The organism is Motilimonas eburnea (genome assembly GCF_021295345.1).
Lineage (GTDB): Bacteria > Pseudomonadota > Gammaproteobacteria > Enterobacterales > CBDFNC01 > Motilimonas > Motilimonas eburnea.
In genome coordinates, this window is the sequence record NZ_JAIMJB010000012.1 from 1 (window position 1) to 55,969 (window position 55,969).

Annotated in this window: 61 protein-coding genes and 1 pseudogene (1 of these 62 cut by a window edge); 20 read left to right on the forward strand and 42 right to left on the reverse strand. The window is 46.5% G+C overall.

Translation table 11 applies throughout. The features are described from left to right. The 5 genes and pseudogenes from K6Y21_RS12745 to K6Y21_RS12765 form a co-directional block, all read right to left on the reverse strand. A pseudogene (locus K6Y21_RS12745) lies at positions 1–747 on the reverse strand (hypothetical protein); the annotation flags it as partial. A gap of 9 nt (positions 748–756) precedes the next feature. Next, entirely contained in the window at positions 757–1,812 is a 1,056-nt protein-coding gene (locus K6Y21_RS12750; protein ID WP_233072227.1) for a nucleotidyltransferase family protein, read from the reverse strand. Then, positions 1,809–2,735 carry an HprK-related kinase A gene (locus tag K6Y21_RS12755; protein WP_233072228.1) on the reverse strand — a complete coding sequence of 309 codons (927 nt, stop codon included), beginning with the start codon at positions 2,733–2,735 and terminating at the stop codon, positions 1,809–1,811. Before K6Y21_RS12755 ends, K6Y21_RS12750 begins: the two co-directional genes overlap by 4 nt. A gap of 218 nt (positions 2,736–2,953) precedes the next feature. Beyond that, positions 2,954–3,250 carry a hypothetical protein gene (locus K6Y21_RS12760; RefSeq protein ID WP_233072229.1) on the reverse strand — a complete coding sequence of 99 codons (297 nt, stop codon included), beginning with the start codon at positions 3,248–3,250 and terminating at the stop codon, positions 2,954–2,956. After that, a complete protein-coding gene (locus K6Y21_RS12765; protein WP_233072230.1) occupies positions 3,243–3,980 on the reverse strand; it encodes a hypothetical protein in 738 nt (245 codons plus the stop codon). The genes K6Y21_RS12760 and K6Y21_RS12765 overlap by 8 nt, the downstream gene beginning before the upstream one ends. 345 nt (positions 3,981–4,325) lie before the next feature. Between K6Y21_RS12765 and rraA the strand changes: the two genes are divergently transcribed. Continuing rightward, on the forward strand, positions 4,326–4,811 hold the full coding sequence (gene rraA, locus K6Y21_RS12770) for a ribonuclease E activity regulator RraA (RefSeq protein WP_233072231.1): 486 nt from the start codon (positions 4,326–4,328) through the stop codon (positions 4,809–4,811). A gap of 71 nt (positions 4,812–4,882) precedes the next feature. On the opposite strand, the gene K6Y21_RS12775 is transcribed toward rraA, so the two are convergent. Then, the gene (locus tag K6Y21_RS12775) at positions 4,883–5,092 is read right to left on the reverse strand and encodes a cell division protein ZapB (RefSeq protein ID WP_233072232.1); all 210 of its coding nucleotides are present in this window, start codon (positions 5,090–5,092) and stop codon (positions 4,883–4,885) included. Between the two features lie 155 nt (positions 5,093–5,247). Between K6Y21_RS12775 and K6Y21_RS12780 the strand changes: the two genes are divergently transcribed. Continuing rightward, on the forward strand, positions 5,248–5,469 hold the full coding sequence (locus tag K6Y21_RS12780) for a DUF1653 domain-containing protein (protein WP_233072233.1): 222 nt from the start codon (positions 5,248–5,250) through the stop codon (positions 5,467–5,469). 44 nt (positions 5,470–5,513) lie between these two features. Here K6Y21_RS12780 and cysE read toward each other — a convergent pair whose 3' ends face one another. The 3 genes from cysE to K6Y21_RS12795 form a co-directional block, all read right to left on the reverse strand. Further along, positions 5,514–6,293: a serine O-acetyltransferase gene (cysE, locus tag K6Y21_RS12785; RefSeq protein ID WP_233072234.1), complete on the reverse strand. Its 780-nt coding sequence runs from the start codon at positions 6,291–6,293 to the stop codon at positions 5,514–5,516. 46 nt (positions 6,294–6,339) lie between these two features. Beyond that, positions 6,340–7,242 (reverse strand): cation diffusion facilitator family transporter, encoded by a 903-nt coding sequence (locus K6Y21_RS12790; protein WP_233072235.1) that lies wholly within the window; start codon positions 7,240–7,242, stop codon positions 6,340–6,342. 116 nt (positions 7,243–7,358) lie between these two features. Beyond that, the gene (locus K6Y21_RS12795; RefSeq protein WP_233072236.1) at positions 7,359–7,796 is read right to left on the reverse strand and encodes a Spy/CpxP family protein refolding chaperone; all 438 of its coding nucleotides are present in this window, start codon (positions 7,794–7,796) and stop codon (positions 7,359–7,361) included. Between the two features lie 156 nt (positions 7,797–7,952). Here K6Y21_RS12795 and K6Y21_RS12800 point away from each other — a divergent pair, with 156 nt between their 5' ends. Together K6Y21_RS12800 and K6Y21_RS12805 are read left to right on the forward strand one after the other, a co-directional pair. Beyond that, positions 7,953–8,663 (forward strand): response regulator, encoded by a 711-nt coding sequence (locus K6Y21_RS12800; protein WP_233072237.1) that lies wholly within the window; start codon positions 7,953–7,955, stop codon positions 8,661–8,663. Position 8,664: 1 nt separating this feature from the next. Then, complete coding sequence (locus K6Y21_RS12805; protein ID WP_233072238.1) at positions 8,665–10,008, forward strand: ATP-binding protein; 1,344 nt, start codon at positions 8,665–8,667, stop codon at positions 10,006–10,008. Here the strand turns inward: K6Y21_RS12805 and K6Y21_RS12810 are convergent. Further along, on the reverse strand, positions 10,005–10,268 hold the full coding sequence (locus K6Y21_RS12810; protein ID WP_233072239.1) for a hypothetical protein: 264 nt from the start codon (positions 10,266–10,268) through the stop codon (positions 10,005–10,007). The genes K6Y21_RS12805 and K6Y21_RS12810 overlap by 4 nt on opposite strands. 106 nt (positions 10,269–10,374) lie before the next feature. Here K6Y21_RS12810 and trmL point away from each other — a divergent pair, with 106 nt between their 5' ends. Continuing rightward, on the forward strand, positions 10,375–10,839 hold the full coding sequence (gene trmL, locus K6Y21_RS12815; protein WP_233072240.1) for a tRNA (uridine(34)/cytosine(34)/5-carboxymethylaminomethyluridine(34)-2'-O)-methyltransferase TrmL: 465 nt from the start codon (positions 10,375–10,377) through the stop codon (positions 10,837–10,839). Between the two features lie 8 nt (positions 10,840–10,847). Here trmL and K6Y21_RS12820 read toward each other — a convergent pair whose 3' ends face one another. After that, positions 10,848–11,561, reverse strand: coding sequence for an EexN family lipoprotein (locus K6Y21_RS12820; protein ID WP_233072241.1), 714 nt, complete (start codon positions 11,559–11,561; stop codon positions 10,848–10,850). 280 nt (positions 11,562–11,841) lie between these two features. On the opposite strand from K6Y21_RS12820, the gene K6Y21_RS12825 reads away from it, so the two are divergent. Next, on the forward strand, positions 11,842–13,047 hold the full coding sequence (locus tag K6Y21_RS12825; protein WP_233072242.1) for an NnrS family protein: 1,206 nt from the start codon (positions 11,842–11,844) through the stop codon (positions 13,045–13,047). Here K6Y21_RS12825 and K6Y21_RS12830 read toward each other — a convergent pair. Then, on the reverse strand, positions 13,016–13,912 hold the full coding sequence (locus K6Y21_RS12830; protein ID WP_233072243.1) for a LysR family transcriptional regulator: 897 nt from the start codon (positions 13,910–13,912) through the stop codon (positions 13,016–13,018). The two genes, K6Y21_RS12825 and K6Y21_RS12830, sit on opposite strands and share 32 nt — an antisense overlap. Positions 13,913–14,032: 120 nt before the next feature. On the opposite strand from K6Y21_RS12830, the gene K6Y21_RS12835 reads away from it, so the two are divergent. Then, positions 14,033–14,536: a lactoylglutathione lyase family protein gene (locus K6Y21_RS12835; protein WP_233072244.1), complete on the forward strand. Its 504-nt coding sequence runs from the start codon at positions 14,033–14,035 to the stop codon at positions 14,534–14,536. Between the two features lie 43 nt (positions 14,537–14,579). On the opposite strand, the gene K6Y21_RS12840 is transcribed toward K6Y21_RS12835, so the two are convergent. The 6 genes from K6Y21_RS12840 to K6Y21_RS12865 form a co-directional block, all read right to left on the reverse strand. After that, positions 14,580–14,816, reverse strand: a complete 237-nt coding sequence (locus tag K6Y21_RS12840) for a type II toxin-antitoxin system ParD family antitoxin (RefSeq protein WP_233072245.1) — start codon at positions 14,814–14,816, stop codon at positions 14,580–14,582. Positions 14,817–15,045: 229 nt separating this feature from the next. Then, entirely contained in the window at positions 15,046–15,684 is a 639-nt protein-coding gene (locus tag K6Y21_RS12845; RefSeq protein WP_233072246.1) for an SCO family protein, read from the reverse strand. Next, positions 15,681–16,616: a heme o synthase gene (gene cyoE, locus K6Y21_RS12850; RefSeq protein WP_432757994.1), complete on the reverse strand. Its 936-nt coding sequence runs from the start codon at positions 16,614–16,616 to the stop codon at positions 15,681–15,683. The genes K6Y21_RS12845 and cyoE overlap by 4 nt, the downstream gene beginning before the upstream one ends. Further along, positions 16,609–17,664 (reverse strand): COX15/CtaA family protein, encoded by a 1,056-nt coding sequence (locus K6Y21_RS12855; protein WP_233072247.1) that lies wholly within the window; start codon positions 17,662–17,664, stop codon positions 16,609–16,611. The genes cyoE and K6Y21_RS12855 overlap by 8 nt, the downstream gene beginning before the upstream one ends. Positions 17,665–17,695: 31 nt before the next feature. Next, positions 17,696–18,139, reverse strand: coding sequence for a hypothetical protein (locus K6Y21_RS12860; protein ID WP_233072248.1), 444 nt, complete (start codon positions 18,137–18,139; stop codon positions 17,696–17,698). Then, positions 18,126–18,854 (reverse strand): SURF1 family protein, encoded by a 729-nt coding sequence (locus tag K6Y21_RS12865; RefSeq protein ID WP_233072249.1) that lies wholly within the window; start codon positions 18,852–18,854, stop codon positions 18,126–18,128. The genes K6Y21_RS12860 and K6Y21_RS12865 overlap by 14 nt, the downstream gene beginning before the upstream one ends. 31 nt (positions 18,855–18,885) lie before the next feature. On the opposite strand from K6Y21_RS12865, the gene K6Y21_RS12870 reads away from it, so the two are divergent. Further along, positions 18,886–19,131, forward strand: a complete 246-nt coding sequence (locus tag K6Y21_RS12870; RefSeq protein ID WP_233072250.1) for a DUF2909 family protein — start codon at positions 18,886–18,888, stop codon at positions 19,129–19,131. A gap of 161 nt (positions 19,132–19,292) precedes the next feature. Here K6Y21_RS12870 and K6Y21_RS12875 read toward each other — a convergent pair whose 3' ends face one another. Genes K6Y21_RS12875 through coxB form a run of 4 tightly spaced genes read right to left on the reverse strand, consistent with a single transcriptional unit; the run spans position 19,293 to position 23,446 of the window. Continuing rightward, a complete protein-coding gene (locus tag K6Y21_RS12875) occupies positions 19,293–20,183 on the reverse strand; it encodes a cytochrome c oxidase subunit 3 (RefSeq protein ID WP_233072251.1) in 891 nt (296 codons plus the stop codon). A 2-nt stretch (positions 20,184–20,185) separates the two neighbouring features. Then, the gene (locus K6Y21_RS12880) at positions 20,186–20,731 is read right to left on the reverse strand and encodes a cytochrome c oxidase assembly protein (protein WP_233072252.1); all 546 of its coding nucleotides are present in this window, start codon (positions 20,729–20,731) and stop codon (positions 20,186–20,188) included. Positions 20,732–20,733: 2 nt separating this feature from the next. Then, positions 20,734–22,341, reverse strand: a complete 1,608-nt coding sequence (ctaD, locus tag K6Y21_RS12885) for a cytochrome c oxidase subunit I (RefSeq protein WP_233072253.1) — start codon at positions 22,339–22,341, stop codon at positions 20,734–20,736. Position 22,342: 1 nt separating this feature from the next. Further along, on the reverse strand, positions 22,343–23,446 hold the full coding sequence (gene coxB, locus K6Y21_RS12890; RefSeq protein WP_432757995.1) for a cytochrome c oxidase subunit II: 1,104 nt from the start codon (positions 23,444–23,446) through the stop codon (positions 22,343–22,345). Positions 23,447–23,882: 436 nt separating this feature from the next. On the opposite strand from coxB, the gene K6Y21_RS12895 reads away from it, so the two are divergent. After that, a complete protein-coding gene (locus K6Y21_RS12895) occupies positions 23,883–24,527 on the forward strand; it encodes a hypothetical protein (protein ID WP_233072254.1) in 645 nt (214 codons plus the stop codon). A 248-nt stretch (positions 24,528–24,775) separates the two neighbouring features. After that, positions 24,776–26,221 carry a S41 family peptidase gene (locus K6Y21_RS12900; RefSeq protein WP_233072255.1) on the forward strand — a complete coding sequence of 482 codons (1,446 nt, stop codon included), beginning with the start codon at positions 24,776–24,778 and terminating at the stop codon, positions 26,219–26,221. A 74-nt stretch (positions 26,222–26,295) separates the two neighbouring features. Here K6Y21_RS12900 and K6Y21_RS12905 read toward each other — a convergent pair whose 3' ends face one another. From K6Y21_RS12905 to K6Y21_RS12935, 7 genes are all read right to left on the reverse strand, one after another. Further along, the gene (locus tag K6Y21_RS12905; protein ID WP_233072256.1) at positions 26,296–26,967 is read right to left on the reverse strand and encodes a DUF5680 domain-containing protein; all 672 of its coding nucleotides are present in this window, start codon (positions 26,965–26,967) and stop codon (positions 26,296–26,298) included. Positions 26,968–27,072: 105 nt separating this feature from the next. Then, positions 27,073–27,648, reverse strand: a complete 576-nt coding sequence (locus K6Y21_RS12910; RefSeq protein ID WP_233072257.1) for a hypothetical protein — start codon at positions 27,646–27,648, stop codon at positions 27,073–27,075. A gap of 104 nt (positions 27,649–27,752) precedes the next feature. Then, on the reverse strand, positions 27,753–28,157 hold the full coding sequence (locus tag K6Y21_RS12915) for a hypothetical protein (protein ID WP_233072258.1): 405 nt from the start codon (positions 28,155–28,157) through the stop codon (positions 27,753–27,755). Positions 28,158–28,186: 29 nt separating this feature from the next. Next, positions 28,187–28,552: a ribonuclease E inhibitor RraB gene (locus tag K6Y21_RS12920; RefSeq protein ID WP_233072259.1), complete on the reverse strand. Its 366-nt coding sequence runs from the start codon at positions 28,550–28,552 to the stop codon at positions 28,187–28,189. Positions 28,553–28,631: 79 nt separating this feature from the next. Beyond that, a complete protein-coding gene (locus K6Y21_RS12925; protein ID WP_233072260.1) occupies positions 28,632–28,988 on the reverse strand; it encodes an Imm8 family immunity protein in 357 nt (118 codons plus the stop codon). Positions 28,989–29,042: 54 nt separating this feature from the next. Then, a complete protein-coding gene (locus tag K6Y21_RS12930; RefSeq protein ID WP_233072261.1) occupies positions 29,043–29,510 on the reverse strand; it encodes a GNAT family N-acetyltransferase in 468 nt (155 codons plus the stop codon). Beyond that, positions 29,507–30,115, reverse strand: a complete 609-nt coding sequence (locus K6Y21_RS12935; RefSeq protein WP_233072262.1) for a hypothetical protein — start codon at positions 30,113–30,115, stop codon at positions 29,507–29,509. Before K6Y21_RS12935 ends, K6Y21_RS12930 begins: the two co-directional genes overlap by 4 nt. A 229-nt stretch (positions 30,116–30,344) precedes the next feature. Between K6Y21_RS12935 and K6Y21_RS12940 the strand changes: the two genes are divergently transcribed. After that, positions 30,345–30,806, forward strand: a complete 462-nt coding sequence (locus K6Y21_RS12940; protein WP_233072263.1) for a RidA family protein — start codon at positions 30,345–30,347, stop codon at positions 30,804–30,806. A gap of 28 nt (positions 30,807–30,834) precedes the next feature. Beyond that, positions 30,835–31,311, forward strand: coding sequence for a GNAT family N-acetyltransferase (locus K6Y21_RS12945; RefSeq protein WP_233072264.1), 477 nt, complete (start codon positions 30,835–30,837; stop codon positions 31,309–31,311). 42 nt (positions 31,312–31,353) lie between these two features. Here K6Y21_RS12945 and K6Y21_RS12950 read toward each other — a convergent pair whose 3' ends face one another. From K6Y21_RS12950 to K6Y21_RS12960, 3 genes are all read right to left on the reverse strand, one after another. After that, on the reverse strand, positions 31,354–32,646 hold the full coding sequence (locus K6Y21_RS12950) for a glycerophosphodiester phosphodiesterase family protein (protein WP_233072265.1): 1,293 nt from the start codon (positions 32,644–32,646) through the stop codon (positions 31,354–31,356). A 280-nt stretch (positions 32,647–32,926) separates the two neighbouring features. Beyond that, positions 32,927–34,669: an amidohydrolase gene (locus K6Y21_RS12955; protein ID WP_233072266.1), complete on the reverse strand. Its 1,743-nt coding sequence runs from the start codon at positions 34,667–34,669 to the stop codon at positions 32,927–32,929. A 285-nt stretch (positions 34,670–34,954) separates the two neighbouring features. Continuing rightward, complete coding sequence (locus K6Y21_RS12960; RefSeq protein WP_233072267.1) at positions 34,955–36,976, reverse strand: alkyl/aryl-sulfatase; 2,022 nt, start codon at positions 36,974–36,976, stop codon at positions 34,955–34,957. A 116-nt stretch (positions 36,977–37,092) separates the two neighbouring features. Here K6Y21_RS12960 and K6Y21_RS12965 point away from each other — a divergent pair, with 116 nt between their 5' ends. Beyond that, entirely contained in the window at positions 37,093–37,983 is an 891-nt protein-coding gene (locus tag K6Y21_RS12965; protein WP_233072268.1) for a LysR family transcriptional regulator, read from the forward strand. 97 nt (positions 37,984–38,080) lie between these two features. Here K6Y21_RS12965 and K6Y21_RS12970 read toward each other — a convergent pair whose 3' ends face one another. The 3 genes from K6Y21_RS12970 to K6Y21_RS12980 form a co-directional block, all read right to left on the reverse strand. Beyond that, a complete protein-coding gene (locus K6Y21_RS12970; protein WP_233072269.1) occupies positions 38,081–39,805 on the reverse strand; it encodes a S8 family serine peptidase in 1,725 nt (574 codons plus the stop codon). Positions 39,806–40,227: 422 nt separating this feature from the next. Continuing rightward, the gene (locus tag K6Y21_RS12975; protein ID WP_233072270.1) at positions 40,228–40,776 is read right to left on the reverse strand and encodes a DinB family protein; all 549 of its coding nucleotides are present in this window, start codon (positions 40,774–40,776) and stop codon (positions 40,228–40,230) included. A gap of 12 nt (positions 40,777–40,788) precedes the next feature. Beyond that, positions 40,789–41,394: a TrmH family RNA methyltransferase gene (locus K6Y21_RS12980; protein WP_233072271.1), complete on the reverse strand. Its 606-nt coding sequence runs from the start codon at positions 41,392–41,394 to the stop codon at positions 40,789–40,791. A gap of 165 nt (positions 41,395–41,559) precedes the next feature. Here K6Y21_RS12980 and K6Y21_RS12985 point away from each other — a divergent pair, with 165 nt between their 5' ends. Then, positions 41,560–42,096 carry a hypothetical protein gene (locus K6Y21_RS12985; RefSeq protein WP_233072272.1) on the forward strand — a complete coding sequence of 179 codons (537 nt, stop codon included), beginning with the start codon at positions 41,560–41,562 and terminating at the stop codon, positions 42,094–42,096. Positions 42,097–42,110: 14 nt separating this feature from the next. On the opposite strand, the gene K6Y21_RS12990 is transcribed toward K6Y21_RS12985, so the two are convergent. Both K6Y21_RS12990 and K6Y21_RS12995 read right to left on the reverse strand, forming a co-directional pair. Further along, positions 42,111–42,848: an AraC family transcriptional regulator gene (locus tag K6Y21_RS12990; protein ID WP_233072273.1), complete on the reverse strand. Its 738-nt coding sequence runs from the start codon at positions 42,846–42,848 to the stop codon at positions 42,111–42,113. A gap of 25 nt (positions 42,849–42,873) precedes the next feature. Further along, positions 42,874–43,332 (reverse strand): carboxymuconolactone decarboxylase family protein, encoded by a 459-nt coding sequence (locus tag K6Y21_RS12995; RefSeq protein ID WP_233072274.1) that lies wholly within the window; start codon positions 43,330–43,332, stop codon positions 42,874–42,876. Between the two features lie 173 nt (positions 43,333–43,505). On the opposite strand from K6Y21_RS12995, the gene K6Y21_RS13000 reads away from it, so the two are divergent. Next, positions 43,506–43,820: a hypothetical protein gene (locus tag K6Y21_RS13000; RefSeq protein WP_233072275.1), complete on the forward strand. Its 315-nt coding sequence runs from the start codon at positions 43,506–43,508 to the stop codon at positions 43,818–43,820. A gap of 110 nt (positions 43,821–43,930) precedes the next feature. Further along, positions 43,931–44,620 carry a helix-turn-helix transcriptional regulator gene (locus K6Y21_RS21415; protein ID WP_233072276.1) on the forward strand — a complete coding sequence of 230 codons (690 nt, stop codon included), beginning with the start codon at positions 43,931–43,933 and terminating at the stop codon, positions 44,618–44,620. A gap of 148 nt (positions 44,621–44,768) precedes the next feature. On the opposite strand, the gene lexA is transcribed toward K6Y21_RS21415, so the two are convergent. After that, on the reverse strand, positions 44,769–45,392 hold the full coding sequence (gene lexA, locus K6Y21_RS13010; RefSeq protein WP_233072358.1) for a transcriptional repressor LexA: 624 nt from the start codon (positions 45,390–45,392) through the stop codon (positions 44,769–44,771). Positions 45,393–45,666: 274 nt separating this feature from the next. Between lexA and K6Y21_RS13015 the strand changes: the two genes are divergently transcribed. From K6Y21_RS13015 to K6Y21_RS13025, 3 genes are all read left to right on the forward strand, one after another. Further along, positions 45,667–46,566: a LysR family transcriptional regulator gene (locus K6Y21_RS13015; protein ID WP_233072277.1), complete on the forward strand. Its 900-nt coding sequence runs from the start codon at positions 45,667–45,669 to the stop codon at positions 46,564–46,566. 98 nt (positions 46,567–46,664) lie between these two features. Next, positions 46,665–48,041, forward strand: coding sequence for a DUF1254 domain-containing protein (locus K6Y21_RS13020; RefSeq protein WP_233072278.1), 1,377 nt, complete (start codon positions 46,665–46,667; stop codon positions 48,039–48,041). A gap of 71 nt (positions 48,042–48,112) precedes the next feature. Then, complete coding sequence (locus tag K6Y21_RS13025; RefSeq protein WP_233072279.1) at positions 48,113–49,276, forward strand: OmpP1/FadL family transporter; 1,164 nt, start codon at positions 48,113–48,115, stop codon at positions 49,274–49,276. A gap of 225 nt (positions 49,277–49,501) precedes the next feature. Here K6Y21_RS13025 and K6Y21_RS13030 read toward each other — a convergent pair whose 3' ends face one another. From K6Y21_RS13030 to K6Y21_RS13045, 4 genes are all read right to left on the reverse strand, one after another. After that, positions 49,502–50,533, reverse strand: a complete 1,032-nt coding sequence (locus K6Y21_RS13030) for an HlyD family secretion protein (RefSeq protein ID WP_233072280.1) — start codon at positions 50,531–50,533, stop codon at positions 49,502–49,504. Positions 50,534–50,902: 369 nt separating this feature from the next. Further along, complete coding sequence (locus K6Y21_RS13035; RefSeq protein ID WP_233072281.1) at positions 50,903–51,682, reverse strand: hypothetical protein; 780 nt, start codon at positions 51,680–51,682, stop codon at positions 50,903–50,905. A gap of 59 nt (positions 51,683–51,741) precedes the next feature. After that, positions 51,742–53,163 (reverse strand): DUF1254 domain-containing protein, encoded by a 1,422-nt coding sequence (locus K6Y21_RS13040; RefSeq protein ID WP_233072282.1) that lies wholly within the window; start codon positions 53,161–53,163, stop codon positions 51,742–51,744. 124 nt (positions 53,164–53,287) lie between these two features. Continuing rightward, positions 53,288–53,644 carry a diacylglycerol kinase gene (locus tag K6Y21_RS13045; RefSeq protein ID WP_233072283.1) on the reverse strand — a complete coding sequence of 119 codons (357 nt, stop codon included), beginning with the start codon at positions 53,642–53,644 and terminating at the stop codon, positions 53,288–53,290. A gap of 149 nt (positions 53,645–53,793) precedes the next feature. Between K6Y21_RS13045 and plsB the strand changes: the two genes are divergently transcribed. After that, positions 53,794–55,969, forward strand: partial view of a glycerol-3-phosphate 1-O-acyltransferase PlsB gene (gene plsB, locus K6Y21_RS13050; protein ID WP_233072284.1) — the 5' portion only. 281 nt of this gene lie beyond the right edge of the window; only the first 2,176 of its 2,457 coding nucleotides appear in the window; its start codon is at positions 53,794–53,796; the stop codon falls past the right edge of the window.

Below are 55,969 nucleotides of genomic sequence, written 5' to 3' on the forward strand. Positions count from 1 at the left end.
GCCCCATTCCCCACCCATGTACTTAATGTAATAACCAAATAACGCCATAAGTAACAAGTAAAGCCCAGCCAGCATCAATAAGCTGCTATGAAACACCACTTCACGAGACACATAGATACGCGCAGTCCAATGGGTTGTTCGCCGGGTTGCCAACACTAATAGAGGCAAGCAAACACAGTGAACAAATCCCCTCACCTGCCAAATATCTTGGTCAAATTGATTAAATAAGGCGGCTTGCGCATAGAAGAAAAAGTCAAAACCAAAAATCACCCCTAAATACAAGACCAACGGCTTCAGGCGCCAACGGTGCTCGGGTGTAAGATGACGATAAACTCGCTCAAGTTTCATCATCACCTGTATCACTAAGAAAATATTAAGGTAGTAACTCCACGCAGGAGCCAAAAAAGGCTCGAAATAAAAGCAAATAACCAAAAATACCCAAGCAAACAAGGATAGCCAAACACTGCTGCTGTGGAAAAGCTGCTGTCGGATCCTCACCTCAGGTTGCATCAAACAAACAATGAACACCAGCCAACTCAAACTCCGCAGACCATCAAACAACAAAAATAGCGACACCTCTCCCCAATCGAGTTCAAAGTAAACCAGCACCTGCAAAGCCCAAGCAACCGCAACTAGGCTTACCAAGAGCAATAACCGGCCCGAATTAGATTTGGCCCTAGCAGCCAGCAGCAAGGCAGCAAAAAAAAGATAAGCTAAACCAGCCGAAAAATAGCTCAAAAATGCCATGCTTATCTCCTATGTGTGACGCTGACGAGTGATGGCCTTGCGCAACAAATGCGGTAACAGCAATGACAGCGGCATACGCAACAGGTGACCCCGACAATAAAAACTCAGCTTGGCCCACGTCACATCCCAAGGCTGATTAAACTGGCTCGGAGGCAACATGGCTTTTAATGCCCATCCTTTATCAAATCGCGGTTGTAACCTCGACTGAGTACTGGCTTGTGAGTCAGATGAAATTTCACCAAATAATTGATTCGCTAGCAGGTGAGTTCGAGCAAATGGCTGGATTAAATTCAGCTCAGAGGCGCGCAGAAATAATTGCTCCGATGTCACCGCTTGTGACAACAAAAAGATGTCCCTGAGATCACGCCAGCCCTTATCCCCTTCTCCTCCAAGCCATAAATGCGCACAAGCATGCAAGCAAAGGTCAATCGGATCAGGTAACGAAAAAGCCATATCGGCGAGGGGCTGGGCCCGGCTTCTCACTCGCTCAATATCAAACTGCCAACGGCAATCATTCGGTAGCCAATGATGGTGTAAATCCAGCACAATCCCCGTCTTCTTATGCACAAAAGGCGGCAACTCATGCATCCAAGCTCGATAATATTGCTCATCATAAGCCGACTTACCACGATTATCCCAACCATGTAACCACAAGCTTCGTTCTGCGCGTTCAAGATCTTGCTTAGGGATTAAGACGTCGATATCCGACATCATTCGCCCCGACGCATTGCGGGTATTGGCGACGTGATAGGCCGCCCCCTTCAGCAGCATAGGCGAATAGGGCGCTAACGCTTCACCTAACTGCTGTAAGGCCATATTGACGCTCTGCTGCTGATGCCTAACCATTTGTTGCGCCCAATCTAGCCGCTGAATGGCTCGTTCAGGCAGCCTCGCTTTAAAGGGCAGTAAGTACTCGGCTAACACTCCTATAAGCTGAGTGCGCTCACCAAGCAACAAAATTTGATTCCAAACACTGGCGCTAAAGCTTAAATCGCCGTCATCTTGGCGCAACAAGGCCAAAAAGCATTGCGTGGCGTTAGTGTGATCAAGCGGCAAGGGCGTCATATCCCCCCCTCAAGCTCGGCCAGTACACAACTAAAATCTGAATAATCCAGTTGATAAGCACGGCTCTGCGCCACAATATCCGCCAGACAAGAGAAAGCTTGCTGCCCTAAAATCGCAAAATTAAAGCTGTTATCCGCAAGCAGCATTAAACACTGTGCAGGGCTCATCGCTTCAAAGCGGCACGCTTGCTGGGGGGTAAAACGCGGAAAAATCACCCGCTTTATTGGATAGGTTTTCCCCTGCGGGGCGTGGCTGCTTACCGGCGGAGAATAGAGCGCTACCCTCCCTTTACTGGTTCCACAAAACTCAGAAGAAAGAATACCTTGGCACACACCTGCTTTCTGCCCTTGTTGTAAGCTTGTTTTAACCACTTCTATCGACTCATTTTTAAGGCTAATCGGGCGCGGCAGCGGGCTCACTTCACCCGACGTTAAATCAATCATGGCAAACTCATCGGAGAGCAGATGCCAGCCATGTAAGCAAAGTAAGGCACAAAAAGTGCTTTTACCTGAGCCTGGTGGTGCAGGGATCACCATGGCCTGCCCCCCTTTTGCGACCACTGCCGCATGCAAGGTTAAGCAACCATGAAATTTAGATGCAATACAATAATTCAGCCCCCACTCCCACAATATAGGCAGGTGCGTGCTAGGCATGGAATAAAAGGGAGCGGATTCGCTTTGATAAAATCGAATTTGAGGTTTAATTAAGCGTCGCCAGCTGTTTTCATATTTTATTTCAATATCAAAACTCGCCACTTGCGGCTCAACGGAGCAAAGGTGATGGGGGTAATGCTGCAACAGAAATGTAGCAAAGCTCGCCAAGGGGCTGCGCACTCTAACCAAAAAAGGGGGGATCTCAATGAATAAACCTTGCGCGGCTAACGCACTAACGAGGGCATCTTGGGTTGAAGCAATTGTTAGCATCCGTGCCACCTTGTGCTGATATTCCAGACCATAACACTCTGTTATAACTATAGCACTATATACCCAATCAACCTGAAGAGGCGTGATTTCAGCAAGGATTTACAGACGTTTTGGCAAGGCATTGAGTGCAGATAATGGTTGTTCCCTTATCGAGATCAATAACGTGGCATAAACGCCTGTAAAACTTGCCCTTTGGGAACGCCATCGAGCGTTAACCATCAATGCAGATAACGACAACTGATGATGTTCAAGGCGAGCCACTGCCTAAGTAGCGCATTAAAGCTGGCTTCGGGCTCATCAGAGGCAAGATTCAAAGACTGGTAAACCGCTTTAAGGTCATCTATCGACACACCAGAGCCGGCAGAAAAACAACTTAGCAAAGGCAATAAAGACGCCTGCATGATGTGCAAGCTATTATCAAATGGGTTGAACACCACTAACTCATCACCAAACAAGCGCCAATCCAATTGACTCTGAGTATGATAAATACGCTCTTGCGCTGGGCGCTCAGACATATAGGCTATCTAAAAATGTTTTAATCGAACCATTCGCAAAGCTAGGCAAATTGTATTCATCGTCGCGTCCCTCCAGCATGGCTTCAATCAGCTCACAGCCAAAATCGTAATCTATCGGGTAAGTTAATTCTGGATGATGGGCTAAATGCACAATATTAAAGTAAGTGGCAATAGCGATAAATTCTTCCGAGCCTTCTTTCTGCCACAACACCTCCATGATGGGCATGCTGGTAAAGGGGGATGCTGCAAAGCAGCTAATTTCCCCCAATAAAGTCACTGGCGTCACAGAGACAACCGGCATGGCCCCATTAAGTGTCCCTTGAAACCAGTTTTTACCATTGTTGGTCAACATACCACGGTCATTGATGCCATCTAAAGCTGGCTTACTATAACGAGGAATGCCATTTTCAGCCCCACAGTAATAATGGGCATCCCCATATGCGGGCCAACCTAGGTTCCATTCATCGCCAATTTTAGCGCCTACATGTACCTTGTAGTAGCCAGGGCTTCTGCCTGATGCAATACAACTGTCTGGCTCTCGTGCAGAGGAAGGCGCTAACGAGTGAGCAGCACTGGCGGTATAGCAGGTGCCCGCCCCCATCGCAGAGCGGCTAAAGAAGCTAGACATTAATGGAAGGCCTACACCTAACTTACTGCCTCGAATAAGAAATTTCCTGCGACTATCCTGAGCGGCTTGTACTTGGTCCGTTTTATTACTTGCTTGTCTCATCGCTACGTCCATTTTTTCGCCCATCGATTAGTAATAGTATAGTAACGAAAACCACTTTGTGACCAATCGCACATTGGATATTTATTAATCAATTTGCCCCTCACCCTGCCATATGTGTGTCACATAGGCCCAATATGCTGGCAGGCCTAGGTCAACCGGCATACGCCTCAAATGAATTTTCGGTTTATCCACTGACATTAGGCAATAATTGCCACCGATATTGATTTAGACGCTCGCACCCGACTTGGTTTTAGGTATATACTGAGAAAGTTTCAAGCGGGGACAAAACAAATAAATTCAATTAGTTTGGTCGCCACCACTGCCATTTTAGTAAGGTGAAATACAATGGAATACAATACTTCAGAACTATGTGACACCTATGCCGATACCATTGATGTAGTGGAACCTATGTTCGCCAATTTTGGGGGTAGGCATTCATTTGGTGGCGAAATCACAACGATTAAATGCTTTGAATCTAATGGGTTAATCCGTCAAGCATTGCAAGAATCGGGAATCGGTAAAGTATTACTCATCGATGGAGGGGGCTCAGTGCGCCGCGCCCTGATTGATGCGGAGCTGGCCGAGCTCGCTGCGGATAACGAATGGGAAGGGATCGTCGTTTTTGGTGCCGTACGTGATGTGGATGCCATTGAAGAATGCGAAGTCGGCATTCAGGCCCTTGCTTCTATTCCCGTTGGCGCCGATGATACCCAGATTGGTGAAGTGGATGTGCCAGTGAATTTTGGCGGCGTCAGCTTTCTGCCTGAAGACCACCTTTATGCCGATAGCACAGGTATTATCTTGTCACCTGAGCCCCTCGATATCGAATAAGCCATTTCAGGCCAACAAAAAAGCCCAACATAAACGTGGGCTTTTTTGGCGCTGCACTGGCTTAACAGTGCTTAGCTAGTTTGTTCCATTTGGTCCATTTTACCAAGTAAGGTACGTAAACGCTCTTGCCAAAGCTGGTGCTCGCCCTGTAGCTTTTCATTTTGCTCCGTTAAGCTAACATTGGTTTGCTTTAACTCATCAATTTCCATCTGTAGGATAGAAATAGTATCAACGGCACTTTGTACTTTAGCTTCTAACTGTTCTAATACTTCAAAAGACATAATCATTTAACCCTTAAACAAGACACTATCGATGAATGTGACTGAGCATAAGCGTTAGCTTGATGTTATTCAACCCTAGTGAGGCTAGGCTAGAAAAAAATCGAGAAAAATGCCCTATCGCGCAGCAGCCACACCGCCAACGCAACGAGGTAAAGATGAAACCCACTCTCAAGTCAGGTATCTACCAACACTATAAAGGCAACCGCTATCAGGTTCTCGATCTGGCCATCCACAGCGAAACAGAACAATGGATGGTGCTATATCGTCCCCTTTACGGCGCGGGCGAATTATGGGTCAGACCTTATGACATGTTTGTAGAGAATCTCACCATCGCGGGTGAGGAAGTACCGCGTTTTGAGTTTCTCAGCGCAGAATAACCAGGGGGCTTAGCCCCCTGATCATATTGATAAATTAGGCGTGTTTATAGATTTTGACTCATGTCCAAAGAAGGCTTATCACTACTCGGGATCCCGACCACCTTGGCAGGCACCCCAGTTACCGTGGTATGGGCAGGCACGTTTTTAAGCACCACACTGCCAGCGCCCACTTTCGCTCCTGCGCCCACTTCAATATTACCCAACACCTTAGCACCGGCCCCTATCATTACCCCTTCACGGATTTTAGGATGGCGATCACCGCACTCTTTGCCAGTACCGCCTAAGGTGACGTTTTGTAATATCGACACATCGTCTTCAATCACCGCGGTTTCACCCACCACGATCCCCGTTGCATGGTCAAACATAATGCCTTTACCAATACGTGAAGCCGGATGCACATCTACCCCAAACACCACCGCAATTTGGCTTTGAATATACATCGCGAGCGGGCGGCGGTTTTGATGCCACAGCCAATGAGCAACGCGGTAACCTTGAATCGCATGAAACCCTTTTAGATAAAGAAGTGGTGTAGAGAAAAACTCCACCGCGGGATCACGCTCTTGCACCGCCACAATATCCGCCACCACCGAGCTTAAGATGGTTTCATCAGCGGTAAAAGCCGATTCAATAATTTCACGCATCAAAATCGCCGGCATGGTAGGGCTGTCTAAACGATTCGCTAACTGAAAACTCAGGGCTGCTAACAGGGTGTCATGATTAAGAATCGTCGAATAAAAAAAGCTGGCCAGCATCGGCTCATCTTGTGCCATTTGCATGGCTTCTTCGCGAATCCGCTGCCAAGTTTGCTGTTGCAGTGCGTCCATGTAACTACCTTGGTAAAAAATTAAAAAAACGAAATACCCTGTCTCACTACGGCCTTGCTAATCGGCTTGCCGGTTTAACCACAGAAACGGGATCAAGATGGATAATAATGTCTGCTGGTGCAAACGTTTGCGCTAATTGGGCCTCTAATTTATCGGCTATTTCATGAGCATCAAACAGCGATAAATGATCGTCTAGCTCTAAATGTAACTGAATAAACTTAGTACTGCCAGACTGTCGGGTGCGCAAATCATGCAACCCTTTCACTTTGGCTTGTTGGTAGGCTAGCTCAATAATCTGAGCCTCCTCTTCAGGAAGCAAGGTTTTATCCATCAAGGAATCCACCGATTCTCGACCTATTTGCCACGCGCCAAATAAAATATAACCGCCCACGCCAATAGCGAACACGCCGTCTGCCCAGTTAAAGCCAATGGCGGCTAACGCCAAGGCTAACAGCACCGCAGCATTCATAAAGATATCGGACTTGTAGTGCAAAGAATCGGCCTTAATCGCCACGCTGCCGGTTTTCTTCACCACATAAGTTTGAAACATCACCAACAATACGGTAATCACAATCGACGCCACCATCACCCAAATACCCAAGCCTGGATCTTGTACTGGTGTACCCTTAATCAAGGCATTAAAGCCGCCCAAAATCAGCAAACAAGCACTGCCTGAAATAAACGCGGCTTGTGCTAAACCGGCCAAACTTTCGGCTTTGCCGTGACCAAACTTATGGTCATCGTCTGCTGGCGTCAGCGCAACTTTAATTGCAATAAGATTGATAACGGAGGCCGCAACGTCCATTAAGGAATCGGTTAATGAGGCGAGAATACTGCTCGAGCCAGTATAAAACCAAGCGATCAGCTTGATGGTGATTAACAACGTAGCCGTCGAGGCGGCAGCCCATCCTGCTACGGTAACCAATTTAGAATAGTCAGCTTGCTGCACGTTTCGCCCAATCGAAAAATCAATGAGGGCGAAATTATACCCAATCTACTTCAAGATGCACGATCCCAAGCCAACAAAGTCTTGCTGAGCTGGCTTGAGCAGATGAAGCCAGAGGATTACTGGCGCTTACCTCGTCCTTTGCCTTGTGCCATCAAATCGGCAAACTTGGCTTGTTGCTCCGGGGTTAATACCTGATAAATTTCATGTTGAGTGCGAAGCATCTGTAATTTTCGCTCTGTCATAGTGGCTTGATGACGCTCAATCATATCCTTGGCTTTAGCCTCATCAAATTCAGGCGCCGTTAACAGCGCTAACCGCTCGGCTTGATGCTCTGCGCGCATGGCTTGGCGGCTGGCGCGATCCATACTGCCTTTCATTTGCTGCATAATGTCGCGCACTTGTTGCTGCTGGGCATCGGACAAATCTAATTGAGTCATGATTTGCTTCATACCACCACGATGATGGCCCTGTCCCATCTCCATATTTTGCGCATTGACTGATAAACTCAATGGCAATGCCATGCTTAGGGCGGCGACTTTTATCCACTTGTTCATGTTGTGTTTCCTCGATAGTTGTTGGTTGACTTAACTGTTAATAAGTCTACGCCATGCAATGAAAACCAACGTCACGACAGTGTAAATATAAGTAAAGCCTAACGAGGGAGCCCTAGACTCGCGATATGCTATAAGTAAGCTAATTTGGAGGTCTAAATGTATCAACTGTTATTGATTGATGATGATCGCGAACTCGCCGCGTTACTCAAAGAATTTCTCAGCCTAGAGGGTTTTGATACTGAACTGGCTCACGACGGCGAAGCGGGGTTAGCCAAAGCGCAACAAGGCAAATATGATTTAATCTTACTTGATGTCATGATGCCTAAACTAAACGGCTTTGACACCCTCAAACAACTGCGCCAAACCAGCCAACAGCCGGTATTAATGCTCACCGCCAAGGGCGATGAAATCGATCGCGTATTGGGTCTCGAAATGGGCGCTGACGATTATCTGGCCAAACCGTTTAGTGACCGCGAACTGGTCGCCCGCATTAAAGCCATCTTGCGTCGCACCGCAACCCATCCTCAATCTAACCAAGCCACCACAACCGCCGCAGGGGTACTAAAACACCTTGATATCGAGCTGAACCCCGGCAAACAAACCGTGCAGTGCCAACGTCAACACATTGAACTGACGGGCACCGAGTTTTTATTGCTGCAAGAATTTATCGAGCACCCCGGCCAAGTGTTGTCAAAATCCGAGCTGAGCGAGCGCGTGCTAGGTAAAAAGCTCATGCCCTTTGATCGCAGTATCGACATGCATTTAAGCAACCTAAGACGCAAACTGCCCGAGCGCGAAGACGGCCAAGATCGCGTAAAAACCCTAAGAGGACGCGGTTATATCTGGCTCGAAGGCAGTGAAAATTAAAATGAAGATTCCATTTAATAGCTTATTTTTTAAAATATTTACCGGCTTTTGGTCGCTGATCTTTATCTTGGTCGCCATCCTAGTGGCCCTGCCCATGCTCGACAATCGCACCGTCAGGCCCATTGACCAATTTGGCATCGAGCTATTAAATAAATCCAGTCACCACCTGATTTTACGCCTTGGTCGCCACCCCGAGCGCGATTTGGCTAGCACCTTACAGCATTTTCGCCCCAAAAATGGCTTTCGCTTTTATGCCCTCGATCAGCAAGGCCGCTTTCTCAATGACAGAGTCCCTAAGGCCGTTCGCCGCTTTGCCATCGACAGTGAAAGCGTCACCTTACCGCAAATGTGGCAACGCCATGATGGCGTGGTATTGGGCCCGGTGCAATTTATCTACAATGGCCAACCCTTACTGATTTACGCTCACAAATATGTCGATCAACAAACCGGCCGTCTCATTATACGTTGGTTGTTAGACAACCCCGGCTTATTGGTGCTGATTGCCCTAATTGTCAGTACGCCCATTTGTTTATTATTGGCATGGCATCTCACCTCACCGCTGCGCCAATTGCAAAGTGCTTCCCATCAAATTGCCAAGGGGGAGCTGGCCACGCAGATCCCGCAACTGAGTCGACGCGATGAAATTGGCCAGCTTGCCAACAGTATGGACAAGATGGTGCTTTCCCTAAAAACCATGTTATCCAGCCAGCAGCGCCTGCTCAGTGATATCTCCCACGAGCTGCGCTCACCTCTCACACGGTTACGCCTTGCCTTGGCCATTAGCCGCAAGCATCAAGGGGAATCCAATGAGCTTAATCGGATAGATGTAGAAGCCGAGCGATTAGAGCAAATGATCAGTGATTTGCTGAGCTTATCGCGCACTCAATTTCAGCCTCAAGCGATGCAAACCATCCGCTTAGATAGTTTGCTCGAAGCCTTATTAGAAGACGCACAATTTGAAGCCGAGCAAACCGGTAAGGCGTTTCACTACGACCCGCCCCCCGCGATTGAGCTACAGGCATACCCAGCCTTACTGTCGAGCGCGATCGAAAACGTCATCCGTAACGCCATACATTACGGCCAGCACGACATCCGTTTAACAATAGAGCAAACGCCTAACGTCCTCATGATAATGGTACAAGACGACGGCCTGGGGATCCCAGAGCATGAATTAACGGAAATTTTCCGGCCATTTTATCGCGTCTCACAAGCCCGTGACCGTGAATCCGGCGGCACCGGATTAGGCTTAGCCATTTGTGACAACGCCATGCACAAACACGGCGGCAGCGTTAAAGCAGAAAACGTCAATCCGGGGTTAAAGGTAAGCTTAATGTTGCCGCGTTAATCCTCGCCAGCGGGGTTGGCTTGCCACCCGCTTGGCTCAAACAAGCCCGGCATCACCATGCCCGGAAACATCTTTTCTGCAAATCGGCGCGATTCAATGCGCGCCTTGTTTTGATAATAATGCGCTAGCTCACGCTGCTTTTTCTCTGCAGCGAGCTGGTTATCTAAATTGGCAAAATATTCATTAATCACAAAATTTAAAGTAATAGGTAAGGCGCTCACTAAAATGACTGCTGGCGCAACCCACTTAAACTCTTTCATATCCGGGTCCATTGATTCAATCCAGCGCTATCTTAACGGAAAAAGAGCAGATCCAGCAAAAGGCATTATGCTATTCTAGCGCCTCGTTTTTGATTGAGTAACCATCATGCTAGAAGTTGCACTATACCAACCTGAGATCCCGCCAAACACGGGCAATATCATACGTCTATGCGCTAACACCGGCAGTAAGCTGCACTTAATTGAGCCTTTAGGGTTTGATTTAGATGACAAAAAAGTGCGACGCGCCGGCTTGGATTACCATGAAATGACCCATGTTACGCGCCATGCAAGTTACCAAGATTTTCTCGCTTATGTGGGCAACCGACGCCTATTTGCTTGCACCACCAAAACCACCACCTTCCACAGCGATTGCGCCTTTGAAGATGGCGATATCTTGCTATTTGGCCCGGAAACCCGCGGCCTACCGCCAGAAATATTAGATAACTTACCCGTCGATCAAAAACTGCGGATCCCCATGAACCCCAACAGCCGCTCAATGAACTTATCCAATGCGGTATCGGTATTTGTTTACGAAGGATGGCGCCAACTGGGTTACCCAGGGGCGGTGTAACTAAACCACTACAGCGGCTCGGTTAAGCTGTGTTGGCCCATTAACTTGGCGGTTTTCATCACCAAAGCGCATTGGGGTTGCTGCGCAAGAAAATCGGCAATCGCAGCTTCATCATTGAGGGCGTCTTGAGTCATCAGCTCTACGCGACAGGCATTGTATTGACGTTTTAGTGCTGCTTGGTTACTCAGTAGGTAGGAAACTTGTTGGGTTTGCTGTTGACCTAAAGCGGTTTGGGCTACATAGCACAAGGCGCGAACGTAATGCTCACCGCCACGACAACGCTGAGCAACTAGGCCCTCTAATTCGACCAGCTTAAAACCGTTACGCAGCCGCGCGACTTCCTTGGCAAACATGTCATCTTCAATATCGCTGGCAACTTGACATAATAAGGTCACATCAGACCAACCACATCCGCCATTTACTGCGGCATATTCAGCATAACTTAGGGCGAGCAACTGCTGTTTTTGCTCATCGTATTGCTGCAAGGCTTGATGATCGACTCGCTGCTGCAGCACTTGCAATTGGCGATGCTTTTCTACTAAACGGGCTTTTCGAGCGGCTTCGCACTCTTTGTCGGCAAACGTTAGCTGAGTGAGATCACTGGGAACATTTTCAGCAGAAAAGTAATTAAAGCTGCATTCTACCAGCTTAGACTTGGCTTCATCTTCATTTAACTCGTAGTAAGCAGTGGTCTTTTCAGTACAAGCAAATAAAAAAAACACTAACCATCCAAGGCGCCATTGCATTGTTAAATAACTCCAAGCTTTTGTTATTAAATCTACTGGTCAAATAAATGTCATGGAAAGTCTAACGAAGTCTAGTGATATTTCAATCAACCAATATTATTAATTTAGCGCTCCCTCTTTTAAGGAAGGGCCGAAAGGTACCCCTAAAGGGTAATTTTTAGGTTGTCTCAAACTATTGTTATTACAGCGCAATTTTTACTGACCCGAGTAAGCTAAGATGGCCAACCAGAGCACTGCCGCCATAACAAGGAAGATAATGTTAAACATCGTAGATAAAGCCCAAGAAGATAAGGTTTTGCCTCTTTTTCGCTTAGGCTTTCGCCCCTTTTTCTTACTCGCTAGCTTGTATGCTATTGTTTGTGTGCCGGTTTGGCTGTGGTTACGCAGCCACGGCCAACTTGACCTATTAGCCGTGCCGGCGCTGTGGTGGCATGCTCACGAGCTGCTCTTTGGCTTTGCCATGGCGGTGGTGATGGGGTTTGTGCTCACGGCGGTGCAAAATTGGACAGGCGTGCCCGGCACAAAAAGCTTGTCGTTGGCGGGTTTAGTTGGTCTATGGTTGCTGCCTCGTGTGCTGTTTTGGATCCCCGCCCCTTTGTGGCTGATCTTACTGTGCGAATCCGTCTTTATCTTGGCATGCGCTAGTGCGGTAGGTAAGCGGGTGATAGCCATGAAACGCTGGCGAAATTTGTTTTTTATCCCCTTATTTCTCGCCGCTATGCTAGTCAATGCTCTGAGCTACTTAAGTATTCCCGGACAACCCCTTGCCAATATCGATCTTCCTTTTACCAGCTCAACAATATGGCAAGGAATGATTTGGTGGTTTGTACTACTCCTTTCCATCATGGGCGCCAGAGTGATTCCGTTTTTCACCTCGAAGCGGCTACAAACCGAGCAAGCAAAACCAATCCGCTGGTTAGAATGGGCTGCTAATACGCCGTTAATTGCTCTGTTTATATTCAGCTTTACACCGAGTATGAACAGCGATTGGATAAATAGTGCAATCTTGCTTGTTGGTGCTTTATTTCAAACCCTGCGCTTATGTCGCTGGCAAGGCAATAAAACCTTACACGAACCACTGCTGTGGTCGCTGCACCTAGGCTATGCCTTTATTCCTGTCAGCTTGCTGGTGTTTGGCCTGAACTTGATTCCCGGTTATTGGCCAATCTTACTGCATTTAATCGCTATTGGTAGCTTAGGTGGGATTATCTTAGCCATGATAGCTCGCGTCACCATGGGCCATACTGGCCGTAACATTTACCAAGGGCCAAGCATGGGGTGGGCGTTTGCCGCTCTCACCTGTGCCGCTCTATTAAGAACATTTGCAGTGATTATGTGGCCACACTGGATGATCGAACTGCTATGGCTCAGTGCGGCCCTATGGTGCTTTGCCTTTGCCTTATTTGTCTATCACTTTGGCCCTATGTTGATTAAACCTCGTGTTGATGGTCATCCGGGTTAATATTGGCAGTAATAAAATCAATCATGGTTTTAACCCGCCGAGGCAGTAAACCGCGGCGGTGATAACACAAGTAAAGCGGCTCACTAACGGGAGTCGCTAAGGTATGGACTTTAAGTAAGTCGCGGCGCGAAAAAGAGTGCACCACATTAATCGGCAATACGGTAAAGCCCAAACCTCGGCTCACGGGCTCTAATATCAAACTGATTTGGTTAGAAAAGCCACGCTGGACAAACTGGGCACTCGACTCAAACTCACCAAAATTAGCACTTAATAACAACTGGCTATGATGATGCCCATCGGGGTGAGCAATAAACCCAAGCTTCAACAACCCCTGCCAATCTAGTTCCTGCTGATCATGCGACGTTACCAGCACCAAGGGCTCACTGCCTATTTTTTGCGTGACTAGCTCATCTAAACCGCTTAACTGCGTCACTATGCCTAAGTCAAAGCTCCGCTTGGCCACCCCTTGCTCAATTGAGCGATTGGGGGCAAAGGTGTGAGCGAAGGAAAGGTCGGGATGCAACTGCTGAAAGTCTAATAACTTGGGATATAAATGCAGACCAATGCTACCCGGCGAGGCCAAACTGATCGCACCGACAAAAGGCGGATCTTGTTGCACACCTTGGCTCAGTGCATTTAAGGAAGACAAAATATCTTGCCCTTGGCTAAACACCTGCTTACCGGCCGAAGTAAGGCTAAAGCGCTTACCTTCACGGATCAATAACTCACAACCTAACTGCTGTTCCAGCTTTTTGACATGCTGACTCACCCCAGATTGAGTCATAAATAACTTGTCCGCCGTTTGGGTGAAGTGCCCTGTCTCAACCAAGGTACAAAAAGTGCGTAGCCATATCGGGTTAATCATTACAAAACATACTCAAAAAGATAACATTTGATAATTTTTAATACTAACATTACCCGCGTATATTTACCTCATCGCGATTAGGTAGCCAATCGCAAACAAATTAACAACAAGGTAAATATCATGACGCAAGCATACCCAAGAACCTTTTCACACATCGGCATTTCAGTACCCGATTTAGAGAAAGCAGTTGAGTTTTACACCCAAGTATTAGGTTGGTATCTGATCATGGAGCCCACCGAAATAGTAGAAGATGATAGCGCCATTGGCGAGATGTGTACCGATGTGTTCGGCAGCGGCTGGGAATCGTTCAAAATTGCCCATCTATCAACAGGCGATAAAATAGGGGTGGAATTATTCCAGTTTAAAAACCAACAAAATCCTGAAGATAACTTTGAATACTGGAAGACGGGTATTTTCCACTTCTCGATTCAAGACCCTGACTTAGAAGGCATGGCAGCTAAGATTGAAGCGGCAGGCGGTAAACGTAGAATGAAAGAGCCGCGCTTATATTACCCAGGTGAGAAACCTTACCGCATGATTTACATGGAAGACCCGTTTGGCAACATTTTAGAAATTTATAGCCACAGCTACGAGCTAACTTACTCAGAAGGCGCTTATAAATAAATGAATTGAAGGGGGCATTTTCAGCCCCTTTTTGCTGTCTCGGCTAAGCGGCAAAATCATTAAATTCAGCAATGAGTTGATCAAAGGAATACTCCACCACATGATCACCCCCCTCGCTTTGGATCATACGTAGGGCCTGAACTTTAGCTTGTGCATGCTCTAATGCCATCAGGCCGGCTATGATCACCTCACGCTCGGAGCGGTAACGCCCACTGGCAAGCTGACGAGTAACAAAACTATCGAAGTGACTATCTAAGGTCATTTGTATATCCATGGTCATCGCACGCACCTACACATAAAAAAAGCGTCTAAAACGATATTAGACTATCACCTAGGAAGCGCCAGACAATTAATCCAACAAAATACCTAAAAAGTAATAATTAATTGAAATGAAAGCCAAACAACAATCTCAATACATTAATAATAATGACGAATAAATTATCGATTTAAACAGCAAATTTTTTGTCCGCCGCATTTTGTGATAATTCTAGCGAGCCATTATCTTCAGACTAATTACTGACAATAGTGTGAAAATCTTTCACTAATTGCGCCATATCCACCGCCGGTACACTGCCGGGTTCAAACTCAGGGCGAAACATGGCTTGCAGCTGACCTTGTGGGTTTAATAATGCAATAGAAGCGCTGTGATCGACCAAGTAACTGCCTTCGGTGCCTTCTTCCACTATGCTGTACACCATGCCCATAGCGCGGGTTAACGGGAACAGGACTTCGTGGGCAGCGGTCACGCCAATAAACTCTGGATTAAAATAATGGCTGTATTCAGCCAAGTTTTTTGGGATATCACGGTTGGGATCCACCGAAATGAACACCACTTGCACCTCATCCCCTGCAGGATTGGCTTTGAGCTTAGGATAAATGCGATTTAAATCGGCTAAGGTCGTCGGACAGATATCCGGGCAAAAGGTATAGCCAATAAACACCACGCTCCACTTGCCTTGTAAGTCTGCGGGGGTAAATGCGCCGCTATCACGATTTAATACAAAATCCGGTAGCGCCTTGGCTTGCTCGTAATACACGGCCTTGACCGCAGGCGGGCGATTCGCAACTTGCTGCCATGTCCATACTCCCGCGATTAAGGCTAACACGCCGATAAAAATCCACGACGACATCCCTGTTTTTAATTTCATAACAACCAATGATCCAACAATAAAGCTAAAAACAGGATCATGAGGTGAATGATGGAAAATTTAAAGGTATTTATTGCACTATTGGGCTGCGGCTTAAATTTTAAGCACCACGCGTGTTGTAAAAAGCGCAAGTTAAGCGCCATCACCACAGCGCCATACAGCCAAGACGACAGTCCAGTTAAACAAGGTAACAAGGCAACCGCACATAACAGCAAGGTATATAGTAATACGCAGGTTTTGGTGAAATCGATGCCATGGGTGACAGGCAACATAGGGATATTGGCCTTGGCATAATCATCGCGGCGATGAATGGCCAGCGCCCAAAAATGCGGCGGCGTCCAAGTAAAAATAATCATCACCAGCAGCAAGGCATTGCCATCTAATTGCCCGGTCATGGCGGTCCAACCAAGCAGCGGCGGCATCGCCCCCGCAAGGCCGCCTATGACAATATTTTGCGGCGTAGCACGTTTTAAAAACAAGGTGTACACCACGGCATAACCGAGCATGCTCGCTAATGTAAGCCAAGCCGTTAGGGCATTGGCCGCGATAAACAACAAGCTAAAACCAAGCAAAGCCAAGATGGCGGAAAACACACTGGCGTGCAGCACATCCACGCGCCCTTTTGGCAAAGGCCGACCTTGGGTGCGCGCCATCTTGTCGTCTATATTGCGATCCAGAATTTGATTGATCGCTGCCGCCGAGGCACAAACCAAGCCAATGCCGAGCAAAGACAAGCTCGCCGTTAATGGCGGAACCCAAGTCTCTACGGCCAAACACATGCCGACCAAGGCCGTTAGCATTAACAGGTAAATTACCTTAGGTTTAGTCAGTTGATAATAGTCGCGCCAGCTACTGCTGTACCTATCGAGTTGCGCAGTCGTGACTGAGCTAGTTCTGACCGTACGAGGGATGACATTCATTGATTTAGCCATGTTGACCTCCTGATAAAACGGGAGACCCCGTTAACGTTGACACGCATGTGGGTTTATTCACCAGCACAGCTTTGGCTTGCAGCAAACGCCATAACAACGCCACTAAAATGAGCACTAAACTGGCCGCGACCAAGCTATGGCCAACCGCGATGGCGATGGGTAATTGCAGCACCACATTACTAATGCCTAGCCCGATTTGAGTGCATAAGGCCAACACCAACGCCACGGCTAAGCCCTTGCTCAATCCATCTTGACTGCTGCGCCACCACGACAGGGCTAATAGTAACAAAAAACAGGCCGTGACCACTGCGCCCAAGCGATGAGTAACATGAATAGTGGTGCGCGCGCCGTAATCTAACACGCCGTATTGATAAGTTTCGGCGGGAGGCACATGCAAGGCGGCGCTCACATTATAATTTTGCCACCAGTTGCCTTCACACAAGGGCAGTTGGGTACACACCACGGCGGCATAATTGGCCGATGTCCACCCGCCCAAGGCAATTTGTGCCACCAGCACCATTAATCCGCTCCAAACCAAGACGGTTAAGCGCGGTGTAACGCTTATATTGGGGGAAGAAACATCCCACTGCTTCAATACCAGTAGCCAAAGCAAAGCCAATACCAAAAAGCCACCCAATAAATGCCCCATCACCACCAGCGGCATGAGATTTAGGGTCACCGTCCACATGCCTAAGGCCGCTTGAAATATCACCACTAAGACTAAGCTAATGCACAAGATACGCTCGCGTCGCTGCCTGACGGCTTGCACAGCCAGCGCCAAGATCAACAGGCCTAAACTGCCCGCCAAGTATCGGTGGATCATCTCGTTCCAAGCCTTGTGAGGCTCTAAGGGTACATCAGGAAAAGCGGCCGTGGCTTTAGCGATTTCAGCCTCACTGGTGGGCACACTATGATGCCCATAACAACCCGGCCAATCGGGACAGCCTAAGCCCGCCTCGGTCAAGCGGGTATAAGCGCCCATCCCAACCACCAGCACGGCCAAGACTAAGGCCACGACAGCCATTACTTTAAGCTTGATACTTGTCATCACACCCTCCCTAGCCAGTTTGGCGCTAAGCTCATCCCACCTTAGACATTTTTAACAATCGGCGCAGATCCGTTTGCATGGCCTTGGCCATTTGCAGCTTTTCTGTCTCGGTGGGTGGAATCACGTAACGCAATAACACCAACCCCGTTGGATCGCAGATATACCAATAATCTGGGCTCAAACGCAGCTGCTCTTGCTCTGATAATTGACTGATGGCAAAGGCTCTTACCCTGTGTTGTTCTCGACCCAATGAGCTAATTAGTTGCGGTAATAATTGCGAGGCTTGCGCCGTGGCTGGATGTAATAGCAACCATTGGCGATTTTCGGGTAGCAATAGCATCACCTGTTCAGGTAAAAATTCGCCTTGATTTAGCTCACCCTCTCGATACCAATGCTGGTGATGAACCAAATTGGCCAACACAAAGGGCAATACAAAAATTAAGACCATCAGCAATAAGGATTTATTCTTTAACATACATACCTCCTCGCCGATAAAACCAAATAAATAAGCCTGTTGAAGCCAGTGCCATCAAAAACCACTGCACCGCATAACCTTGATGCTTAGCGGGCGTCATTACCACAATAGGCCACTGTTTTATAAAGCCTAGTTGAGAATCTTCGGAAATACGTAATATCACAGGTGACAATTGCCAGCCGAGCTCAGCATAAAAGGCTACCAAGGGCTCCATGACCAAACCTTGTAAGCGCTGCGGCCAAGCTTGCTGCAACTCATCTTGGTTCAATAGCCAAGGCTGACTCGGGGAATACACTTGGCCCGTTAAATTCAACATGGATTGCCACTGCCCTAAGGCCGACAGATCTGGCCATTGCTCGCGATCTGCACCCGCGGGGATCCAACCTAGGTTCACCAAGATGCGCTGATTAGCTGCAGCTTCAGGGGTAAGGGCCAGCAGCACCTCATAACCCACTTGACCTTGATGTACCTTGTTATCCAGCAACCACACTTGCTCGGTATTCAACTGGCCGCGCAGCGCTACCCACTTAGCTTGCTGCTGAGGAGCCTCAAGTGACCACAATAAGGCAGTATCCCCTAACCTCGCCTGCTGCTGATTTTGGTTTATCATGGCTTGCTTTTGCGCGGCTCGATCCAACTGCCAAAAACCGGCCTTGACCATCACGGCAATTAAGACCAGATTTAACAATAGAAATGAGATCCGTCTCCAAGCCATAGCATCCTCAATTCATCCCTTAGGCGGCAGCATGATTAAACTCGTTATCATCGGCATCTTAGTCTTGGTCATCGCCAATCTCGCCATGGCACTACCGACCTTACTAAGACAAAACGACCAAAGCAAACTCACACAGTTTTTAGGGCGACGTTTGCTCGGCTCTAGCATCATTTTGTTGCTGCTGTTTATCGCTATCGCCTTGGGCTGGATCCAACCTAACCCTGCGCCTTGGCACACCAATTCAACTACGCCCCCAGCAACCAGAACAAACTCATGATTATTTTTAACGATAAGTGGTCTTTTCTTAGACGAATATCTGCCGCAAGGATGCGGCAGTTAAGCCATCAAGGATGATTTCACGGCGTTTCGTATAAGAAAAATCCACTTAGTCCGTTAGATCACTTAGATTCTTTGCACACGCTCGCCACACCAACCTGCTCACAAAATATAAACAAACACGAATAAGCACAGCCAAACCACATCGACAAAGTGCCAATACCAACTGCCCGCCTGAAAACCAAAATGCTGTGCTGGGGTAAAGTGACCCTTAAGCACACGGCAAAACAACACAAATAAAATAATGGTGCCCAGCGTCACATGCAGGCCGTGAAAGCCAGTTAATAAAAAGAAAGTGTTGCCATAAAGCCCAGAGCTCAGGGTTAAGCCCATTTCTTGGTAAGCATGAATATACTCTTCGACCTGTAACACCAAGAAGATAATGCCGAGCAACACGGTTAAACCTAAGCCTAATTTGGTTTCGGTGCGTCGACCTTTTTCTAAACTGACATGGCCATAATGCAAGGTAACCGACGACACCAATAAGATCACCGTATTCATCAGTGGTAGGCCTTGCCATGGCATCGCCGTGGTAGTGGTACCATCCGGGGTGGTAACCAGCGGCCAATGGGCGACAAATTCGGGCCAAAGCAGCTCGTGGGTCATGCCATTATTGCCCGCCCCACCAAGCCAAGGCACGGCTATCATGCGGGCATAAAATAACGCGCCAAAAAAGGCTAAGAAAAACATCACCTCAGAGAAAATAAACCAGCTCATGCCTTGGCGAAATGACCTGTCCATTTGCGCACTATAAAGGCCGGTCATCGACTCGGTGATGACATTGCCAAACCAACCAAATAGCATAAACACGATGATCACAGCGCCAAAAAACAATAGCCAACTGTACTGGGCGGCCCCATCTGCTATCCACATTGCCGCCCCTAGGGCCATCAAAAACAAACCGACGGCACCAACAATCGGCCAAATACTCTGACTCGGCACATAATAATTTGTCGCCTTATCGCTAGATTGATGCTGGGCTGAACTAGACATAACTAAACTCCTTTCGCCTTTTGCTCAGGCGCAGGCAATTCGTATAAGGTGTAAGACAAGGTCAATGTCTGGATCCCTTGTGGCAGGTCGGTTGCAACAAAAAATCGCAGCGGCAAGGATGCGCTGTCACCGGCTTTTAATGGCTGCTGGTTAAAGCAAAAACACTCGGTTTTATTAAAGTAATTCGCCCCTTGCCCCGGTGACACCGAAGGCACAGCTTGACCGACTTGATCTTCACGGCTTAAATTTGTGGCAATAAATTCCATGTCGATCATTTGCCCCGGATGCACCTGCATTTGTTCGACTTGTGGTGTTAGCTGCCACTGCATGCCCTTGCTGATATAGGTAACAAACTCCACCGTCACCAAACGGGAATAATCGACCCCATCACTTCCCTGCGTTTGCGCTTGCACTATATTGCTGGTGTTGCCGTTAAAGCCCGTGATATCGCAAAACACTTGATACAAGGGCACCAGAGCAAAGCCAAAGCCAAACATGGCCACCACGGTGGCACATAAGCCAGTGATTAAACGCCGTGAGGAAGCCATAACTATTTAATCTCAGGCGGTGTGGTATGAGTGTGATACGGCGCGGGCGACGGCATTTCCCATTCAAGCCCCTCTGCACCTTCCCACGGCTTGGCACTGGCGCGTTCGCCCTTGCCGCGCATACATTTGATCACCACCACCAAAAAAATCAGCTGCGACAAGCCAAAGGCAAAGCCGCCAATGCTCACCACCGCATTCACGTTAGCAAACTGCAAGGCGTAGTCGGGAATACGACGCGGCATTCCCGCCAACCCCAAAAAGTGCATCGGGAAGAACAAGATATTCACCGAAATCAGCGAGCACCAAAAATGCCACTTAGCCAGATAGTCGTCGTACATATAGCCGGTCCACTTAGGCAGCCAGTAATAACTCGCCGCCATGATGGAAAAAATCGCCCCCGACACCAACACATAATGAAAATGCGCCACCACAAAATAGGTGTCGTGATACTGAAAATCGACCGGCGTAATGGCCAGCATCAAGCCAGAAAAACCGCCTATGGTGAACAGCACAATAAAGGCGATGGCAAACAGCATAGGCACTTCAAAGGTCAATGAGCCACGCCACATGGTCGCCACCCAGTTAAACACCTTGACCCCAGTGGGCACCGAAATCAGCATGGTGCAATACATAAAAAACAACTCGGCCGCCACCGGCATGCCTGTGGTAAACATATGATGCGCCCACACCAAAAAGCTCAGGCCAGCAATGGAGGCAGTGGCATACACCATAGAGGCATAACCAAACAACGGCTTGCGCGAAAAGGTAGGAATAATGGCCGAGATAATGCCAAACGACGGCAAGATCATGATGTACACCTCGGGATGGCCAAAAAACCAAAAGATATGCTGAAACATCACGGGATCGCCGCCGCCCGCAGCATCAAAAAAGCTGGTGCCAAAATACTTATCCGTGAGCACCATGGTCACCGCTCCCGCCAGTACCGGCATCACGGCAATCAACAAAAACGCAGTAATAAGCCAAGTCCACACAAACAGCGGCAACTTCATCATGGTCATGCCCGGCGCACGTAAATTTACGATAGTAACAATGACATTAATCGCCCCCATGATGGAGCTAATGCCCATCAAGTGCACCGCAAACACAAATACCGCCGTGCTGTCTGGGCTGTATTTGGTCGACAGCGGCGCATAAAAGGTCCAACCAAAATTGGGGCCGCCACCTTCCATAAAGAGGGTCATCAGCATCAAGCTAAAGGCAAAGGGTAAGATCCAAAAGCTCCAGTTGTTCATCCGCGGTAACGCCATATCGGGCGCCCCTATCATTACCGGGATCATCCAGTTCGCTAAGCCGACAAAAGCGGGCATCACCGCACCAAACACCATGATCAAACCGTGTACCGTGGTCATCTGGTTAAAAAAGTTAGGCTCAACCAATTGCAAACCGGGTTGAAATAACTCGGCGCGGATCACCATGGCCATGGCGCCGCCGGTTAAAAACATGGCAAAGCTAAACAGCAAATATAAGCTGCCAATATCCTTGTGATTGGTGGTCAATACCCAGCGGGCGAAAAAGCCACTGGGCTTGTGATCATGATGCTCATGAGCGTCATCACTCACACCCGTATTAATTGCGGCATCTGTACTCATGCTATTGGTCCTTCTGCTGCATCGCGGCTTTCACTTGTGCCGGTTGGATCACATCGCCGGTATTGTTGCCCCAAGCATTACGCTCATAGCCAATCACCGCAGCGAGTTCTTTTAAGGTTAACTGTTTGGCGAAGGCTTGCATTGCCGTGCCCGACTTGCCATTCACCACTATGTCTATGTGCGCGGCGACATCTTGGGTCACCATTTGGCTGCCTTTTAATGCGGGGAACACGCCAGCTAACCCTTCACCGTTAGGCTGATGGCAAGCCGCACAGTGCTTGTTGTAAACCTGCTCGCCCAATTGCATCATTTCGTCCATATCCATGCTCATGGCCAACATGGTTTGCTCTTCGGCCTTGGCCTCTATCGCTTTTTGTTGCTGCGCAGCCAGCCATAGGTCAAATTCCTCTTGGGGTTTGGCAATCACCACAATCGGCATAAAGCCGTGATCTTTACCGCACAGCTCGGCGCATTGACCGCGATAGATGCCCGGCTCGTTAATGCGAGTCCACGCCTCATTAATAAACCCTGGGTTGGCGTCTTTCTTCACCGCAAAAGCAGGTACCCACCAAGAGTGGATAACGTCTTCAGAGGTCACCAAAAAACGTACCTTTTTACCCACCGGCAACACCAAGGGGTAATCCACCTCAAGCAGGTAGTTTTCACGTTTCTTTTTTTGGTTATGAATTTGATCTTGGCGGCTGGCCAGCAAACTATAGAACTCAACATCGTGGCCAAAATACTTGTAATGCCATTTCCACTGCGAGCCGGTGACTTGGATGGTTAAATCGGCATTGCTCGGATCTTCCATCGCTATCAAGGTTTTGGTGGCGGGGATCGCCATACCAATCAAGATCACAAAGGGAATTGCGGTCCAAATGATTTCAACCTTGGTATTTTCATGAAACTGCGCCGCTTGTGCGCCTTTGTCTTTGCGGTGGTGAATAATGGCCCAAAACATAGCGGCAAACACCACCAAGCCAATCACGCAGCAGATAATAAAAATCGTCATGTGCAAGTCATACACTTGCTGACTGATGTCCGTTACCCCTTCGGTTAGGTTAAACGGCATAGATTTAGCGCTCACCTGCGTTGCATACAGCATGCTACAAACAAGCAAACAACCCCACTGCCAACGCAGCAAGCATAGATTAAGCTGGCTCACATGACCTCTCCTCTGTCATCGCCAACGGTGCAAAGGCAAGATCCCCCAAACTAGCACCGAATGCTGTGAGCTTATAAACGCCAATCAATAAAGGCCGAAATGGCATTGGCGCGTGGCTCACTTGATCCAAGTAAAGCAGCTTTTAACAGTTTGTAAAACTTATGTTAATTTTTATCAGCGAGAAAAAAGGGCGTAGTCGAGAGGTTAAAAAATATCCAGTTCTAGATTAGGGAAAAAGCAATGTAGATTTTATTAAAACGACATCTTAACCATATATTTCAATATTTTAATGTGTATATATAAACCACTGATAAGTCTTGATTCAAGTTTGATAGAATGAACAACTTGCTAATTGATAATAATGGAATAGATCAAAATGCCACTGCAAAACCGCGCTTGCCGTTTAGGCGCTATCGCTTTACTGACGCTATTGATATCGGCCTGTGCCGCGAACGACGCCCCTGTCACGGCGGAGCAAACGACTCACCCCACTCCCAAAGAGCAAGTCACCACACAAATCACGGATGACGCTTTGTCGCCAAGTGTCATAGCAGCACTGCGCTTTGCTCGAAATCTAGGTTTAGGAGAGCTCACTTTATCACGGCTTAAACAAAAACTAGACGCTATGGCCATAGAGCAACCAGAATTAGCAGAGACAGTTAAATATGTATTAAAAAATGCAAATTCAGAAGATTTAGAGCTGGGTTTTGCTAAAGTTTATGCTCGCTATATACCTTATGAAGCTCTAAATGAACTAGCCAATAGCTCAGAAAAAGGGTCAACTCAGCGTATGTTTCATTACATCCGCGACTCACTTATGCAAGCCCAAAAAATTGATGACAAAGAATTTTTACGTATTTTTACCGCTGATGAATTAAAAGAAATAGAACAATTCGCCCAAACCAAAGGGTTTAAGGCACTGTTAGCACTAAATCACCCTACCATTCAAGCTGCGATTGAATTAAGCGGTGAAGACTATGGCGAACGACTAATGCAAGAATACATTAACAAACAACAATAGCCCTTCCACTCGCTGGCACCTTATGGTGCTAGCTCGCCCTTTTAGCCGTCATAACAGTAGTAACAAGCCGCTGAATAAGGTGCATGAAGCTTATTCAGCGATTCACGCCCCTCCCTGCCTTTATCCCGTCCACTCAAACCACACATTTCCTTACAATCCCTAACAAAAGTGCCACGATTTCAAACGGTTTTTAGCGGCCAATCTTCCTATGCTGTCAACTCAAGGTTAATAGCAAGGAGCAGCAAACAATGAAATTTTCTCAAGTAGGTACTATCGCGTTAATTGGCCTATCGTTAGGTCTATATGGTTGCGGTGGCAGCGACAGCAAAAAAGCTGTCAAAAAGGTGGAAGACAAGGTGAAAGAGGCGGTTCTGGATGGCATTTGGCAATCGCAAACCCATGGTTTTTATCTTGATATCAATAATGAACAGTTTACCGCTTACGATGTAACCCCTTCATATTGCATAAAAAGCCTGACCTTAAGTGCGTTTGAATATGAGGTGATCAAGCAATCTTCTGTGTTTAACCAGGTGGATGAGATCGCCGTCGATTTCAATGACATTAAAATCGTGCCGATCAAGTTTAACCGTGTTGAAAAATTGCCCGAGCCTTGCCAAAGCGAGCATTTGTTAGACCACCAAAGTGACGTGTTTAACCCCCTCGCTACGTTTAACCTGTTCTGGGAAACCTACCAAACCCACTTTGCTTTTAACCGCTTCAAGCGTGTTGACTGGGTAAACGATTACCAAGCCTACAGTAACCGCATTAGTGCAGACGCCACGCCACCGGAAGTGATTATGCTGATTGATGAAATATTGGCCGAGCTAAGAGATGGCCACAGCAGCTTTGTTTATGCGCAGGGCGAGGATATCAGTTATGACCCACGGGGTGAGTTAGAGCAAAGCATCTATACCTCGTTTTATGAGCAAGATGACATCGACGATGTAGATGACTATTTTGCTATCTGGATGCAAGCGCACCATCAGACCCGCGCCACGTATTTTGAGCCCAGTTTTGCCACCTTAGCCCCCCATAATGGCAAGCTGCAACTGAATATGCTGCAAGACAATATTGCCTACCTTAACGTTAGCGATATGCACAGTATCATTGGCGATGCGGGCCTGGAAGATGTTGAAATAGCCGATGATGTCGCTGCTATTCATGACATCATGAACCAGATGATCCCAACCATTAACGGTAGCCAAGGTTTGATCTTAGATTTACGCCTTAATGGCGGAGGCCATGATCATGTTGCAATGCAGTTGTTCTCGCACTTTATTGACGCAGAAACCGTGATTGGACGTAAACGCATCAAAACCGATGATGGTTTTACCGAATTCTTTGATATTAAGGTGAAGCCCGCACCAGGCGAGCGCTACTTAGGCCCTATCGTGGTGCTGACCAGTGAGTACACCGCCAGCGCTGCCGAGGTGTTTAGCTTAGCGCTATTAGCCAGAGACAAGGTGACTTTTGTTGGCGAAAACACCAATGGCTCGTTCAGTGACAGTTTGCCGAAAACCTTACCTAACGGCTGGTCTTTTGCCTTGTCTAACGAGCAATACCAAGACATCAAGGGCAACGACTATGAGTCCATCGGCATTCCAGTGCAGCACAGTGCGCCATTATTTGCGCCTGAGAAAATCGAACAAGGGATCGATGCAGGTATCGAGCAAGGCATCGCGATTTTGAAGTAATAACCGAACGGGCATTTTGTTTAAGCTGACTGGCCGTCATTGTATATTGACGATGCGGCTAGTCGGCTTAAACGCTAAACAATATCCCCACCGTGAAACAGGCACTCATACACTTTCTCTTGCAAAAAGAAGATCTGCTCACGGCCGCTAAACCAATTGAAATCCCCCTCGACCAAACAATGATAGGTGTAATCCCCTTGCGCAAATAACTGCGGCCCGCGATAAGGCAAATGGGTTTCAACGGCACTTAACGCCTGCTTTAGAAAGTCACTGGAAAAACGAGTTGATAGCACGCGCCCAACATAATTCATCGCCCAAACCGGGGTATCATCCAGCCAGATTGCTTCTTCACCCACAAACTTTTCATTCCCCAAATAAGTATCCAAGTAAGTTAACTGGCCTTCCTGATAACGCAAATCATGAGAGCCGAGGCGACAAGAAGCCACTTCAGCCCCTTTACCGGCGTAAGTTTTTACCTTGGCTCGACATAAAAATGCGATAAGTTGCTGTTGCTGATAAACCTGCTTAGCCTGCGCAGGCGTGCAATCATCGCTGCCATGAATAAGCACATCCAGCGGCACACCAAACACATTACTCAACCGAACCAGCTTTTCCAGCTCAGGCACGGCTTCACCCGATTCCCACTTCGCGACCGCTTGCCTTGACACCGCTAACCACTCAGCCAGTTGCTCCTGAGTCAGCCCGTTCGCCTTACGTAACCTGACAATCTCACCCTTAAGTTTCATACGCTTTCTCCTTTTAAGGGTTATCTTACTCGCCTTATAGAGCGGTGCTCTATCATGCTAGCGTTGCGTTTTGGCAACCGTTGGTTGCTTTATTACAAATAAAACCTATTGTATGGCATCACTGCGTTGATCCTTGATAAAACTAGCCAGTTCAGCAAAGTCTTTAAGTAGACCTTCGGGGTCGGTGTCCGTCCACTCATAAACCCCAAATAGCTCAAGACTTCCATCAGGCGCCTTCATAGATTGCGCTAGATTGCCTATTTCGCCGACACCTTGATGAACAAGAAAAGGGATGGCAAACATCCTATATTCACCTAAGGATAGATCATACTGATTAAGCATCTCTACAGGCCAATTGATATGCTCACCAAACGCCCCCTGAATAAATGTTGATGGAACGTGAATACGCGACTTGCCATTAGCGACCAGATTTAAAGCCGTCGGATCATTAACGTTAACGAGCGCATACATGGCCAGCCAAGGTGTTGTGCCTTTTTGATTAATCAGATATTGAGGCTCAACGGCAGTACCGCTTGAAATAACGGCGTTAAGGTTAACCATAGAAAGCAGGCCGCTCATTTGTGCCTGTGTTAAATCAATTTGATTGACCGACTGCTTGGTGATGCCGGCAAAGTACATATGCCTCCATTCAGTCGCAGACATCCCTATGGTCTCGCTCATTACTCACTCCTTGTTTCGCTCAATAGATAGGCAGCATATCATTACAGCCTATAATATAATGACAAACACTTAGGCTAATTTTTTGCGAGTGTGAATACATGAAATTATTTGTATTCATTAAACATCTCACGCTCTTGTTCGGTGATATCACAAGCTTCCCAGTTGATAGCTTCACAAATTAGATTAATCCGAGCGCAGCCCTCATATACGTTTATATGCCACAGCTTGTCGGGCAATTCATCATAGAAATCTACATGTATCATATCGACAAGGCTAGATTTTGACCTGCGTGTGATATCAGCTTCAAACACTGTGTACAGTGGTAATTCATCCGAGGGCTGATCCACACAGAATTTTGTTGGCTTACAGCACTCTACTACTACCTTTTTCCTGATACCGAACACGTAGAATGTCAGCGTTACCACACAACCATTTCTGCCCGTTTTAATGCTGATATCCAAATCAGCATTAGCAAGCCACTTTGTACAAATTTCTGAAAGGTTATCCATATTAAAATCCAAATGAATAATAACGCCGTTTATGAATCAGCTTTAAACAACTCGCCTGCCAAGCTGGCATTACCGAAGGTTCCCCAGCCATCACTTTTTGCACCATAAGGATTAGATATGTCATTCAATCGCTTTTGGATGTCAATAATCGTGGCGTATGCCGGAATGACCAAGATAAAACAATATAACGTCCAATCAGACGTTTCTTCATCTTGCTCTAAGGAACATTCAAATCCGAGCGGCTCAATTAATGGTTTTAGTAACGCTCCAATTTCAGGGTTTGGAACCGCGACAAAAAAGTCTATTTCCATTGGCTTGGATAAATTAGAACCATGCTCCCTAAGGTTTATCAATGACATTCCGTCTGCATCTTTTGGGATACTTTCCATATTCATTTCATCCTCTTCTAATAGTAGCCCTCGTCCAACTCAGACGCGGCGACTGCCAGTTACATTTAATCTTTTAGTCGATCATTCACTTAGGAAAACAGCTCATGCTGACAGGCCTCATTTGACCATTTAAATTAAACGCGACTTGTTGCCAGCTAGTTGCACCATTCGCATGATCTAACAACTTTATCACTCTACTATTTATCTCTGCCCAATTGAATTCTTCCAGGATCAAAGTTGGCGACATGAAGGTATTAACAGCACGAGATAACAGTGCGTTTGGTGAAGCCACATAAAACTCAAAAAACACACTGTCTACTTCATGCCCCTCAAAACAAACATCAACTTCAACTCTCACATCGAATCTTTCCCCATCTTTCGGAAGCTCTGCCCCTACCGGATTTAGCTCATCACTATAAATTCTTAATAGCTTTAATTTCATCGCTCAATTCCAAGTTAAACTAACGCTGTGCAATAGGGCTGACCATTGTGAGGTTCATCTCTCATATTGCATATGAATTAATGCTACCGGTTCAAGATTAACCCCCTCTCTTTGCTCAATAGCATAGGGCTTGAAGCCAAGCTGGGTATACATTAGCAGCGCACGCGTATTGTAATTAAAAACAGAAAGACGTGGCGTAGCTTGGTATTCATTCATACAAACCTCGCACATATATTCGGTGATCCTCTTGCCAAGCCCTTTGCCTCGCCACGCTTGTGAGACTAGAACATTTCCGATGAAAGCACTCTCTTCAGGGCAAATATGGTATAGATTAGCAAAACCAACCACTTCACCGTTTGCTATCGCGACCGTAAAATTTGAGCGAAGCCTGAACAGCTCATCAAGCTGGGCTGAGTCGAGCGGGTAACGCCCTTTGGGATAGAACAAGTAGAGTTCTTCAGGCGATGAAACCATATCAATGATTTGGTCATAATGAGCCGTTGTAGCAGAACAAAATTTCATTTAATCCCTCCTAACTCACCTGTAATTTCAATATTCCCATTACTTGTTATGGTCAACATGGCGTTTCCCCCCATACCATGAGTAATATAGCCGAACATAAGCCCTGTTTTAGCCACGCCGTTTAGCGAGAGCTTGTACTCTACTCCTCCTTCATATTTAAAACGAAAATACTCGGTGACTTCTTCTCCCGGCGCGATAGGCGGAAAGTGATAAGTGCGATCTCTTTCTTTTAGCACCAAATCGGTTACCTCAAATGCAGAGTGATTGAAAACCGTCACTACGCTTACGCTAACGATATACATGACAGAGAGCACACCCAATATCGCCGCAGGGAAATTGAATAGCAAGATCCCCAGTAAAATACCCACTTGTTTGATGGGATAACAATGCCCACTTTTTCGTGCTTGTAGCCCGTACACCATTAAGCAACCAAGGCCAGCGATGAACAGCACCAAACCTACCTGAATGTTGTAGATACCAGCCTGCATAAGCCAATCAGCTCGGCTAACGAGCCATGAAACAAAAATAAGACCGCCAGTCATTAACGGCGTTAATCCGCAAACCAATGCAAGTTTGTACCAGATGTTCATATCAAACAGAGCCACCCTTTCCCATCATTAAGGTGAAAACACGCGCTAAATTGAGGCCTGAAGCGAACGAGCGTAGAAGGCAAAAAAATTAATCACATAAAAGTCAATAATATTTTGCAGTGTACATACCTTTCTGGCAACCTAATGCTTTGAAAATAATAACTTAGTTTATTGCTTTAGGGATATTTTCCTGCGCTAAAGCTTAACTAGGCATTTACGTAGCAACAGACAACAAGGAGCAAGGATGAGTATTGAAGCAAGGCTCAGTGAGCTGGGTTTAAGCTTACCTAACGCCAGTGATCCTCAAGGTAGCTACTGCAATTGTGTCCGTACGGGTAATTTACTGTATGTATCAGGTAAGGGGCCTGTAGCCGGTTTAAGTGTGGTGCCTAAGGGCAAGCTGGGCCAAGAGTATACAGTGGCACAGGGGTACGATTTTGCTAGGGCAACGGGGTTAGACATTTTAGCCGCCGTCAAGCTGGAGTTAGGCTCATTAGACAAGGTGGCTCGCGTGGTTAAGTTACAAGGCTTCGTCAATGCAACCGCCGACTTTGAACAACATCCTAAGGTGTTAGATGGCTGCTCAGACCTGATGGCGGATGTGTTTGGCGAAAAAGGGATACATGCACGCTCGGTGTTTGGTGCCCTATCGGTCAGGGGCAACTTGCCCATCATCATAGATTCAATATTTGAAGTCGCAGATTAACCCAACCGATCTGCACACGGGAGTGAATATGCATATCCAACAAGTCGCTGCAACAGATTTAGAAAGCGTCACCCGTCTGGTGGCAGCAGTAGCAAAAACCGACATATTGCCGCACTTTAATCAGCAAGGGCAGCAAGAATTTAATGAGCGTGCATTGCCCGATCTGCGCAATGTGTTTGAGGGCGATAACTTCCTTGCCGTTAAGGCCGTGGCCGATGGCAAACTACTTGGCTTTGCCGCCCTGCGTGACGGCAACTATTTGACCCATTTATTTGTGGCCAATGAAGCCCGTGGCACAGGTCTTGGTCGAGAATTACTCCAGCATTTGTTAGCAACCACAGCGAGTGAAATCAGGCTACGCTCTTCGGTCAACGCGGTTGGCTTCTATCAACATAACGGTTTTGTGGCCACCGGCGAGGAAGCCGAGTTTAACGGCATTCGCTTTGTGCCTATGTTGTTATCGCCTGTAGGATCGCCCAATGCTTGTCCAACGACTATCGAATAACATTCGAATAGCCATTGGACGGCACAATGAAAAGACTTGAGATTACTTATCCATGCAGTTGGCGTAATAAGTCACCGTGGCTGGCCAGTCAGAGAATACACCAATGACTCCGACTTGTTGAGCCAGCACATCCAGCACTTCAAAGGTGTCACCCTCGTTGTCGATAGCGTTAGCGATGGACTGGTGATACCAACCACCGTTGGCTTTACTTAACAGGCCTGAGCGCTCTAAAGTCCAGGTGATGATTTTCAAATCTGCCGCTTTAGCCGCCTTGGCATACTCAGATGGCACTATGTTGTTATTGCTATCTAGAGCTAATAAAACCCATAACGGCGGGGCAATAATTTTAACGCCATCTGCGGTCAGCTGCGCCATTGAGGGCGACCAAGTATTGGCATCTTGCGGATCAAAATCGGCTAAATCGTAGCGATCGTCAAGGTAAACGGCTTGCTGCGCAAACTCCGGCGCGTTGGCAATCCAATATTTAACATCCTCTAGATTAAACGACTGCGGGTAAACATCGGTTGGAGCCACGCCCGCCGCGGTATATTCGTTAAGCATCTTTTGGGCATAATCTTGTTGGCTAAAACCATCGAACGGCATTTCGACACTGGCTGATTTCAGTTCGGGCGTCATTTTCACTCCTGCCGCTTTAAACATGGCGATGCTTTGAGCATGAGTCATTAGTGTGCCCTTAGCCGAATAGAGGTCAGTGCGCCATGATGGTGTGCCAGCCATAAACTCGGCCACCGTGGTTGCATTTAGGTTACTGCCGTCCATCTTGCCTTCTAAGGTGAGAAACTCATCCAAGGTAATGTCACTGGTACAACAGGTGGCACTGGCGGCAATGCCATTGGCTGGATCAGCAGGTGAAAATGGCACGCTACACTTGCTGGCCAACTCAGGCACAGCCAAAATATTGGTGGTGGTGGCTAAGTCACATTGCGAATGACGGCAAACCAACTCTTTGTCTTTGGTAAAGGTAACATCACATTCCAGTATTCCCGCACCGGTATCGATGGCGGCTTGGTAAGACTCTTTGGTGTGTTCAGGAAATTGCATGGCTGCGCCGCGATGACCAATAGAAAAATCACTGCGGTAAAACGGCCCTGTTTTGCATTGTTCTAACTTAGTCTTTAGCGCACTGTCCTGCATTTCTGCCACTAAAAATAACGGACGCGGGCCAACAGTAACCTTAGTCGCTTCAGCTGGCTTAACTGAGCCTTCTTGCTGTGCGCTAGATGCGACCTTGTCGTTATCATCGCACGCACTCAGTAGCAGCGCGCCACTTAACACTCCCAACACGCCCCATTTATTTGTCCCGTTGATTAACATAGTTTCGCTCCATGACCTGATTCAATCGATAATTGGTAAACCATGGCCAAGCTAAGTGATTAATATGACGACACTAACAACTACGCATGAAAGTTTTTTTAGTTTAACTGAGTGGTTTAATTGTAGCCATGATGCGTGGCTCAAAGAAGCGCCTTTACCATGCTGATGATGAGCTTTAATGTCAAAGCAGCAAGCAAACTTTGATTAACTGCACGTGACAACGATAGAAATAACAAGGGGCTAAACCTAGCCCCTTGTTCGTTTCAATTACGTTAATCAATTAACGCTGGAAAACGGTTTCCCCTCGGCTAATGGTTGCCTGCACTTGAAGATCTTTTAAGGTAGCGGGTTCAACTTTTAGCGGGTTTTTATCCAAGATGATTAAGTCCGCATTTTTACCCACTTCTAAGCTGCCTTTGGTTGCCTCTTCAAAATGTTGATAGGCCGACCAAATGGTCATGGCTTGCAACGCGGTGTAAACATCCACCCGTTGATCTGGGCCTATCACCTTGTTGGTGCGGCTGGTGCGATTGACCGTGGCATCTAAAACGCGAAATGAACTCGGCAACGCCACTGGGGCATCATGGTGCGACGTGAACATGAGTCCAGCATCGCGCACCGCTTTGGTTGGCGAGATAAAGTTCGCTCTAGGTAGCCCCAATACCGATTGGGTATGCCAATCTCCCCAATAGAAGGTATGCATTGGGAATAATGAAGGGAAGATGCCTAATTCGGCGAGGCGAACGATTTGATCTTGGCGTATGGTTTGGCCATGGATCAGCACCGGGCGACGGTCTTTTTTACCTAGTTTTTCATTGGCTTGGGCAACCGCATCAATGAACTGCTCGATAGCGGCGTCACCATTTGAGTGGGTTAATACCTGCCAATTGTTTTTAAACGCGGTCTCAACATATTGATACGCTTGCTCATCTTTAAAGGTTGGGTATCCGGCGTAAGTTTTAGTTTGACCATGTGGCGGGTGGAAATACGGCTGACTTAGCCAAGCGGTTTTACCTTGTGGAGAGCCGTCAAAGTTAAGCTTTACGCCGCCGATGCGAAAATGGTTGGTGTAATTGGGCGAATTATATTCCGAGCTCATAAAGTCGCTACTGGACACCATGTCGGCGTAAGCCACCAAGTCTATCATTAGCTTACCTTGCTGCGAGGCGCGCTTCATGGCTTCATAGCCTTCGGTGGTGGCACGACCTTCTTGCGCTGTGGTGTAACCAAATTCAGCGTACATTTTTTGCGCTGCTGCCAACATTAAGTCTTGCAGCTCCGTATCTATCACCTTAGCCATAGCGAATACCATGGCAAAGTGGGCGTTTTCTTCTAGCACGCCATTGGGCTCTTGGCTGCCATCCATTCTACGGATCACCCCACCCTGCGGGTTGTTAGATTCTGCGGTGATCCCAGCCAGCTCCAGCGCCTTGCTGTTCGCCACACTCAGATGACCGGAAGTATGAATAATCAATACCGGCAGCTCGGTGCTTACCTTATCGAGATCGGCCTTGGTGGGGTAACGATCAAGCTGAGCATCGTCATAGCCAAAACCTAAGATCCAACCGGTCTTTTCAATAAACTGACGTTGGGTGGGATCTTGATCCGCGGCTTTTAAAATTTGCACGATTTTATCGACCGAGTCAGCATCGCCATCGGGCGAAGGCAACACATTCGCCACCATGGCCTGCAGGCCAACACCATAAACATGACTGTGGGGATCAATAAAACCGGGCAGCAATGTCCTGCCAGCTAAATCGACCAGTTGGGTTTTACCAAACTTGTGCTGCATGGCTTCTTCTTTGCTACCCACAAAGATGATCTTTTCACCTAAAGTCGCAATGGCTTGGGCATATTGCGGACTGTCACCCGCCATGGTGAGAATATCGCCGCCAAAATAGATTTTGTCCGCAGCAGTCACTTGAAGTGGCTCAGCAACAGCTTGGGTTGATTTGTTAGGCTCTGATAGACAGCCGGCCAAGACAAGGCTAGCAAGGGTTAGCGGGATCCACTGCGATCTCATAGGTCTTCTCCGTCTAAATACATGATTAAGTTGCTTACTAACATGAGCCATAGGGCTAAGACCGCTTTAACTCGCCCCCATCGCTCACAACACAGCAAGTATGTCTAATTTATCAATAAAAACAAAAACCTCTACCTTTGTTATCGCGTTTTGAAAAAAATGAGTAGTTTGTACTAAGCGCATTTTCATGGCCATCAATAGTCAAAAAAATCCGGAGGCGATGGCACTCCGGATGTTTAGTTTCTTGCTTGAGCGATTACCCACTCAACATAACCATAAGCTGATTTACTTGGTTGGCATTGGCAATATTTCAAACATGCCATCGAACTTATCTAAGGTTGCCGCTAGTTGACCCAGTAATGCGGCGTCCCCTTTTACACTGGCCTGTTTTGACTTAAATAGCTCGTCTAGTGTGGTTTGACCTAACACCACTTTAGTAAAGTCCGCCTTATCGATGATAAGTTCAAAGTCCACTTTTGGTAGCTCATCCACTTGTATATTGGCCATATTGGCATTGGAAACTTCGCCGTAGTAACGCTCTTCAAGATCTGGATGGTACACGCCAAAGTTGAAGTTTAGCCCTGCCGTTTCCGCTTTGGGTGCATTTAAGGTAACAGCAATATAGTCTAAGAACATGCCCGTTGGCGTGTTAGCGATGACATCGGCAGAGGCTAACTTAATCGACTCTTGGATTTCGCCGGTACGAAGTTCAACCGCGCCTTGTAAGTAGCTGTTACGCCATGCCATTGTTTCTGATTGATAACCTTGCTGCTCAAAGCTGTCTGCTAACGCAAAGCGATAGGTAATATTGTCTGGATCACACTGCACCAAATCGTTAAACAGCTGAGAGGCCTCTTGGTATTCGCCAGCTTTAAAGTGTGCTTGACCCGCTTTGTAAAGCACATCTGCCCCTGCGGCATTAACATAAACACATGACTTATCTTTGCTCTGCAATGGGTTGGTATTTACCGGGTTCATATCATGGTAGCCAAGGTAGAGGTTAACCACCGCACGCGCATTGTGGCTGTATGAACCGTGGTAACCATTGGTGTGCCATGTATCAAGCTGCGACTGCGGAATGATCTTTTCAATCTCACGGCCCACATCGTGGATGGTTACGCCATGGTTTGCCAAACGCATTGCTTGGTTATGGATAAAGCCATAATTGTCACGTTGCAATGTCATGTATTGCGAGATTTCGTTCACCTCTGTATCCGGCTTGTTCCAAACCGGCGCCGAGTGTGCAGCATGAATATTGTCAACGAGACCACTGTCAACAAAGCGCAATTTCAGTTCTGTTAAATACTTGGTCCACACCAATGAGTCACGAACCTTAGCACCACGGAAGGTATAAATATTGTGCATACCATCGTAGGTTAACTCTGCGGTATTGAGTGAACGATACTTAGGTACATACAAAACAATCTCTGCAGGCGCTTCTGCACCAGGCATATTAATGGCGTGGAAATCTAAACCATCAATATTGATCACTTTCTCACGCTCTTGGATCTCGACCGTGGGCGCAACTAAGGTCACTTCTCCGCGCGAAGTGCCTAAGCCCAGTGCGTTGTCAACGATACCTTTGGTGTTATTGTCTAGGGTGGTGCCATATTGATAATTTGCCCGACGACCCATTGCCGTACCGGCTATCACGTTTTCATCGGCCAGCTCTTTGATGAAGTCTTTCGGCGCATAAATCGGTGCGTCTTTCACAAAGTCACCGGATTCATAAATACCACGAGAGCCACCAAAGTGATCGGCATGCATGTGCGAATAAATCATGCCGGTAATTTTGTGCTCACCGTTAATGGCAGGAAGATGCTGTTTAGCAAATTCCCAAGAAGCTGCAGAGGCTTGACGAGACAACAGAGGATCGTGAATAACATAGCCATTATCAGCGCGATAGATAGTCATATTTGAAAGATCCGCACCGCGAATTTGATAAACGCCGTCGGTCACTTCGTAAAGGCCACCCGCAGCATAATTCAACATGCCTTGACGCCAAATGGATGGGTTAACCGTTGATGGCAAGTCTTGCGGCGACATATCTGCCATGTATTCGAATCGGTTCTTAAGCTCACCCGCCTCATGGGTACCAAACTCAGCAATTAAACCCCGTGTTGTCCGCTCAAAAGCCGATGTATCTTGCCACGGAAGGCGCTTAGCTAACGCAGCGTTAGCAGTAACAGTGTGCTTAGATGCAGGTTTACCTTCGTAGGTATCAATTGAAGCGTAGTCATTAGCGACTGCACCAAACGAAACAACAATAGCAAGAGCAAGTACTGATGGAGTAAAACGCGTTTTCATAAGGAACCTCTTTGCGATTCGGTAATGGGTATGGCGTTACTTTAACGGGTTGACACATATTGATATATAAATGAAACTGTATTCAATACATCATGAATTGTTATGTTTGAGCGCCCATGCTAGCTAATATTGATTTGAATTTATTAAAAGTGTTTGTGGCGGTCTATCGCCATCAATCCATTACCTTAGCGGCAGAGGAAATGGGCCTAACCCAACCAGGGGTAAGCGGATTACTTAAGCGCTTACAACAACAAGTGGGCTGTCCACTGTTTATTCGCGCTGGACGTGGCATCGCTCCAACCCATAATGCGCAAGCCTTGATGCGCCATATTGAGCCGGCATTAGTGCAGATCAGCAATGCTCTGGAAAGCCTAGAAGGGTTTTCAACCCAATTTCCGAGAAAGTTTGTGGTGTATACAACTGAGCCTGTGATGCTGATGATCTTGCCTAAGATAGAGGCCGATACCCGCCTAGGAAATGTCACGATTGAATTACAGCCTACCCATAGTAATGAAGATAAGTTGTTCCAAACATTAAACCAACATCAGGCCGATCTTGCGATCGAGCTTTCTAACTATTCAATGTCTTCCTTTTTCACTGAAGCCTTGTTTGAAGATCAGATCTGTCTCATAGCAAGAAAACAACACCCCAGAATACAAGGCAAAGTCACAAGGCAGCAGTTCTATCAAGAAAAGCATATTACCTTGAAACTGCGCCGAGAAGATGCCTACATGGCCGACTATTTTACCGAAGAAACCATGGATGAACGCCTCGTTGCAGCGGAATGCACTTCATTGGTCTCGCAAATGTCCATGGTCGCGACCAGTGATTGTATTGCTATCATGACAGCCAGTATCGCGAGCTTGTTTGCCGATAAGCTGGATATTCAAGTTTTACCGCCGCCATTTACGTCTAAGCCAGTAAAATATCAGCTACTCGCTCACAACAGAGAGAAAAAAAGCCCTGCCAATATTTGGCTCAGAGATAAGATTCGCGCTTACTTTTAGCAGTGTGAACGCAATAAGAAGATTAGCGGTATGAAAGCCTATCAATCAACTCATAATGGTTGATTAATAGGCCATGGTTTTTTCACAGGTAAGCTAGCTAGGGCTTATAAACCGTCACGGTCTCCCCTTGATCACTAACAAACTCAACATTGGATTGTTGCTTTCTGATACCACTTAGGGTGCAAGTGTTTGCGCTGCAACTGCCCGCTCCCGAAGACCAAACACCATTTAGCTCATCATTGGTTTCGTAGTAAACAGTAGCCGTCCATGTTGAGCCATTGTTGCTACTTGATGTCAATAATGTGGGCGAGTTGACGTCACTCACGTGCACTTGAGCCTGAGCTTCACCTATTGCCGAATCATCATCTGTCACCGTCAAAACGATGTTATAAGTTCCTTCAACAGCATACGAGTGGGAGATATTAACACCACTGCCCGTGTTACCGTCGCCAAAATCCCAATGGTAAGATGTGATTGAACCATCACTGTCTGATGATGTTGTGGCATCAAAACTACAAGCTAACAATGAGCAAGAGGAGTTAAATAAAGCGCTTGGCGGGTTATTACCCCCACCCCCCTGCAACACCCACTTAGGTGAAAAAGTAGATGAGCTAATATCAAGCAAGGGCTCTAAAATACCGTCGCCCGAATCATCTAACCAATTATAATTACCACTGTTGATTAAGGTGTCCCATATCATTTGTGGACCATGGTTATGACTCGCGAGTAATGCTGCTGCCCCTGCGACATGGGGCGATGCCATTGAGGTACCACTAATGGTGCCATAGCCACCTCTTTCTATTGGGTAGGTCGACAGAATACAAACGCCGGGAGCAGCAATGTCTACCTCAGCGCCCCAATTACTAAAACCAGCTAAGGTGTCGTCTTGGTCGCTGCGACAAGTTGGTGCGCCTAAATAGCCAGCAAGGCCATCAAAGTCAGCCAAAGCCGAGACGGTAATTGCTTTTGGTGCATTGGCTGGCGTAAAATTGGTGCTATCGGCATTGCTATTACCTGCCGCTACCACTACGGTTACGCCGCTGTTAAATGCCGAATCTATCGCTTGATTCATTGCACTGCTCGAACCTGAGCCACCTAAGCTCATATTGATCACTTCAATATCGCCTTGCGCCACCACCCAATCAATGCCCGCAATAATTCCCGAAAGCGAGCCTGAACCTTGTGCATCGAGTACCTTGACCGCCCAAAGCCGCGCTCCAGGGGCAACCCCGACCACACCTATGTTGTTATCGAGTGCAGCTATGGTTCCAGCCACATGAGTACCGTGGTAATGGTCATCGTCACCACCCAGAGATTCATCACAAAAATACGACCTTCTATGAGGTGGACCACCAGAGTGATAGAGACAATTTGCCCCGCCAATTACGTTTAAATCAGCATGCTCCATATCGATGCCAGTATCCAACACAGCGACATCAACATCGACACGAACATTATCGTTACCGTCAATGTCCAAGGCGGTGAGATCGGCATAAATACGCTCAACCCCAGTCGGCAACTGCTGCACAAATGCATTGATGGGAATATCGTCTTCGACATACGACACTTTGGGATGATGTAAGATGCCATTGAGAGCTTGCTCAGGCACCGCAATTGAGAACCCCTTAATGACATGTTCAAACACATACCCCACACGTCCATTCGCTTTTTGCGCTATCTCGGTGGCGACCTCTTGCGGTACTGCATGATCGTACACAACGACTATATAGCGTTGTAAATCAGGAGGGGAAGCGTATGTGAAAAGAGGCAAACAAACAGTAAGGATCAAAGTGGCATAAAGGGATTGAAATGAAGCTCGCATAAGTTGTTCCTCAATTAATACACAGAAACAAGCTTATTAAGTATAGTTCGATATAACAGGGCCCCAAAAAGCGAACAGAAGGACAGCGAACAAACTTTTCTAATTTTAAAGCAACATAAATGTATTTATGCCGCTTAACTAAGCGCTATCCTACTCATATATTAATCACTTTTACCCTTGGTGTTGCGATAATAACAACAATATTGACTGGCTAAGAACCATAATGACCAAGTCCAAGTCAAACGCTATGGCAAACAGGGGGGGCAATACGAAAACTAACCACCCATACCAGCGCGCAATGAATCAAATTAGGCGACAAATATGACGCCCTGCACATGACCAAATGAAAGTTTTATTGAAATAATTAAGCAACTTAATTGTAAACACTAGCATGGCTTTCGAACAATCTGGCCAGCCAACACTCAACTACCCACACTTTCTTCGTCAGGCAGTAAAACAACTAAGTCCGTCACCCCGATATCAAGATCAAGCTGTGTCAGTAATGTGCTCACTTGACCACGATGATGGGTTTGATGATTAAATAAATGCATGACTAAACTAAACAGGTTTTTACTGGCGGGGACGCCTTTGCTATTTTTATAGGTGATAGTCCGATGCAAAGAGGCTTCGTCTACTTCACGTGAGAGTGCCAGTAATCCCTGATCAAGTAATTCTCTTCGGCGCGCTAGCTCAGTCAACTCCGTAAACAACACCGCGTCGAGCGACCGAGGTGGCGGCAGTTGGCTAATCGGCGCTAATGCTTGTAAGCCGATCCCTGCGCTAAAGAAGCGTTGTAACCAGAGGGTATCTCCCACCACTAAATGATTTAACGTTCCCAGTATCGAATGAAAAAAAGCACCGCGATCTTGATTTAACGCTTCATTGGAAAGCGAGGCACAGGCGTGGTAAACCTGCTGATTCATCACTTGGTTATACTGCGCCATTTGTTGCACATGAGCTGTTAATTGCAAAGCTTTTACTCCTTAAGAAAGTGTTTTGCGAGGTCCTCTATTCGCGCGTTTATACTTGGCTTGATAATCACGTCTTTGCTTAGTTACTTCGTACAATACTATGCCTGTAGTCGTCGCTAAATTTAGGCTTTCTATGATGCCAAACATAGGAATTGAGACACAAAAGTCACTGCGTTCAACAACGATATCACTGATGCCACGGGCCTCATTTCCAAACCAAACCGCTAATCGCGTTTGTGTATAGTCGGCTTCATGAAGGATGTAATTTTCCTTCCCTTTAATATGAGGAGAAGTCACGATCGAAGTGAATCTATGCTTTTCCAGATGTGCTAGGCATGCTTCAGTGCTATCAAAGCGCTTCACAAAGGTCCACTTAGACGCTGAAACGGAGATTTTGGACAAAGATTTTCTTTCTCTTAACTCATCCCAATCATCTGGTAGCGATTTTCTGCTGTCTACGATATAGATTTTTTCTACGCCAAGTCCATTGGCATTTCTTATCACTGCACCAATATTTTTAATATCCATTGGGTTTTCAAGCACTGCGACAAGGTTTTTGCATTGATAGTCTTTAATTTCATCCGCTCGTTGACGAATTTTACTTTTTTCGTTTTCCATCAGACTTTCGCTCCTTCAACGTAAGTGCATATTGTACCCCAGCAAACTTGCATTGACTGCTGTAACATATTTATTTTATTGGCAAATATATTACCAATCGAGACAAAGCTTGATCCTTTCCAGCGCAAGCAGCAAAATATCGAAAACCCTTTATGTGAGATTTCTGTGATGAGGATCTTTTTCTTAGTACTGGCTGTTGTGCTCAGCGGCTGTGCACAACAGCCACGCTCCGACAACCCTAGCCACTACGGCAGCTACCCTTGGTGGTACGATGATTACTTATATTATTGGGATCACTATTACCCTTGGTGTTGTGATAATGACAACGACATAGCATGGCTGATCAAAGATTGGTGGCACAGCTTAGATGAAGGCCAGCAACAAGCCATTAAAGATAAATTTGACGACTGGCAAGGCGACCACCAGCAAGCTGATATCACTGCGTTAAAAAGCGAATTTCAGCAACGTTGGGCGCAAATTAGCCCAGAGCAACAAGCGAATTTGCGCGCTCGTCGCGATGAGCTAAAAAATTTACCGCGCCCGAGTAATAAACTAGTCGAGCATCCTAAGCTGCAAGAGCGGCCAGTAAATAAGCCTGAATTACCTAAAACACGACCCGCGACTAAACCCACCACCAGACCTGCGGTGCGTCCAGTTCATTTTCCCCAGCGACCCATGGCTCGCCCGGGGCGCCGACGCTAATCTGATTCGATGAGCTAAACCTTGCCCGGTGTTGTCGCCGCAATGGCGCGAAACTCTCGCGTCATATGGGCTTGGTCGCTAAAACCAAATTGCAATGACACATCGGCTAAACACACTTCTCTGTGGGTTCGCAAATACTCAATGGCCTGCTTCACGCGCAAAATGCGTTGGTATTGTTTCGGTGAGAGTTGCAACCAGCGTTTAAACAAACGCTCAATTTGACGCTGACTTAAGGGTACTTGCTGAGTAAGCTCGGCTTGTGAAGCGTGTAGATCGATTTCCGCTAACGCTTGGTATAACGAATGGGGCAAGATTTGACTAAGCTGAAAGGCTTGCTCTGCCCAATGGGTTATTTCATTGATGCGGGCTTGATAACAAGGCTGCTGTTGCAATGAGGCATAAAGGGCATCTAGCTTATCTAATTGCCCGATGCCACTGGTTAACAAGCTCGGCGAATTAAGGTGTTGGCCAAACACCCCATAACTCACAGCAGGATGAAAACGCAGCCCAGCCAATTGCGATCCGGGCATTAAGGTGACTTGCTGCGACACTTTACTGACGGGCAAGGCAATTACGCCATGGGGCAGCGAGAGTTCGCCAATGCAGACCTCTCCGGCGAGATGAAACAAAATGCCACTGCCCGCATCTGAATAAAGCGCACGCGTCACCGGCTCGGTTTGCTCGTCACCGACACTGGCCGACCATATGCCTTGCAGCAGCCCACCTAGCTGCCCCTGAGGTTGGGACAGCAAGAAATTAAGCGCTGGGGCCGAATGATTATGACTTATAACTACCTACCTCAGGTTTAAACATCTTAACGATGCGGTTCCAACTATTTATGGCGTTGATGGCAATGGTTAAATCAACCAAACCTTGCTCGCCTAACACGTCACGTGCGCGCTGGTAAGTGTGATCATCTACCGCCTTGCCTGAGCTTACATGCTCGGCTAACGCCAATGCCGTGGTTTCGATCTCGCTATACCATGGCATATCTCGCCATGCATTTAAACCAAGAATTCGCTCTACACTTTCTCCTTGGGCCATGGCCTCTTTACTGTGCATATCGATACAAAAAGCACATTGATTTAGCTGTGAAATGCGCAGTTTCACCAGCTCCCAAACCGTTAGGCTAAGGGTATTAGAGCCACTAAATTGCTCGCGTAAATACCCCTCTTGCGCCATCAAAATGTCCATCGCGGGGGCAGCTAAGGCCATGTAATTTGCTCGTAATGTCATGCTATGTCTCCTTCCTTTAAAGTTCTATGGCACAATAACAATGACCCATCATCTGGTATTGAATAATTTCGACACCGTAAAATTGTTCACTCAAATATCACCCTACTGACACAGTCTGACACTCCCTGCCCTTATGCTTATCTCGTTGATAACACAAACACAAAGGAAACAAGATGAACACAGTTATTGAAATGGTCAGCTTTAAATTGTCAGCAGGCGTCACTGAACAAGATTTGTTAGCAGCCACGAAACAAAGCCATGCTTTTGTCGCTGGTCTAGACGGTTTTCAATACCGTTCCCTTAGCTATAATGAAGCGTCGCAGACATGGACGGATATTGTTTATTGGCAATCAATGGAAACAGCAAAAGCCGCAGCTGAAGCCTTTATGGCCAGTGCTGACTGCCAAGCCCTCATTGCATTGATTGATAAAGACTCGGTGGTGATGCAGCACCAGACCGTGCAATTTTCATCCTGCGATGCGGCGTAGTTAAGTAAATCAGGCACGGGCTTTGCTAATCACGGGCTTTGCTAATCACGGGCTTTGCTAATCACGGGCTTTACTAATGTTGTTGGTTTGGCCCGTAATAAGGATGATAAGTGAGTAAATCAGAGCGGCTATTTGCATTATTAACCCTGCTACGCAGTAAACGCTATGCCGTCACAGCGGCGCAGCTAGCCCAGACCATGGAAGTCAGCGAGCGCACCATTTATCGCGATATCCAATCGTTGATCTTATCGGGTGTGCCAATTGCGGGCGAGGCCGGTGTCGGTTATGTGTTACAAGCAGGCTCACATTTACCGCCCCTGATGTTTAACGAGCAAGAAATGGTCGCACTAGAACTGGGCATGAGAATGGTCAGGGCATGGTCCGATCCTGAATTAGCCAGCGCCAGCACCACGGCATCCCACAAAATTTTGTCTGTCTTGCCCGATCACTTAAAGCGCCAACTGGAGAGCTTTCCGATCCTAGTACCGGATTATCACATCCAGTCCAAAACCGCCGCCCATAGCCAACAGCTTCGTCACGCTACCGATGCCATGCAAAAAATCTGCATTGACTACACGGCCGAAGACGGCGCATTAACCTCACGCGTATTACAGCCCCTTGGGCAAATATTTTGGGGTAAGGTTTGGACCTTGATCGCTTGGTGTGAACTAAGAGATGCCTATCGTCACTTTCGCATTGATAGGATCCAGCATCTTTCATTGCTACCGGATCATTTCACCACGGGGCCAGAAAAGTCTTTGCCTCACTATATAGCGCAATATGTGCCGCCAGATAGTTAAAACAGGGCTGCAAACATGGACTCTTCATTACTTTCAATATTGAGCGAACTCAGGCCGCACAAATTGATGCCATTGGCTGCCCATTACTCGGCATAAAAAAACCGCCTGAAATGGCGGTTTCTCTTAAATTCTATTGAACAAATTGCGACTACATCCAATCAGCGTTACGAATCACGCCTACCGCGATACCTTCCACGTCAAAGTGCTCGCTGGCTAAGTCCACTTTGATAGGGCTAAACTCTTCATTTTCTGCGTGCAGTAGCACTTGGCGTCCATCGCGCTGGAAGCGTTTTACGGTGACTTCGTCTTCAACGCGGGCGACAATCACTTGGCCATTGTGGACATCTTTGGTTTTATGCACAGCCAGTAAATCACCGTCCATAATCCCGATGTCTTTCATACTCATACCGCTCACGCGTAGCAGGAAGTCGGCACTTGGATGAAATAAATTAGGGTCAACCTTGTAATTACATTCTACGTGCTCTTGAGCAAGGATGGGCTCACCGGCCGCAACACGACCAATCAAAGGCAAGCCTTCTTCTTCGTTGGCGGCTTCTTCGACTTCAACAAGACGAATCCCCCGAGAGGTGCCCGGCATCATTTCAATTGCGCCTTTTTTAGCCAGCGCTTTTAGGTGCTCTTCGGCTGAGTTAGCACTCTTAAAGCCAAGTTGCTTTGCGATTTCTGCTCGCGTAGGTGGCAAGCCAGTCGCGGCGATATTGTCTTTGATCAGTTCCAGAATTTCAGCTTGGCGCGGTGTTAATGGTTTCATCATTTTAGCCTGTTTTTATATACAGTTAACTGTGAGTATATACAGTGAGGTTAAGCTAAGCAAGCTGTCGCCTTGATAAAAAGTGCTTCAAAAGCAGATAGAATCTAAAGTGTAGCTACAACAAAGCTCCCCGATGTGCAGATATACATTTCAATAACAGCCTCGGAATAACAATATATATCACGTTATTGGTTATTCCATTGTTGGTCCAAGTAGGTTCACACTCTAAAAATGATAAATTAATCCCTCACCCTCAGAACTATATAGCCCAAATATGACTAAAGACTTCAACTTGCTACGCTTATTATTGGTACTTAGCGAAGAGCAACAAACCATCACTGCGGCCAGGCGCTTGCATGTCAGTCAACCTTCTATCAGTGTGATGCTAAAAAAACTGCGCGAACAGTTCAACGATCCTCTATTTATTCGCAACAACAATAAGCTAGAGCCGACCCCTAGATGTGTTGACATCTTAAACCAGCTTCCCACATTGCTCGATCAGATGGATGCACTTTACCTCGATGATCATATTTGGGACATAAAAAACCTGAGCGGTGAATACACATTTATCTTTTCACCGCAGCTAATGACGACAATAGGTGTCCCCATTATTGAACAATTTACGTCTTTGGCTCCCAATATCACTTTAGATTGCTACCAATGGGGCTTTGACGCGTTAAGAGATTTGGAGCTAAAAACTAACTGCTGGGGCTTTTCTTATCTGCCAATGGAAACCAGCAAAAACATCATGAAAAAAGATATCGGCAGAGATGAATTCATGGCGATTGTGAGACAAGAGCATCCAATCGTATCCGAAGCCTTGGCTGAATTGCTCAAATACCCTCTTTGCATTAATTTAATCCATGGTGAAACAGAGTCTTCTCGTAGTGAAAAAATGATTAAAAAGCTTGGTCTGACTAAGCAAATTAGCGTCCGGACCAGCGACCTGAGTATGATGATGTCTTTGGTAGAAACAACCAACTACATAGGCATTATCTCGAAGCACAATATGACTCGATTACAGGGACGTTTCAGGTTTATTCCATTACCTCAAGAGCTAACAGATGAATCTCGCTATCGCGAAATGGCATTATTTACCCACCAGAGAAATCGCGCGAATCCTTTAACTAAGTGGCTCCATCAGCATAGCCATAAAATACTCCATGCGTATTAAAAATCTTAATAATTGATATAAAAACACTTCGATTCTTTAACGCGTCAAAGGGCTTTATCCTTGCCTATGTGTCTTATCAGCATATAAAAGGGTTAGCCATGAAAAAATCATTAATCGCACTTTCGCTCTTGTCTGCTTTTTGCTTTCCGACGCAGGCAGAAACAAACATCTCGCCTGAAGAGGAGCTAGCCTATCACTTAGGTCTACAAGCCTTTATTTATGGCGCGGGACCACTTACGGTTGCAGCCGTTAGAGAAACATCAACCGCAGTATCTGAGCCGATGGATAATGCCATGGCACCTTTAAATAAGATGGGCAAAACTCGCCAGCTATCTGGCCCACAAGATCGCATTGTACCCACGGTCAATAACGACACCATGTACTCACAAGCTCATTACGATCTCGATCTAGCAGGGCCTATGGTGATCGAGATCCCTCCGACAGAAAACCGCTACTATATTGTGCAATTACTCGATGCATACTCGGATTCAATTACCGATCTTTTTCAGGCTAATACTGGTAGCAAAGGCAGTAAGGTACTGTTAGTTAAGAATGACTGGGAAGGTGTCGTACCTGCCAACATAGATCATGTCGTTCGCTCTCGTACACCTATGGTGTGGTTAATTCATCGTACCGGTGTTTTCGGCCCTAGTGACCAAGCTGCAGCGCTAGAGGTACACGATCGTTTCATCACCTACCCACTTGACGAGCTTGGCAAGGCCCATGGTCCTATGAAACTGGCTAAAGCTAAAGGTCGCATTCCCCCAATGACAACACCTCAAGGCTTGGATTGGTATGCTTTGATAGATCGTGAACTACGTAAAAATCCCTTACCCGAAGCACAAGCCATGGTAGAACAATTTAAGTATATAGGCATAGGTGATGATGAACCTTTTGATGCCAACAAGCTATCAAGAGACCAACAACGAGGTTTGCTAAGGGCTTTAAAATCTGCTCAATCTATTATTCACTATGCTGGTCGCAGCGTTGGTACAAGCAACAATGGTTGGTCAATGATGTTTGAAGGTGGCCTCTATGGTAACGACTACCTCAGCCGCGCTAGCATTAACTTGCGAGCCGCAGGACTCAATGTCCCAGAGCGAGCACTCTATCCTAATCGTTATACTGATAGCAAAGGCAACCAACTCAATGGTAAGCACAAATACCGAATGACGATGCCTGCAGATGCCCCTGCTAATGCTTTTTGGTCTTTAACTATGTATGACGCCGAAAATCTGTTTATGGTCGAAAATGAAATAGATCGTTACTCGATTTCAACCAATCGTAAAGAAGAATTACGATACGCCGTCGACGGTACTTTACCTATATGTATTCAACACGATAAACCAGCAGATAAAACTTGTAACTGGCTTCCAGCCCCCGATGACGACTTCTATTTGCACATTCGTTTGTATGAACCAACACAAGCCGTACTCGATAACAAGTACAAGATGCCTCAAGTCTATAAGTTGTAATCATCACCTGCTACTTCACGCCTCCACTCGGGAGGCGTTGTTTTTCCAATCTAGTAAAAATCGGAGTGCCTATGTCACTTATTCTACCCAAGTTAAGCGCTTTAACCTTAGCCTTATTCACCAGCAATACTTATGCTGCTGCAACATTAGTAGCTGAAATGAGTCATTTGAATGTAGCAACCGCAGGAGCTGGATCAGCAATTTTGGCTGAAGATGCATCAACAGCCTACTCAAACCCAGCAGCAATGACGTATTTGAATAACACGCATATCTCGGTCAATTTGGCCACCATGGCTCTAAATGTTGAATATCAGGATGATAGAAATTCGAATTTGAGTAGTAATAACGCTGGAGGTGTGCAGCCTTATGGTTCAGTTTATCTTGTCACCCCCATTAATGACCGCTATCGTATGGGGCTCTCTCTCGTAGCCACAGGTGGCAGTGGCCTCGACTATGGCAATGAGTATGCCGGTAAATTGGGATTGAATGACCTTACATTGAGCGTTATGCAGTTCAATCCTTCATTTAGCTATAAAGTGAATGAAAAACTCAGCCTTGGGGCAGGCATTCAAATAGATAGAGCAACTTTTGAACAACGATTTCTCGCTAAACAAGCCTCCATTGATTCAACCTCTTACGCTGTGGGTTACAATTTTGGGGCAACCTATAAGTACACAGAAGATAATAAGTTTGGCGTAACCTACCGTTCAAAAATAGAACACGATCTTGAAGGTGAACTTGCACTGTTCACCCAGCAAATAGATACTCGGATTGGGTTAGTTAACGCAGCCAAACTTGAAGTTTCAGGTTTTCATCAATTAAGCCAGCCATTGGCGTTAGTATGGAGTGTCGGTAAGGAATTTTGGAGTGCTAACGAGGTGACCAGGCTTAGCGTTGACGATATCCAAGTCTCTAAAGCACGAAACTTCGAAGACGTATGGTTTGCGTCTCTTGGCAGCAAAATTGCGGTTAGTCCTAAACTGACTTTTGAGGTGGGACTGGGGTATACCGGCTCACCACTTGATGACGCCACATTTCAATCAACTGATCTCCCCGTTGATAAGCAAATCAGATATAGCACGGGCGCTCGCTATCTATGGAATGAATCAATCAATTTAAACGTCTATTACAGTTACGTTGATTACGGTTCACCAAAGATCAATAACGGCGCACTACAAGGTCGTTATGACAACCATAATCACTTTGTTGGTATCACGCTGGATTATCAGTTTTAACAGATCCTTCAACATCGCCGCCTATGCGGTGATGTTGAAGGATCTGTTAATTTTCAATTAAGCTAACCTTTCAGTATCAAAATCCCTAGCAATACCATCACACCAATATCTCTCAATTTTATCTATCATTTCATTCTTTGAAGAAAACAATAACCACCTACTGAAGCAGGTGGTTTAAGGCTGAAAAAAAGGCCCATCGTGGGCCTATTGAAATTACGACATATTTTAAAACGCTGACAGAAATGATTTTGCCGCGGTAAGTCGCAAGGTGGCGCCGCCTATAATGTCGATAAACCCAAGCAAGGGATGCGGTTTATTAGCACTGATCCAAGCGGAACCGGTTGCACCAATAGGAGCTATCGCCATGGTATCGGGATCCATTTCCAAAATCACGGTGCGCCCCACCGGAGCCGCACCACGTTGAATATGACTTGATACGGCTTGTTCTCTTGGCAACAAACTACCTTGCGCTTCGCCAGTGGCTTTCACCACACTGTGCACTCGCGTACGAAAGATCTGTCCAGGAAAGGCATCAACATAAAATTCACTAAACTGACCCGGTTCAATATTGCCATATGCTTGGTCTGGGATCCGCATCTCCACAAACTTCTTGTTGGTGTCCCATAAGTGTAAAGAGCCAACTCGAGTCCCATCTGCAACATATATATGTGTCACCATGCCATCAAAAGGAGCCTGTACCGTTAAACGAGATAAATCGAATTCCAGACTGCCACGTTTTGCAATTAAGCCATCGTACTTGGCTTGTAACACGTCCATTTCGGCTTTTAGAATTTCAACCAAATCTTGGGCATTCTCTAAATCCCTGATGCTGACATGATTTCCCATCGACTGATTACGTCTTAAATCGCGTTTGGCTTGTGACAACTGCACTTTTTTCGCCTCAATTGTCCGCGCGACCTCATTAAGCCCAGATTCTACTTCGGTGATCGCAGCAGAAATCTTGTCATCTTTAAGCCGATACAGCACCTCTCCCTTTTTCACTTCTTGGTTGTGTCTAACATAGATTTTCTCCATATGTTGGCCTAGAGCTGGTGATAAGACCGCATGGGGAGCTTTCACTGTCGTAGAGTTGGTCAAATCAATTGGTGAATAAAACCTATGGCCCAAAAACAAGGCCGAGGCAAGTAAGATACCTATGGTCGTGGTGATGAAGTAGTTTCTTGCTGTCGGTTTTAAGACGTTAAACTTAAACAGTAACCATACAACAAGAAGATAGGGCAGCATGATTTCTTTCATACACGAGTACCTCTTATCCAATGTTGAACTTTATCCCAATCAGTGACGATCGCGATCACAGCTAAAACCCAAAGAGGTTTAAACACTAATCCAAGCAAACATAACCAAAACACTAATTTTGCTTGGGCTAAGCCCCGCTCTTTTGCTAAGTGCTTTGGAATTGAATGGACTTGCCACAGTTTTGCAATAACCCAAACCGCGATTGCCACCGTCACAACAATGACAAACCACATAAAAACCATGGATTCTAGTAAAGGAAAGACGCTAGGGTATGCCTCATAATCTAGAGTGGTAGGATGTATTTTCATAATCGTAGCCTCTAATATGGTACATCCTTGTACATCTACTTAGATTGAATCTGCTCGTGCTTTAGAGCTGATAGTTAAACTCAATACGATGTTCACCCGCTGAAAAACGAGTGTGCTCACTCCAGTTTGCAAAGTAACGCATGTTGAAACGAGGAGAGATTTGATACGAAATAGCAAATTCATGCGCCAAGACACTATCGTCTCCCTCAAACCCATTCTCCTTATAACCATCTGAACCAGATAAAGTTTTCATGTACATGGGATTATAGTTAAGCCAAATATTTTCGCTAAGTTCCACTTTGGCGTAAGTACCGACCACAACGAAAGTGCCGGGCACCGAATACCCGCTAACCACTTGACCGTCATGGGTACTCACATTGTTACCAAACGCAACACCAGCGCCAGCAAGAGGAAATAACTGCAACGCCCCAAACTTAGGCAAGGCTTGAATCAAACTGTACGACGCTAAGCCAAACTCTTGGTTTAGGTCATAGCTCAAATCAATCTGAGAACCACGACCGTTGATTAAGTTGGCAGTGAAGTTTCTTATTCGAAAGGAATCGACACTATCATTTCTGAGCAATGGATTGTCATGCCAGCCCAAGAGCTCGCCGGCGATGCCTTTAATTTCTAGAACATTCATTCCAGCCACATTTTCTTTTCCGGTATCGTATGTTTTTCCAACTTTTAGGTTTAAACCTTTATCTGTTATCCCCCCACCTACTTGGGTATAAATAGCTAATGGATCAGACATATCTTGTACTTCATTGTCTGCAGCATAAACCGCACCTATGTCAACTAAGCACGCATACCACATTAGATAAATTAAGTATTGTTTCATGGTTCACCATATGAATCTGAACCAGCACACATTGGCTGTACTGGTTCGCTACGGGGGAATTATTTAGCTTGTAACCCAGGGACTGTCCAATCCATGTTGAGGATCTCTTTACCTGGAATATAGAGGCGAGTCAAAACGTAGAAACGCCCTTTAGGTGTTGGTAACCAGTTATTAATTTGCGTTTTGTTCTGGGGCTCTTGGTGCGACAGATGTAGCGAAAACGAACCGTCGGCATTTTTTGTCAAATCAGACAAGTTACTGATCGAGTACCGATCTATTGGATTGTCGACCAGCATCTTGCTTTGTGAGTCATACACTGTAACCGACCAGAAAGATCCGACTGGGGGCTCTTGATCAAACGTCATCACATAGTCATTTGCCCCAGTCAGTGGATTACCTTTGGCATCCACAGCGGCCATTGGATAGATAGCCTCTTTGGGGCCTTGACCGCCTAAGTATGGGTGAGCAATGAGTGAACGCATTGCGTTATCATCACCAAATGTGTCTAACGCGAAGGTATAGACCCAACCATCCTTCATCTCTAAATTAGCTGGGTTAGCCTGCTGCGCCATGACAATCTTGCGCCCCTCTTTTAAGGCATTAACAAGTGCTTTTTTCGTGGCATCTGATAGTTTACTCGCATCAAAGCCCTGCTCCGTCAGGCCAATTTTCGCAAATTGTCCTAGCATGGCTTTTTGTCTTTCATTGACTGGGTTATCTGCCAAGTAAGCGCCTAGCTCAACATAAAATCGAAGCGGATCACTTGCTAATCCTGGGCGAGGTGATAATGCAGGCTCAACTTTACTCGGCTGACCTGTTATGTATTCACCTAACGGCGTTAGTTTGTATTGGTCTTGTACCCCATGCGCTTTAACATAGTCATGTTCACCCATGACTTGAGTTCGTCCCCACAACCATACTTTTGTTGTGGGAGCTTCAATCACACTAAGCTCACGAGGAATATTTTGGTTTGGCTGCCAACCAGGAGGCACAATCAAGAATTGCTTTGCTAGACTACCAGTCTCGCGTGTGCCAACGTATTGAAACAAGTTGTGCCACATATCAAACATGTTGATCACGTAATAACGATCTGTGACCGCTGGAACTTCGAGCACTATAGGCTCTAGACTTATATCAAGTACCGCACTGGAGTACAGAGTATCTCGGTTTGCCGTCGGCATGTCAGTATCATCAGGCGTGCTAAGGCGTCTTGCATGGCCGAATTTATTCAACGGACCGCGATAGCTAGTGTCGGCTTGCGATTCAGAAACATCTGTATATTGACGGCTAATTTGCTCCATCCTAACCAAGGTTGAGCCCCAAAGATAAGCACTCAACCCCAAATTATAAGCCTCATCATGCAAAGCTTGTTGAATAGGATTAAGTGAAATGCCTTGAGTATCAGCATAGCTAACGGGAACGGCAAAAGCACATGAAAGTGCAATTGCTAAACTAATGGTTTTAAAAGATGGTTTTAACATAATGACCTCCAAATGTTTGAGGCCAATATACGTGAATAAGCGTTTAGGGTGTTTTATACCCTATATTAAAAATTTTAATAGTCAGGTCCTATTTTTAGCGTCCAACACCCACTCCAAAAATCGGTTAAAACAGTAAAATATCCGCCCACACATAAACCGTTAGGGTTAAGGCCACAAACACCGCGGCCGAGCCTAAATCTTTGGCGCGCCCTGCCAGTTCGTGTTTTTCCAAGCCAACGCGGTCAACCACGGCCTCTACCGCCGAGTTCAGCAGCTCAACTATAATGACAATAAGCAGACAGGCGATCATTAAGATGCGCTCAATTTGGCTGACATCTAACCAGCAAGCTAAGGGGATAAATATCACGGCAAGTAGCAGCTCTTGGCGAAAAGCAGCCTCATGCTTAAAGGCATGACGGAATCCCTGTAATGAATACATGGCCGCCATCACAATCCGCTTCAAACCGGTATTTTTTTCCATTTTTATGTCCTTTTATTCACAAATTAACACTATTTTTAGTGTATTTTAGCGCCATTGGATGCAATAGCTTGAAGTGCAGATATGACAAGCTGACGACAGCATGATCAGGTTAATTTGATAATAATGAAAACAAGAGGTTAAGGGAATAAATGAATTTTATGCAAGGTTTCTTCTTGAACCATCTCGTGACCAGCAAAACCGTCCCTGTTAACCCTCAGGCCGATCTGCATTTGGATTTAGACAAGCCCATTGTTTATGCGTTAAAAACCTTATCATCCAGTGATTTACTAACCTTACAGCGCGCTTGTGGCGAATTGGGGCTGCCCGACCCATTAGCCCCCATGGTCATTAACGGCCAATCCCTTACCCGGTATGTTTGTTTAAACAAGCCTAGGCGATTATTTTCACGCACACAGCGCAAAGCCTATCAAGATCAATTTAAAACCTTGCTGCAATTACATCAAGGCGATGCTGACATTGACGTGCAGTTAGTTCCAGTGACACTGTTTTGGGGTCGCGCGCCCGGTTATGAAGGCCATAAGCCTTGGTTTTCCATTCTTAAAGCCAGCTCGCCCAATTGGATCAATAAAGCCTTCACCATTTTGTTTCGTGGTCGCGATAATCTGATCCGCTTTAGCAAGCCGATTTCGCTGCAGCGCTTAAATCGTGATTATGGCGATGATCCCAATCTGGCCACCAAGTTAGAAAAGATTGCCTACACCCATTTTGCACGGCAAAAACTGGCGGCCAAGGGGCCAAAATTACCCGATAGGAATAAAATGCGCCGCGCCTTGTTGGCCTCTAATGAGATCCATCAAGCCATCGTCAAAGCCAGCCAAGAACAAGGTATTTCGCTGGCACAAGCCGAGCAAAAAGCCACTCATTATCTCAATGAGATCGCATCAGACTTTTCTTACCCTATGGTACGTTTTGGCGACAAGGTGCTGACATGGATTTGGCATCGCATCTATCAAGGCATTGTGGTGAATAACGCCGAAACCGTGCGCAATTTAGCGCAAAAGGGCCATGAAATTGTGTTTCTGCCTTGCCATCGCAGCCACATGGATTACTTGTTGCTGTCGTCGGTGATTTACCAACAAGGCATGACCCCGCCACACATTGCTGCGGGGGTTAACCTGAACTTTTTTCCGGCGGGGCCGATATTTCGTCGCGGCGGTGCGTTCTTTATTCGCCGAACTTTCAAAGGCAACCCCTTATACGCCAGCGTGTTTAAAGCCTATTTAAGTTACTTATTCAGCAAGGGCTATTCACTGGAGTTTTTCACCGAAGGCGGCCGCAGCCGCACTGGCCGACTACTGCCTGCGAAAACCGGTATGCTGGGCATGACAATAGAAGCCATGCAGCAAAGCCCTAATCGCCCCATCGCTTTAATTCCCGTGTGTTTAGGCTATGACCATGTGATGGAAGTGGCCACGTATGTCAAGGAGCTGCAAGGGCAGAAAAAGCAGAAAGAGTCGTTTTTACAAGTGCTTTCCATTACCAAGAAACTCGGAAACTTTGGCCAAGGCTTTGTCAACTTTGGTGAGCCTATTTTACTGAACCAATTTTTAGATCAGAGTCAACCGCAATGGCGCGAACAAGATGACCTAACCCAAAGCGCAGACTTTAGCCAAACCATTAACCAATTGGGACGCGCGGTAATGACAGGCATTAATAATGCCGCCGCCGTGAATGCCTTACCGCTATGCAGCTTGGTGCTCTTAGCCAGTAAACGCCACACCTTAAGTAAAGAGCAATTAGTTACACAAGTAAGTGCTTACTTATCTTTATTGAGTCAGGTGCCTTTTAGTGCGCAAGTGAGTTTACCCATTGACAGCGCCGCTGGTGACGACATCATGGACGAAGTCCACGCCTTACTCGATTCAGCACTGAACCTAAACAAGTTTCGTATTTACCAAGACAGCCTAGGCGATATCATCAGCATTGCTGACGACCAGAGCATGCTGCTTACCTTCTATCGAAATAATATCATTCACTTATTTGCGCTACCTGCGTTGATCACCAGCTTAGTTCAACACCATGAGGGGATCACACAAGACCAGCTGAAAGCCAAGTTAGATCGGGTCTACCCATTAATTCAGGCCGAGTTATTTTTACCTTGGAACACAGAGCAAATGTGGCAGCAAAGTCAGGGCTATCTCAAGCAGTTATTGGCCCTAGGCTGGTTAAATGAGCAGATCAACGACGCCGAACAACAAGTAAAATACGCCATTAATGCCAACCTTCGCACTCAGGCTTATCTGTTGGCCAATATTATTGATGAAACCATTCAGCGGTATCATATTGTACTGACCTTGCTGCAAA

Bases quoted from the DNA above. Each gene is read 5' to 3' on its own strand.
- K6Y21_RS12750 (WP_233072227.1), bottom strand. From the start codon at position 1,812: ATGACGCCCTTGCCGCTTGATCACACTAACGCCACGCAATGCTTTTTG.
- K6Y21_RS12920 (WP_233072259.1), bottom strand. From the start codon at position 28,552: ATGAATATGGAAAGTATCCCAAAAGATGCAGACGGAATGTCATTGATA.
- K6Y21_RS13020 (WP_233072278.1), top strand. From the start codon at position 46,665: ATGAAAAAATCATTAATCGCACTTTCGCTCTTGTCTGCTTTTTGCTTT.
- rraA (WP_233072231.1), top strand. From the start codon at position 4,326: ATGGAATACAATACTTCAGAACTATGTGACACCTATGCCGATACCATT.
- K6Y21_RS12835 (WP_233072244.1), top strand. From the start codon at position 14,033: ATGACGCAAGCATACCCAAGAACCTTTTCACACATCGGCATTTCAGTA.
- K6Y21_RS13000 (WP_233072275.1), top strand. From the start codon at position 43,506: ATGAACACAGTTATTGAAATGGTCAGCTTTAAATTGTCAGCAGGCGTC.
- K6Y21_RS12995 (WP_233072274.1), bottom strand. From the start codon at position 43,332: ATGACATTACGAGCAAATTACATGGCCTTAGCTGCCCCCGCGATGGAC.
- cysE (WP_233072234.1), bottom strand. From the start codon at position 6,293: ATGGACGCACTGCAACAGCAAACTTGGCAGCGGATTCGCGAAGAAGCC.
- K6Y21_RS12855 (WP_233072247.1), bottom strand. From the start codon at position 17,664: ATGACAAGTATCAAGCTTAAAGTAATGGCTGTCGTGGCCTTAGTCTTG.
- K6Y21_RS12800 (WP_233072237.1), top strand. From the start codon at position 7,953: ATGTATCAACTGTTATTGATTGATGATGATCGCGAACTCGCCGCGTTA.
- K6Y21_RS12755 (WP_233072228.1), bottom strand. From the start codon at position 2,735: ATGCTAACAATTGCTTCAACCCAAGATGCCCTCGTTAGTGCGTTAGCC.
- K6Y21_RS12825 (WP_233072242.1), top strand. From the start codon at position 11,842: ATGTTAAACATCGTAGATAAAGCCCAAGAAGATAAGGTTTTGCCTCTT.
- K6Y21_RS12895 (WP_233072254.1), top strand. From the start codon at position 23,883: ATGCCACTGCAAAACCGCGCTTGCCGTTTAGGCGCTATCGCTTTACTG.
- K6Y21_RS12795 (WP_233072236.1), bottom strand. From the start codon at position 7,796: ATGAACAAGTGGATAAAAGTCGCCGCCCTAAGCATGGCATTGCCATTG.
- K6Y21_RS12915 (WP_233072258.1), bottom strand. From the start codon at position 28,157: ATGGATAACCTTTCAGAAATTTGTACAAAGTGGCTTGCTAATGCTGAT.
- trmL (WP_233072240.1), top strand. From the start codon at position 10,375: ATGCTAGAAGTTGCACTATACCAACCTGAGATCCCGCCAAACACGGGC.
- K6Y21_RS12875 (WP_233072251.1), bottom strand. From the start codon at position 20,183: ATGTCTAGTTCAGCCCAGCATCAATCTAGCGATAAGGCGACAAATTAT.
- K6Y21_RS12980 (WP_233072271.1), bottom strand. From the start codon at position 41,394: ATGGAAAACGAAAAAAGTAAAATTCGTCAACGAGCGGATGAAATTAAA.
- K6Y21_RS12870 (WP_233072250.1), top strand. From the start codon at position 18,886: ATGATTAAACTCGTTATCATCGGCATCTTAGTCTTGGTCATCGCCAAT.
- lexA (WP_233072358.1), bottom strand. From the start codon at position 45,392: ATGAAACCATTAACACCGCGCCAAGCTGAAATTCTGGAACTGATCAAA.
- K6Y21_RS12905 (WP_233072256.1), bottom strand. From the start codon at position 26,967: ATGAAACTTAAGGGTGAGATTGTCAGGTTACGTAAGGCGAACGGGCTG.
- K6Y21_RS12880 (WP_233072252.1), bottom strand. From the start codon at position 20,731: ATGGCTTCCTCACGGCGTTTAATCACTGGCTTATGTGCCACCGTGGTG.
- K6Y21_RS12960 (WP_233072267.1), bottom strand. From the start codon at position 36,976: ATGAAAACGCGTTTTACTCCATCAGTACTTGCTCTTGCTATTGTTGTT.
- K6Y21_RS13035 (WP_233072281.1), bottom strand. From the start codon at position 51,682: ATGAAACAATACTTAATTTATCTAATGTGGTATGCGTGCTTAGTTGAC.
- K6Y21_RS12845 (WP_233072246.1), bottom strand. From the start codon at position 15,684: ATGAAATTAAAAACAGGGATGTCGTCGTGGATTTTTATCGGCGTGTTA.
- K6Y21_RS12775 (WP_233072232.1), bottom strand. From the start codon at position 5,092: ATGTCTTTTGAAGTATTAGAACAGTTAGAAGCTAAAGTACAAAGTGCC.
- K6Y21_RS13015 (WP_233072277.1), top strand. From the start codon at position 45,667: ATGACTAAAGACTTCAACTTGCTACGCTTATTATTGGTACTTAGCGAA.
- K6Y21_RS12940 (WP_233072263.1), top strand. From the start codon at position 30,345: ATGAGTATTGAAGCAAGGCTCAGTGAGCTGGGTTTAAGCTTACCTAAC.
- K6Y21_RS12930 (WP_233072261.1), bottom strand. From the start codon at position 29,510: ATGAAATTTTGTTCTGCTACAACGGCTCATTATGACCAAATCATTGAT.
- K6Y21_RS12765 (WP_233072230.1), bottom strand. From the start codon at position 3,980: ATGAGACAAGCAAGTAATAAAACGGACCAAGTACAAGCCGCTCAGGAT.
- K6Y21_RS12840 (WP_233072245.1), bottom strand. From the start codon at position 14,816: ATGACCATGGATATACAAATGACCTTAGATAGTCACTTCGATAGTTTT.
- K6Y21_RS13025 (WP_233072279.1), top strand. From the start codon at position 48,113: ATGTCACTTATTCTACCCAAGTTAAGCGCTTTAACCTTAGCCTTATTC.
- K6Y21_RS12970 (WP_233072269.1), bottom strand. From the start codon at position 39,805: ATGCGAGCTTCATTTCAATCCCTTTATGCCACTTTGATCCTTACTGTT.
- K6Y21_RS13030 (WP_233072280.1), bottom strand. From the start codon at position 50,533: ATGAAAGAAATCATGCTGCCCTATCTTCTTGTTGTATGGTTACTGTTT.
- coxB (WP_432757995.1), bottom strand. From the start codon at position 23,446: ATGCTGTATGCAACGCAGGTGAGCGCTAAATCTATGCCGTTTAACCTA.
- K6Y21_RS12805 (WP_233072238.1), top strand. From the start codon at position 8,665: ATGAAGATTCCATTTAATAGCTTATTTTTTAAAATATTTACCGGCTTT.
- K6Y21_RS12860 (WP_233072248.1), bottom strand. From the start codon at position 18,139: ATGTTAAAGAATAAATCCTTATTGCTGATGGTCTTAATTTTTGTATTG.
- K6Y21_RS12780 (WP_233072233.1), top strand. From the start codon at position 5,248: ATGAAACCCACTCTCAAGTCAGGTATCTACCAACACTATAAAGGCAAC.
- K6Y21_RS12810 (WP_233072239.1), bottom strand. From the start codon at position 10,268: ATGAAAGAGTTTAAGTGGGTTGCGCCAGCAGTCATTTTAGTGAGCGCC.
- cyoE (WP_432757994.1), bottom strand. From the start codon at position 16,616: ATGGCTAAATCAATGAATGTCATCCCTCGTACGGTCAGAACTAGCTCA.
- K6Y21_RS12955 (WP_233072266.1), bottom strand. From the start codon at position 34,669: ATGAGATCGCAGTGGATCCCGCTAACCCTTGCTAGCCTTGTCTTGGCC.
- K6Y21_RS13040 (WP_233072282.1), bottom strand. From the start codon at position 53,163: ATGTTAAAACCATCTTTTAAAACCATTAGTTTAGCAATTGCACTTTCA.
- K6Y21_RS12950 (WP_233072265.1), bottom strand. From the start codon at position 32,646: ATGTTAATCAACGGGACAAATAAATGGGGCGTGTTGGGAGTGTTAAGT.
- K6Y21_RS12830 (WP_233072243.1), bottom strand. From the start codon at position 13,912: ATGATTAACCCGATATGGCTACGCACTTTTTGTACCTTGGTTGAGACA.
- ctaD (WP_233072253.1), bottom strand. From the start codon at position 22,341: ATGAGTACAGATGCCGCAATTAATACGGGTGTGAGTGATGACGCTCAT.
- K6Y21_RS12965 (WP_233072268.1), top strand. From the start codon at position 37,093: ATGCTAGCTAATATTGATTTGAATTTATTAAAAGTGTTTGTGGCGGTC.
- K6Y21_RS12900 (WP_233072255.1), top strand. From the start codon at position 24,776: ATGAAATTTTCTCAAGTAGGTACTATCGCGTTAATTGGCCTATCGTTA.
- K6Y21_RS12910 (WP_233072257.1), bottom strand. From the start codon at position 27,648: ATGAGCGAGACCATAGGGATGTCTGCGACTGAATGGAGGCATATGTAC.
- K6Y21_RS12760 (WP_233072229.1), bottom strand. From the start codon at position 3,250: ATGTCTGAGCGCCCAGCGCAAGAGCGTATTTATCATACTCAGAGTCAA.
- K6Y21_RS12865 (WP_233072249.1), bottom strand. From the start codon at position 18,854: ATGGCTTGGAGACGGATCTCATTTCTATTGTTAAATCTGGTCTTAATT.
- K6Y21_RS12925 (WP_233072260.1), bottom strand. From the start codon at position 28,988: ATGAAATTAAAGCTATTAAGAATTTATAGTGATGAGCTAAATCCGGTA.
- K6Y21_RS12945 (WP_233072264.1), top strand. From the start codon at position 30,835: ATGCATATCCAACAAGTCGCTGCAACAGATTTAGAAAGCGTCACCCGT.
- K6Y21_RS13045 (WP_233072283.1), bottom strand. From the start codon at position 53,644: ATGGAAAAAAATACCGGTTTGAAGCGGATTGTGATGGCGGCCATGTAT.